Source organism: Guptibacillus hwajinpoensis (assembly GCF_001039475.1).
Lineage (GTDB): Bacteria > Bacillota > Bacilli > Bacillales > Guptibacillaceae > Guptibacillus > Guptibacillus hwajinpoensis.
The window spans coordinates 1899524-1957194 of record NZ_LELK01000001.1 but is presented as its reverse complement, the minus strand read 5'-3'; the positions used below and the strand labels follow the sequence as shown (position 1 = coordinate 1957194).

Genomic DNA, 57671 nt, shown 5'->3' with positions numbered 1-57671 from the left:
AGAAAACTTTGGAGTATTCGTGTTGTTAGTCGGCTTTCTATTTGTAACAGAATACTATCCTATTTCTGTTTGGAAAGGATATACGTCTTTAAGCTTTCCTTTAATTTATACAATTTACGCTGTAGAAGGATTACCACTCGCAATGGTGATCTATGCAATAATTGTACTTCTGGTTAATGTCATCCGAAGAAGGCCGCTTCGGATTGTATTCTTTAATCCTTCTCAACTCGTACTAAGTTTCATAGCTGCTGTATCCATTGCCCGTTTACTTGAACCATTCTATAGTCAATCAGAGAACAGTTCATTGATTTCCGTGATGCTATTAACCGGCGCGTACTATGTGATTAACAATCTACTTGTAGATCTGGTATTAATCATTCGACCACAAACCTATCCAATCCAAATTTGGCGAACAAAGTTTATAACTGAGCTCATCAGTGGTGTCATCTCGATCATTTACATAGGGGTCATGTTCTACGTCTCGAATCAGAATAGAGGCGTAATAGATGTGTTTTCCTACTTTTTCTTTTTCTCACCTCTTGTCGGTTTTGCATTGCTCAGCGCCATTATTGTTAGGCTACATACTGAGCGGAATCGACTGAAAGCTTTGTTTGCGATCTCAACAGAATTAAATAGATGGCTACCAACAAAAAATTGGGTAGACTCGATTGAAACAAGCCTTAACGATTTTGTAGATGTTGATGCAAGTGTGCTGTGGGTTAAGGAAAATGGGCGATGGAGAGTTCGTTTCTCCCATGGTCAGGTTGTGAAAGAAGAATGTATGGCTCCACATGGAATAAAGGATTTTGATGATATTAGCGAGACGGAGGTTTTTCAAGATCGAAAGAAAAACCCAGGGATTGTGCCCTCATGTTTTGATAAAGCACTAAAAGCTTTCGTGTATGCACCCATTATTTTAGAAGGAAAATCTCTTGGTATGTTTGTTGTTGCAAGAAGCAGAACACATAGTTTCAGACAGGAAGATATTCAATCTGTTGCAACGCTCGCGAATCAATTAGCAGTCGTTATTAAAACCCGAATGCTAATTTCTGAGCAGGAAAAAAGGACCGTGTTAGAAGAACGTAATCGTATTGCAAGAGAGATCCATGATGGAGTCGCCCAGTCACTTGCAGGAGCTGTATTGAAGCTTGAAACAGCTAATAGGAAATTCTATCAAAAGCCTGCGGAAGCAAATGATATCCTTGTGGACAGCTTAAGCAAACTTAGACATAGTTTGAAAGAAATAAGAGAGTCAATTTATGCCTTACGCCCGTATGAGACAGAACGTGTTGGATTAAAACAGGCGATCCTTAAAAGAATTGATGTGATCAAGAAAGAATCTCAGCTGAATCTTTCATTCGAGGAGCGCGGAAAGCCCATTGTGTTAAGTCCGATGGTGGAAAAAGTAATGTTTGATATCTTTCAGGAAAGTGTTCAAAATACAATTAAGCATGCGAAAGCTACTAGCGTTACCGTATTACTGAGCTACCAGAAAGAGCATGTTTTATTAAAAATGACAGATGATGGCGTTGGTTTCTCATTGTTAGGAGCGATGGTGAAAGCCAAGAAAGATCCTCATTTTGGTATTTTAAGTATGAATGAACAAGCAGAGAAAATAGAAGCTACTCTACAAATTGATAGTAGAGAAGGCGAAGGGACAGAAATTAGTTTAGCGATACCAAAGCTTGGTCTTGAGGGGGGAATGGAACATGATCAACGTCATGCTAGTGGATGATCATGCTGTTTTGCGTGATGGTCTAAAAAACATTCTAGAAATGGAAGAGGACATTAAGGTAGTAGGTGAAGCGGTTAATGGAAATGAGGTTGTTCGTGTCGTCACATCGTGTCAACCTGATGTTGTGCTAATGGATATTAACATTCCCGATAAAAACGGGATTGAGTTAACAGGAATGTTGAAACGGGATTATCCTTCTGTGAAGGTACTAGTCTTGACGATGCATAGTCACGATGAATATTTCATGGCTGCAATTAGAGAAGGGGCTGACGGCTACTTGCTCAAGGATCTCCCAACAGATCAAGTTGTGGAAGCGATTCGAACTGTTGCAAAAGGAGAGTCTATCATTGATCCCACGCTTACGAAAAGGCTGCTAGGATTCTATAATCAAAAGCAGGAGGCGTCGAGCACTTCTGAGCTTACGGATCGTGAAAAGGAAGTCCTTATCTGTCTAGTTAGTGGGAAGAGTAACAAAGAGATTGGTGAAGAACTTTATATTAGCGATAAAACGGTTAAGATTCATGTAAGCAAAATATACAAAAAGCTGAATGTGAAAAGCAGATCTCAAGCCATTATCTATGCCGTGCAACACCAGTTGGTACCATTGCCTTAACTTTCTACCGTATTCGAGTCAGATTCCTTTATGTAAAGGAATCTGACTTTTTATATGTACCCCATTGGTACTAGTTGTCCTATAGTTCTTATGGTTAGCAATTTATAACTTAAGTGGAATAGCTAAGCGGGGCTACTTTCGAGATAATAAGTGTAATAGTTAAAACATTCTGAACAGGGGGAGTAAGGATGAAATTAAAATCGATTATACTAGCACTACTGTTAGTAGGTGCAACCGTTTTGAGTTCGATACCACTACATAGTGCATCAGCTCAAAGTGGGGAAACAACGATTGGAACAAAGCTACAGCAAATAATGAAATCACAAACGACTAATCTAGAGGTAATTGTTACGTTCTATGGTGATGGGGCACCAAAGGCATCTCAACTAACGTTACTTGACGACATAGGGATTACAAAAGGTCTATCACTACAGAACCTTCCAATAACAGGCGTAATTGCTACTGCAAATCAAATTGAGGAACTCGCTAAGCGCTCTGAAGTTCGCTCAATCTACTATAACGATCAACTAGAATATGAAAATGCTGAAGCAACTGCTCTAACAGGTGTAGATGCGGTTCGCGCGGACGTTGAGATGAGAAAAGCGAATGGTGGAATGCCTTTTTCTGGAAAGGGAATTGGAGTGGTTGTGAACGATAGCGGAGTAGACGGCACACATAGTGATATCAAATATGGCGACCATCTAGTTCAAAATGTTCTTGGCTCGACCAATCTGAATGCTCAAAATGGTTTATTGCCAATTACGTACGTAGAAGATGTACCTAATACAGACAACAACTCAGGTCACGGTACTCACGTTGCTGGAATTGTCGGTGCCACCGGTTCTAAATCTGCTGGAGAATATGAAGGCGTAGCTCCTGGAGCAAACTTAATTGGTTATGGCTCTGGTGCAGGACTTGCTATTCTAGATACGTTAGGCGGCTTTGATTATGCTCTAACGCATCAGAATGATTACAATATCCGTGTGATCACAAATTCTTGGGGCGCAACAAGTGATGCGGGAACAGACTTTGATCCGGAAGATCCAATCAATATTGCTACGAAAAAGCTGTATGATCGCGGAATTGTAACAGTTTTCTCAGCGGGTAACTCAGGACCTGCAGAATCTACAATCACTGGGAATTATAAGAAGGCACCTTGGGTTATCACTGTTGCAGCAGGAGACAAACAGGGGAACCTCGCTGACTTTTCATCAAGAGGTGTAAGCCAGAAGGGCGGCCAAGTAACTGTGGATGGAGAAACATTCGAATGGATTGACCAGCCGACAATTACGACCCCAGGAAAAGATATTGTTTCAACACGCGTTATATCACCAACAACAGGTCTATCAGCAGATAAAGACGTTGAATTAATTGAACCAGCTTATCTTCCTTACTACACGACGATGAGTGGAACATCCATGGCAGCCCCACACATGGCAGGTATTGTTGCATTAATACTAGATGCTAATCCTGAATTATCTCCATTAGAGGTGAAACAAATTGTTCAGGATACGGCAACAAACATGCCAGGGTATGAAGCGTGGGAAGTTGGTGCAGGATATGCTAATGCTTATGCTGCAGTTGATGAAGCACTAAATATGGGTAAAAGTTATGGTAGTACAGTGAACATGACAAATACGTTCAATTCGAATGTGGATATGCAAGTGAACCGCGAACCTTTTACAATCGATTACGGTGCGGCAAATGAGAATAAGAAGGAATTTCAAGTTGAAGAAGGCGTCACTGAGGTTGTTGCTAGAGTTAACGCAAAAGGATTATTAGGTGAAACAGGCAATACGATTAATCTTGTTCTAACAGCACCAGATGGAACGGAATACTCTTCAGGAATTTCTGTCCTATTCAGTTTATACACAAATCGCACTGTTCAAGTGTCTGCACCAATACCAGGTAAGTGGACAGTGGAACTTAGAGGACTAAACGGTTTAGCGTTACCAGAAGCGATTAAAGGAGAACTTGCATTTAAGAAAGCGAATGGATTTAGTGGATTAAATGATATCGAAGGACATCCTGCAGAAGCTGCTATTCAAACAGGTGTTTCTGAACGGTTGCTAGATAGTAAAAGTAATGGAGACTTTCGACCGAATGAATCGCTCAAACGAATTGATCTAGCGAAGTTTCTAACGATGGGAGCAGGTGTTGTACAAACGCTTCCGATCAACAAGACGTTCTCTGATGTTAATGCCACTGACCTTCCTTACGCTGAAGCCGTGACAGCTAAAGGTGCTGCTTTAAAAGACATTGAACAAAATGACAATGGTGTTATGAAAGCAGTAAATGGTAAGTTCTCACCAAAAGGATCTGTTTCTAGAGCTGAATTAGCTTACTCTCTTGTACAAAGCCTCGGCTTGCAGGATGAAGCGGAAGCGATGAATGAAGAATTAACAGTACAATACAAAGATGAGCGAATTACACTTTCAGATGGTGCTGAAGTTCCAGCAGTGCTAAAAGGATATGTGCAGCTAGCACTAGATTTAAATATACTAAATGCCTACTTTGATGTTACACAGGGACCATATGATCTTGAGCCGAACGTCACAGCGCAGTTTGAGCCAACTGAAAAAGTAACAAGAGGAGATTTCGCAGTAGCCATTACACGTTACTATGCAACATACCTTATGCCATAATAATAGAAGCACGGTCCCCAATGGGAGCCGTGCTTTTTTGAGTTTAGGGGATTATGAAATGGAACGTTTAAAAGCTTTTACAATAATGCCATCATTCGCTGGTTCAAAGTCGTGTTGAGGCAATCGCTTAAAGCCAGACCGTTCATATAAAGCAATGGCCGTTTTCATAAATTCGCCAGTGTGGAGACCAATCTCATGGAACCCTTGAGCTCCTGCGAGGTGAATGCATTCATTAAGTAGAGCTGTAGCTACTCCTTTTCCACGCGCACTTGGAGCAACGGCAAGAACACGTATTTCAGGATAATTCAATTCGTCAACAAAGCCTTCGTAAGCATCTGTGTTTGCTGGAAACAAAGCGACACTTCCTACAATGTTCTCATCCATCTCGGCTACTAGTAACTCGACGCCAGGTTGTTGATCTGCTTCTGAAGAGATTGCTTGTCGTAAGGCATCCCAGTGTGCTTCAGGAATAGCTTGTTTATGATCAGCGTAAGCATCGACTCTTTGTTTTCGTATCGCATGTAATTCATCTTTCTTTGCATTGCGTATGGTGATGTTCATAGAATGATAATTCTCCTCTGATTAGTAGTTAACTGTATCGTTTATCGCATAGTAGATAGGATATTTCAACAATAATGATCGGAAGGATATGTTGCTAGAGTATAGTGGTTATGGTTAATTTCCGCTCCAGGATCTCGCTTTCCGCGGGGCGGGCGGCGTGCCTGCGGGGTCTCACCTGTCCCGCAGGAGTCGAGCATCCTTCCGCTCCAATTAGCGAAGTGTGGTATTTATACAACAGTTCTAAGGAGCAACAATCTTTAAGAAAAGGTCCATTTGAAAAAGGAAGTTACATTTGTCATTCACAGATCTAGTAACGGGAGAAACATTTTTTCAAACATCAGAAATAAAACGCACAAAAGCGAGCTTGTCATGCAAGCTCGCTTTTGTATTATAATCTACTATAGTTTAATATGGGCTCGTTGCTGTGAAGGTAAACGGTACGTTTGCTCCTGAGTATAGGCCTACGTACACATATTTTGTACCTCCAGGAATGACTCCGGCTTCATTAGCACCAGCCGTTGCTACTCCTCCAATTGGTTCGAAGTTCTTGTTGTAGAAATAAACATCGTAGTCGTATTCAGTATCACTTAAGCCTTCTAATGTGAAGTTATGGATGCCATCACCATACTGAGCGGGTAGTGTAACGACGTAACCGTCAGCACCTTGGGAAGCCGGCTCTGGGTTTTGTGTCGTTACAAACTCATTCTCTGTAACTGCGAGAGTGGCTGGCACGTCGGCAAGGTTACCAATTCCAGTTCCTGCATTGCCTGCTTGTACAGTTCCTTCAGCAATAAAAGGCTCTTCAGGTTCGAGTGTCACTGGCTCAATTTGTGCTTTCTTTGATGTGAAAGCCTGGATGTCAGCAACTTGAACATATCCTTTCGAATTGTCTTGTGAATCGTGTGCAATGAATTTAAGGAATTTCGCTTTCACAGGCTTGTCTAAGTCAAAGCCTTTGTAATGAAGATCAGCTACAGTTGGTCTAGGTTTTTGAGCTGTGAATTTTTCTCTCACGACAGTTGTCCAGTTCTTTCCGTCCATTGATGTTTGTACGCTAAAGTTCTTGAGTGTTGCGAATCTAGCTTTTGAAATATCCTTCATCGCACTTACCTGGATATGAGAGATATCTACTGCCTCGTCCCCTGCTAAATCAACTACAAAGTCTGATCCTTTAAAACCATTTTCTTGTGTATCAGTAGCGTATACACTAGCTTCGGTATCATCAATCGCGAACTTTACTGGGTTGCTGTCCGATTCACCTGAAACATTTGCAATCGAAGCACCGTTAAAGGAAGAAGCGACGTTAGGTGATAGTTTAAATGAAAGGTTATTTTTCTTACCAGGTTTAATCGTAACGTTTTCAATTGTTCTAGAGCCAAATCCTTTTGCTTGTATGGTGATGTTGTAAGTACCTTCCACCATATAAGTTGCAAACTTTCCTTCTTCCGTTGTGACGGAGAGTGGACTTGTTCTAGCTTCAAATTCTCCAATAATAATACGAGCATCTTTAATTGGCTTGTTCGTTGCTGCATTAATAACAGTACCCGAAATCTGTCCGTTGTGCTGTCCATCTGGATGGTTGAATGCCGGGATTGGATCTGTATCATTACCACCGTTAGAATACGCATCAGAACCTAAGCCACGCTGAGCAAATGCTTTCCATAGAGCATCATAGTGCTCACCGCCGTAACGCTCAAAGTCTGAGGCGATGATCGCTGTTCTCATGTCTTCCATTGAAGGCTCAGGAACAGAAATCGGCATAGCATCCATAACAAGGTGCTCAGCAATGGATTCACCTTCTGTTTTACCGTAGGTTTCGATTAATTCTTCTCTTACTTGCCATAGAATGGCTGCCCAGATATCACCATCAGAGTGAACTTCAGGACCGCCTACATCATAGCCAATATCTCCGTAGTTATATGGAGAATCATCCAACGCGTAGCTTCGAATTCCACTCTCCATATTTCCAGTTACATAGCCGCCAACGACTGGTTTATCCTGTAGGCCATTTTTCAGCAGGTAGTGCATACCGTACCAGTCACCCCAGCCTTCACCCATCGAACCAGATTGGTGACTTCCAAGAGCTTCACCACCAGCTACAAGTCGAGTGGACAAGGCGTGCGAGTATTCATGATAGATGATTCCTGCGTCGAAGTCTCCATCAGCATATGATCCTTCAAATGCGCCAGCAATAGGTTCCCATAAGAACATGCCGCTCCAGGCAGGAATGCCGTCTGGTAATGTGAGCATGTAGGCATTGTCACGTCCTGTGTAAGTTGGTGCGCCGCCTGATGCTGCGCCTGCCTGTACAAGCCCAAGGATCGCATCTCCACCCAAACCACCTTTACCGAAGTTAGACAGCTGTAGGTTACCGGCACCTTCTACCCATCCAAGATTATAGAAATAATCGTGGAAAAGGTTATGGTGATAGAAAAGGTTCGTTGATGCACTGTTTACATCATCTGCATAAGAAGGAGGAACCGTTTGTCCTTTGGTCTTATTCCAAGAATCTTTAAATGTAAAGCTGAATTCGCCAAGTGGTGCAACTGGTCTTACTGCTTGATCGGCGGGTGCGATGAAGTTGCTCCAGTTCGCATACGTATTCGCATTGTTTCCGAAAGTCGTAATGCCTAGAGGAGTTCCAGGTAGCAACCAGCCGTTAGGTGATGCATTAGGATCACCATTAAATGACTTTACTGTTTGTGTTCCACCCTTAGGTGCACCAGGGAAGTTTTCGAAGATTAGACCTTCTGGATCTGCAAGATAGTCAACAAGGGAGCGTTTGTACAATTGCTCGCCTGTAGCTGCATCTATCACAATCTCGTATCCTTCATTTAGCTTCTCAATGAATAAGACGCGATAAGCAGGACGGACGCCTTTATCCGTTATAAATGTTGCCTTTTTAACTCGTTGTTTCGTAGGAAGAACGTCTGCAGCGAATACGTCCCAGGCCTTTTCAGTATCAATTAAATTAGGTGTGTATGAAATTGAAGGACTTTGAAGCTCAATCGCTTTGCTTAGCGCTTCTTTTGACGTAAGGTCGAAATTGTCTACAAGAGAAGTGGAACGGCTCATATTTCCTGTAACAGATAGTATTTTACCTTCTTTGTTAACAGCTACAATCACGCGGCCTCCATAAACCGACTCAATACCATCAAACGTTTGTTGGAATGTAACAGGTTGAAGACCGGTACCCTTCATTGCATAGTTACGAGTAACTTTCAAATTAGCAATCTCAGAAGCTTTCACTCCGAATAGCGCAGCATTTTCCTCTAACCAATCTCGAGCAACGGTTTCAGCATTTTTATTTGAAGCTTCAGTTAGGTATCCCTGATCTTTCACGATCATGGATGGTGTTCCAAAAAGTGAATTCCATTTGATTTTGACACCAGCGCCTGCCTGGCTAATAAGAGTATCGGCCGCATTTAACTGTGTTCCTGTTGGTAACACCTTATTTAGTACATTCCTCATATCCATCATAGCTGAATCGAGCTCCACGTGATCATGCAGACTCGTTTCAACGATAGGACCTGATACGTTAGCACTAGCTCCACCTGATACAAGTAATGAACCAGCGAGTAAACTTGCTCCTAAAGTCGAAAATAATTTTTTCCCGTTTTTCATTATAGTTGAAGCCCCCTTTGATTTTCATAAGTAGGGATTTCTTCAAGTTAAATTAATCTCCTTCGCAAAACACGTCAAATACTGACAAGTACCTATCGGCTTTGTTTGTTAGAACTAGAGTGGAATAGAACTAAAGATATAGAGATAGTAGGTAATAGGGGGAAGGTGAGTAAATATCAAAAAGTCCGTTAGGAGATAACGGACGAATAGAAGTATGTGGGTTTAAATACAAGTTATGGAAAGTGTACGGTTTTAATGTGGTGATAATTTAGAAATACAGGCTGGTTGCGCGCTCTTGTTAAAGTAATTTGGTTACCGTGCATGCTCGTCAGCTTTCCTGATTTATTCGAATTTTCATTCAGATCAAATATCACAATCTGGTCAAGTAATTTCTTCAATTGCTCTTCTAAGGTGCGAGCTAATGACAAACCGATTGGAACGACAGGGAATTCGCTATCTGTTAGCTCATAAGGTCGTACATTCTGAGGGTATGGTATTAGCCACTTTAGATGCTTAAGTGAAATATACATTGTTTTATAAATTGGGCTTTGAAATACGATGTAGTCATTCATAACACTAGTAATATAACCGTGGATGCTTTTGTGACCAGAAACGAATATTTCCGTGAAAATCCCTCGAGATTCTTGTAGTGTTTTTCGAAATGAGATTGAATCCAACGGTTCCATTCCGGGGAATAAAGAGTCGACTGTGGTCGAAATCTTGTCTTCTACACTATTGCAAACTTCAAAATAATGGACGTGAAATTGTGATACATAGATGAGATTGTTACCATCATAAAGAACGAGAATATCGTTCCCGCTATCAATAAGCACACCTATCAAATCACTATTACCGTTTAGCTTTATTTTAATTGTCTCATTAATTAAGTCGTTTAAATTTCTCACGCTTGACCTCCTTTCTTTTATAGAAACAGGCAGAGATCCCATTGATAGGAACAGAATATTCTCCACTTGTAATGAAAGAGAATAAAGATCGTAGCAACTATTGCGGTCGATTCAATGGGAGTATCAAAATAAATGAAGATAAAGCTTGATGACTACAATTAGATCAGGTAGGTACGAAACGGCCCTCAACTCTTGTCCCTTCTAAAGGAGTGCTCAAGTGAGATGTTAAAATTAATGGTGAGGAGGAAAACGACGATCGTAAAGGTAATTGAAGTAATTGGCATGTCGCTTCCTCTTCACGTGAATAATTGACCTTTGTAGTAGAGAGATGGGTTTAAGGTGGATTGCACTGCTGGTTTAATTGATTGGTGCAGGAAATATCCTGATAGTAAAATGGTTACTGCTGCTATCATTTTTTCCTCCTCTCCCCATTAAAGAGTAATGTATCTAAGGAGATTGGCAAATCATATCAATAGATTAAGATTACGATACCGAATAGTAGGGGGAGGGACTCCAACTACTATAGGAATCGTCAATTTGTGAAGATTCGTTTAAATTCTATCTTTACAAATATTTAAGTTACATTCTTTATTCCCCAACACTTACACTTTTGATATGAAACATGGAAATGTGGATTAGTTCACGTTCTTTAATTAGGAGGATGTGATCATCTTGTAAGCCAACCAATACGCCTTCAGTGTGCTCTGGTCCACCACGATTGATTTTCACCCATTTGTGATGCATAGCTGATAGTACGTCTTCAAAAGAGCCCTTTTTTAAATAGGATTTCTTATGATTTTGTTCTGAATTTGCTGTTGAGTTCTTAGTAATGCTTTTTACATGTGTAAGATTGTAGTAAATAACCCCATTTTCACTTAGAAGAACAAGGTGGTCATCCTTTACACTAAGAAGAGAGCCACTTTTCGATTCAGGTCCTTTTAAATTAATTTGAACTTGTTTCCCTTCTAGAACTTTAAAATTAGTCATGTTTGATCATCCTTTTCTACCTCTAACACAATACTACGGATATGGAAAAGTGGAAGTGTAATGACTTCATCATTTTTAATAAGAGTTACTGAATCGTTTTCAACTTTTTCAATGACGCCCTCAGTTTTAGAAGGGCCACCTCTGTTAATACGTACCCAACGATACTGTGAGTTCTTAAGAACTTCTTCAAAAGTGGAACCTTCAACTAAATCTTCTTTATGGTTGTGAGAGCGTCCTCGAAAACCATCTTGTGAATTCATAGAAATGCTTTTTAAGTGTGTAATCTGGTAGTAGTAAAGTGAATCACCTGTTCCTTTTAGTACGAGAAAGTCTTCTTGAAGGTCTACAAGTGTTCCTTCTTGAGATTCAGGGCCACCTCGATCTATTTTAACTGTACGCCCAATGTGTGCTTTAAGATATCTGAAATTATTCATAGTTAACCAATCCCTTCGTTTTATTTATGATCTTTTTCTAAGTGACGGTGGCGTAGATAGAGTATAAACATTCATAGGCTCACATAGGTCTGAGCTTCCAAGAGCAGAAGCCTTCTGATCGTTTTTGTTACTTACGTCGGGGCTACTAACACTTTTGATATGAAAGAGAGAAATATAGATGAGTTCTTCATTTCTTACTAAAATGAGTTCATCATTTTCTACTCTACTTAGAACCCCCTCCACTTTCTCAGGCCCCCCACGATTAATTTGAATCCAACTATGTTTTAATTTTTCAAGTACATCACGTAGTGTGCTTCCTTCAGATACCCAATTTTCTTCTGCAAGGGAAAGCTCTTCTTTCGAATCTAGCGTAATACTTTTCAAATGTGATGTTTGATAATAAAAAATTACACTATCGTTGTTTTTTAGTACTAGCAGGTCCTCAGTAAGCCCAAGTAGTCTACCCTCCTGTGACTCAGGACCACTTCGGTCTACGCGTACTTTACGACCGATATGCTCCTTTAAATATGAGAAGTTGTTCTTCACTTCTGCAACATCCTTTCTTCTGCTTATTAAACTCTTGTAATGACATCATACGTATCACGGTGTGTTAAAGACACGTGTATTGGTCCAATTAAATGAAAATGGGTGAAAGTGATCGAGATTGTGTTGATAAAAGAATTGCTTGGAGTAAAACTTTCTTCTGTGGAAAGTATGCAATTTCAACTAGTAAAGATAATGCAGAGTGTAGGATTGAGAATGAGGAACGACAGATGCACTAGCTTGGATCAATCAGTACCCAAGTTCAGATAGAAAGAGAAGATAGGAAGCTTTTCTAAGGAGTTCTCTATTAGTTGAAGAAAGCAGGAAAGATATCTACGATGAACCAATGAAGCATTCGGTTAAAGTGTTAGATAAAGAAAAACTAATTTTCAGAAGTACTTTTGAAGTTAGCAATGGGAAGATTTTCGGTGAAGACCAGTATGTGGTGAGGGTAAGTTTAGGTGATTTAAGTGGCAATTTGCCAGTTGAATTAGAGCCTGTGAAAATTGAGTTGAATTAATGATAAACGTAAGGGTTGCTTGAGTTCTCTGGCAGTCCTTACTTTATTGAAATATTTGAGGGTTTATCAACAAAAGTAAAGGAGATCGAGTAGCACTATCGAATAGTATGCAGAATGCCCAAATAGAGGAGGAAGCTGGATGGAATACAAAGGTTCGTCTGTTTATGACAACAAAGAGTTCTACGATCACTATATGGTTAGACGACATCGGAATGAGAGTCCGAATAAACTAATTGAGAATCCAGCCCTGTTCGATCTACTAGGAGATATCGGTGGCTTAAGCATCTTGGATCTCGGGTGTGGTGATGCCTCGCTTGGAGAAGAGTTACTTATGCGTAACTGTTCATCTTATTTAGGCATTGATGGATCTAAGAACATGTGCGAAAGAGCTGCGGATAAACTAGAAGGATCATTAGGTCGTGTGCAACACTCTTCTTTAGAAGAGTACGAGTATCCACCCAACACGTTTGACCGAGTCATCTCTCAATTAGTTCTACATTACATAGAAGAAGTTGAACAAGTTATGGAAAAGGTTTATCACACACTAAAACCTGGTGGAGAGTTTGTCTTTAGTGTTCAACATCCTGTTTTAACAGCGTCTGTTGAAAGCATGCAGGGAGGAAAGCGTTCGAACTGGATTGTGGATAATTACTTTTCTTCTGGAAAAAGAATTGAGCCCTGGATCGGGGAGGACGTTGTGAAATATCACCGAACCATTGAAGACTATTTCCTCTCTTTGCAGCGCGCTGGTTTTGAGATCCAAACCCTTCGTGAAGGGACGCCTCGAAGAGAAAATTTCGAAACTAAAGAGGAATATGAACGAAGAAAGAGAATCCCATTGTTTTTACTTTTTTCATGTAAAAAGCCATAAATCAAAGGGTTCTTTTAAAAAGGTCTTTTCTTAAGGCTCTTTTCTAAAAGATTGTTGCTTTTGAAAAAATTATTGAAAAAACCAACTTAGGATTGGAGCGGAAGGATGCTCGACTCCTGCGGGACTAGCGGGACAGGTGAGACCCCACAGGAGCGTTAGCGACGAGGAGGCTCACCGCCCGCCCCGCGGAAAGCGAGCATCGTGGAGCGGAAATTCACCAACTCTTATAGCAACAATCTATACTAAAAAAGCCTTTTTTAAAGATTGTAGTTTTTAAAAGAGATTTATATAAAGAACTAAACATAGCTGATTGGAGCGGAAATGAATCTGCTATAGGAACAAACACCCAATCAAAAGAAAAAAGATCTTGACGAATAGCTAGTCCTTGCATTAGTATAAATTTAACAATCTAATAATCGGACTCCTAAAGGGGAGTAGCTTTTACAACAAAGTCGTCATTCCGGAGTGTTCGCACTCTCGGCTTTGTTGGCAACTTAACAGTTGTTAGCAAGACCTTTACTGCTGGTAAAGGTCTATATTTTTTAACCTTTACCGTATGTGGGTAAAGGTTATTTTTGTGGTTAGTATTCTTATAAAAAGATGAGAACAAGGGGGATGAAAATGGAGTTTGCTATTTTACTTGAGTATGGTTGGGTTTTGCTGCTTCTCATTGGACTTGAAGGGCTACTTGCAGCAGACAATGCACTAGTATTAGCTATTATGGTTAAACATTTACCAGAGGAACAGCGTAAAAAAGCTTTGTTCTACGGATTAGCAGGTGCTTTTGTTTTTCGCTTCGCATCACTATTCGCCATTTCGTTTCTAGTGCATGTGTGGCAGGTGCAAGCAATAGGAGCATTGTATCTATTGTTTATTGCGATCAATCATATTGTTCGAAAAACGATTTTCAAGAAAACCATAAACAAAGAAAAGGAAAACAAAGAAAAGAAACAAGCCAGCTTCTGGGGCACTGTAATTAAAATTGAACTAGCAGATATTGCTTTTGCAGTTGATTCAATTCTTGCAGCAGTTGCATTAGCAGTCACTCTCCCGAATACCCCTTTACCTCAAATTGGTGGACTAGATGGAGGGAAATTTCTAGTAATCTTCGCAGGTGGTCTTATTGGCTTGATTATTATGCGATTTGCAGCTAATTACTTTGTTACATTGTTGAAAGCGAAGCCAGGTTTAGAGATTGCGGCGTTTATGATTGTTGGCTGGGTTGGTGTTAAGCTATCCGTTTACACATTGTCGCATCCTGAATTAGGTGTATTACCAGAGGCTTTTGCGAAATCTGTAGCATGGAAGGCGACGTTCTATAGTGTTTTGATTCTCATTGCTGTTGGCGGCTGGTTCCTTTCAAAGGAAAAAGAAGTAGATGCTTCAGAAGGATAGTCAGAGGAGCTTCAATCGGTTTCAAATAAAAGAATAATACGTATACAAAAGCGGTGGATCATCTCTGATCCTTCGCTTTTTTTGTTACATGCACTAAAATTGAAACGGAATTCGTTCTTCATTTCCTTCTTCTAATAATCTCAGGACGATTTCATTGCGTTCAACTTCCTGTTCTCCTACAAAAATAACTTGCTTAATCCCTCTTTTATTTGCACGGTCGAGTAATTTACCAGTGCGTTTACCACTCATATCGAGTTCAACTCGGTAGCCTTTTTTACGATAAGAAGACGCTACAATAAGAGCTTCAAGCTTGGTTCCAATTGGAATGATAAGATAATCTGGATTCTCCTCTAATGAAAAAGGCTCTTCTTTACTCTTAATTGCTGTTAGAATTACATCAAGCCCAAATGATATGCCAACTGTAGAGACAGGCTCATCCGTTCCAAGTAATCCGCCAATCGCACTATCATAGCGTCCGCCACTCCCGATGCTAGAAGAAATGGATTGATCGGTTATGAAAACTTCGTAGATTGTTCCAGTGTAGATGTCGAGCCCTCTGGCTAGAAATGGGTTGAACTTACATTGTTTTTGTAAACCGAGTCCTTCAATGTAGGAGGTTAGTTCTTCAAGTTCTTGTAAGCCTTGTTTAACCTTTTCATTAGCAGAAGAGTATGACTTAAAATAGCATATCTCTTTGTTCACCCATTGCTGCGTTTCCTTTTCGACAAGTGCGATCGATTGAGACGAAACGCCTTTTTGCTGCAGTTCTTTTTTCACACCGTCCATCCCGATTTTCTCTAGCTTATCCAATGTTAATATAACGTCATTCAAGAGGGATTCTGGAATGGAGATGGATTCAAGCATACCAGCGAGAAGTTTGCGATTGTTATACTGAATCGTTACCTCAAGGTTAAGCTTGGTGAAAATATCGCAAGCCATCTCCATTAACTCAGCTTCTGCTAGTGGTGAGTCAATACCTGTTACATCAACATCACACTGTGTAAACTCTCTGAATCGTCCTGGTTTAACTGGGCCATCTCTGAAAACTTTCCCGATTTCATAGCGCTTAAAAGGCATTTGCAAATCTGGGTTCATGGCAACCACTTTGGCAAATGGTATAGTTAAATCGTACCGAAGAGCAAGCTCACGTTCACCACGATCAGATAAGGTATACATTTCTTCTAAGATTTCAGCACCGCCCGCATATTTAGATGATAGTAGGTCCTGTTTATTTAGAATGGGCGTTTCCAGTGGGAGACAATTGTACTGAATAAATGTATCTTCTAGTGTTCTTCTGATGTTACGGCGTATTGTTTCTTCTTTAGGTAAGTAATCTACTGCTCCCTTAACGTTCTGATCCTTCAGCTTTTTCATTTAAATCATCCTTTCGTTTTTGAATACAAAAAAACCGCATAGAATGAAGAAGCTTGCTCTTCAGATTCATGCGGTTACGAGAAATAGCCTTCCTATACGCGATTTTTAACAAGCGGATAGCAAGGCTAGCTGTGATGATGAAGTTGTACGACAAAAGATAAGTTAACCATATCGTTCACCTCTTATTTCAAAATATAGTAGCATATCGAATAAGTTGTTGCAATATTTCTTTTCTTTAGATAGTTAGTCAGGTAATACTTCTAATGAGCCAAACATCCAGAAATCCACAATATGAGCTAACATAGCCTTTTCTTAATAATTACAAATCAAGGGTGTTAACAATCCAAAAAAAAATCGTCCTCATTATGCGAGGACGATTGATCTTAAGTTACTCTTTCACCTTTGCTACAATCTTACCGGTCACATGTCGTTCGGATAATTCAACAAGTGCTTGTGGAACATCTTCTAGGGAAACGATTTGATGAATCAATGGATCAACATAGCCGCCTAGAAGGAGGTTAATCATTTCGTCTCCCATTGCCGCAAGGTCCGCTTGTTCTGCTGTATTAGAGGATTGGTGAACACCACCGAGTGCGATCTGGTGGAAAGAAAGAGGACGTGCGAAAGAGACACCTTGAGTAAAGTCAGGTGCGCCTGCGATGTAGGCAATTTGGCCATTAAACGTGAGTGTATCAAGTGACTTTGTTGCGTTATCACCACTTACTGCATCAAGAACAGCGTTTACCCCAATCCCATTCGTAATCTCTAGTACTCGTTCAACAAAATCTTCTTCTTTGTAATCGATCGCATAATCAGCACCCAATTGTTTAACAAAGTTGTGATTATGTTTGGATGCAGTTGTGATGACCGTTAATCCCATGTATTTTGCCATCTGGATTGCGAAGCCGCCAACCCCACCTGCTCCAGCGTGGATAAGGATTTTTTGTCCTTTGTGTATATGAAGCTTACGGAAAAGTGCTTGATAAGCTGTATAACCAGCAGTCGGAATCGCAGCCGCATCTTCAAACGGTATCGAATCAGGTAGAGCTGAAATTGTATGAGCAGATGTTATCGCGTACTCTGCAAATGTTCCTTTCTTTGTCAGATCTCCGTGATAGACAACGCGATCACCAGGGTTCCATTCTGTTACATCTTCACCTACTTGCTCAATAATCCCAGCACCATCAAGTCCAAGAACATGTGGATATGTCCAGTTTGGATTACCATTTGTTGCTGTTTTATAGTCAACAGGGTTTAAGCCTGCAGCGTGAATATTAACTAGAACTTCACCTTTACCAGGAGTCGGTGTTTCAATTTCTTCCACTGTCATGGTATCCCATAACCCTTTATCGTTAAGTACTAGAGCTTTCATCGTACTGCCTCCTTAACCTTCTAATAATATGTCACTTGTGAATAATGGTTTATACATACTTGAATATTTTTCTCCAGGCTTTTGGTTTGTAAACCAGAGAAATAGTTTTCTTATAGAAAGAATAAACGAAAAAACTCCTTAGTTCTATTAAGGAGTCTAAGATTTATTCTGTTTATTTTACAATAAGGACAGGAGAGTTGGCTTTTTGGATAACTTGATGACTGACACTGCCAACTACCATTTCTTGTAGAACGTTTAAACCTCTCGTTCCCATTACGATCAGGTCGACTTTTTTCTCAGCCGCATATTCAACAATCGTTGTGGAAGGATTACCGCGCAAAATGGTGACATCATAGGATACATTGGCTTCGACTGCTTTCTCTTCCGCAGCACGAAGTTTGTCTCTTCTTTCTTCATCAATACCAATTGAGTCAACGTTTCGTAACACGTCATGCTTAGACGTTTCACCGTCAACGACATAGACAATGTCTACTTTAGCGTCTGTTAGGTTAGCTAATTGGAATACTTGATCAGCTGCTTTAACTGAATCTGCTGAACCGTCAGATGCAAGCATGATGTTTTCATACATAGGAAAGACCTCCGAACGTGTGCTTAAATTCGCTTTCCTCTAGTTGATACCCCGAAAAAGCGACACTCAATCAAAGCACTTATTTTTAATGAAGTGATATGAGTCGAAAAATAAAAAAAAGCGAGAGTGATTCTCGCTTTTCTAATTTCTATTGTGCTTCCTGAAGAATTTGCTCGAGTTGGAATGCTCTTACTTTTCTTGGGAGAAAGCTTCTAATTTCATCTTCATGGAAACCAACCTGAAGACGTTTTGTATCAAGAAGAATAGGGCGTTTTAGAATACCGGGATTGTCTTTGATTAAACTGTAGAGCTCCTGTAATGTTAATTCATCCAGTTCTTTATCCAGTGCATCAAAAGCTTTTGAACGTGTAGAGATAATTTCCTCTGTTCCTTTTTCTGTCATGCGAATGATTGCTTTGATTTCGTCTTCCGATAAGGGCTTAGCAAACATGTTGCGTTGTTCGTAAGGAAGATTGTGTTCTTCAAGCCAGGCTTTTGCTTTTCTGCAAGATGTGCAGCTAGGTGAAGTATAAAGTGTGATCATGTGTTTGACCTCCAAATGGAATGATACATGGCTCATCTCCATGTAGTATACAGTATGAGTTGACATTGCGACTGTAAGCTATGTTACACATTTATGACGATTATCTATGTTTGGAATTCATTTTATCTTATGGCTTAAAGTGTAATCTAAGTATAGAAATAGCCAGCTACTATGGTATACCCGAGAACAAGAGCAGGCAAACTACTTGAGAAGTTCAGTTTTCACTGGAGGAAGCTTATGGACGATAAAAAGAAGTGGGATCTTATTTCGCTTGCATCCATTCCACTTGTTATGACACTTGGCAATTCAATGCTCATCCCTGTTCTACCGCTCATTGAAAAGAAACTTGGCATCACATCCTTTAAAGTATCAATGATCATTACTGTGTATTCAATTGCAGCAATATTGTTAATTCCAATTGCAGGCTATTTATCCGATCGATTCGGTAGAAAGAAAGTCATTATACCAAGTTTATTTATAGCAGGAGTAGGTGGACTTGTAACAGGTTGGGCATCATGGTCTCTTGATGACCCTTATGTCATGATTCTTGTGGGAAGAGTATTACAAGGAATTGGATCTTCTGGGGCAGCTCCTGTTGTCCTTCCACTTGTTGGTGATCTGTTTAAAAGTGATAAAGATGTAAGTGCAGGTCTTGGGCTGATTGAAACGTCCAACACTGTTGGAAAAGTATTAAGTCCAATACTTGGTGCGCTTCTTGCATCGTTTATTTGGTACTTACCATTTTTATCAATACCTGTTTTCTCACTTATTTCAATATTACTGGTCAGTTTCCTTGTTAAATCCCCAGAAAAAAAAGAGGATCCACAAACTTTTTCTTGTTTTCTAACCTGTTTAAAAGAAATCTTTCATCATGATGGCAAGTGGCTTACGGCTATTTTTGCAATCGGTGGTATTATCATGTTCGTTCTTTTTGGTGTGCTTTTTTATCTTGCAGGGTTTCTTGAAAATGAATTCCAAATTATTGGGGTAAAGAAAGGTGTCATCATTGCTATTCCTCTTGTCGCTTTGTCACTTACATCCTTTATGACTGGTAAGCGAATTGGGGAAGAGAAAACGGTAATGAAATGGTGTATCTTTAGTGGTTTATTCCTCGTCTTTGCATCTACGTTAATGGTTTCATTTACTAACAAGCTATGGCTAATGCTACTCATTCTATTTCTTGCTGGAATTGGAATCGGAGCTTCTCTCCCTTGCCTTGATGCACTCATAACAGAAGGGGTTAAAAAAGAGGAGAGGGGAACCATTACGTCCCTTTATAGTTCAACACGGTTTCTGGGCGTAGCGGCAGGTCCACCAGTCTATGCCATACTAATGAACCAATCACATGAATCCGTATTCTATGTTTCATCAGGAATAAGCGCAGTTGCCTTGCTTCTATGTTTCTTTGCTATTAAACCTGAAGCAAAGGCAGGGGACGTTTAACATTACCTGATAAAGGGTATATTAACATTCCCCCTAAAGAAAAATTAAGGTTAGAAAAGAGGTAATGTAGGATGTCATTTGAATTATTTTTACAATTCCTAATGCTAAGTATAGGATTTGTAGCAGTTGCAGCTTTATTTCTGAATTTCGATAAAAAGCGCACCGAGAAGCGTTTGCAGCTTGAACTTGCCGAATATGAACACGAACTTAAGCAAACTAAACATGATATTGGAAACAAATAAGATGGAGACTCTGGAGTGAGTTTTCATCTTTTTTTGTGCTCAAATTTAAATAAAAAGCTCTTTTCTAAAAGATTGTTGCTTATGAAATAATTATTGAATAAAAAAACACACTTCGCTGAATGGAGCGGAGGAGGCTCACCGCCCGCCCCGCGGAAAGCAAGCATCCTGGAGCGGAAATCAAACGCTATACAGTAAAAGCAACAATGTCTACGAAAAGAGCCAAATAAAAAAAGGAGAATGGTTCTCCATCCTCCAATATCGTCATCCAATTGAACGTTTCACTTCATTCACTTGTCCATCAATTGTTAGTGCATTGTCCTCCCTATCCTCGATCTTAATATTCGTGACAACACGATCTGAACCGTTCTTCAATGCTCCTGTATGAATATCTCTTGCTAGTTCGAATAGTTCATCAACATCACCTTCAAAAACGGTAGAGGTTGGACCAACGTGGTATTTAAAACCTTCTTTCTCTGCCAATCTTATCGCATTCGTTACAAAATGACTCATGCTTGTTTGGGTAGTTCCGATAGGTGCTACGCTAATTTCTAATAAAGCCATCATAATCTCCTCCTGCTTTAAGTGTCTACATGTGTTATTTACCTTTTTGTAGAAATTGAAACATGGGATGACTATTCAGAATATCACTTAGTATTATTAAATAATTGAAACAATTACCAGTTTTTGTTCGTATAACGTAAGAAAGGAGGTACAAAACATGTGGAGTGTTTTTATTGTCATTGGAGGTATCGTTCTTTCCTTAACGGGGTTTAACTGGTTGATGGGTTATCGTAAAGACCATTTGCAAATTGATTTTGATGAGCGATATTTTGATTTTAATGAGTACATCCGTGCCATTAAAGCGGAGCTTGAGTCACAGGGTAAAAAAGTTGAATACATAGGCCATCGTCGTTTTCTAATTGACGACAAACCATATGCTTTTATTGAAAGGAACATATCCATGGGTGGTGTACCTCTTCAACGGACAATCTTAAAACCTATCTCAAAAACAAAGTAGTAACCAGGAAAAGGAATAAGGAATTGCTATTCTCACTCGTTAGAATTAAGCACTACTTTTGCTTTAATAAGTTGAACCTACTATGCTTATCCTAATCGTAAATAACAATTGGAGGTAAGAAGTATGGAACAGCTTACAGTAACAGCTATCCTTAAGCCGAAGGAAGGATGTGAAGGCGACGTTAAACGCGTGCTTCATGAAGTGCTTATTGGCTCACGAGAAGAAGAAGGATGCATTCAATATGATGTTCATCAATCGGTCGAAGATACAACGTTTGTGATCTATGAAGTGTGGGAAAATCAAGATGCTGTAGAGTCGCACATCAACTCAGCGCATTATGAGAAATACAGAAATGAGATTGCAGACCTCATAACTAACAGAGAAGTATATAAAATGAAGAAGCTTGATTAAGCCCTCGTTTTAAGTTTCACATGAAAAATCGCGGATATTTTCTTCATTTCCGCGGAAATATCCGGAATATCGCGGATAAAATTGCTATTTCGCGGATATATCAAAAATATCGCGGATAAATTGAATACTTACATGTGAAAAGGCACTTCAACGGAGGTTGAAGTGCCTTTTTGAGTCTTTTATTTACCTTCTTTGGCAAATCGAGCGATACGTTCTTCAATTTCATCACGAACGCGCTGGAAAAATGCCCATTTTTCTTCTTCTGATCCTTCTGCTTTTGCTGGATCGTCAAAACCCCAGTGCTCGCGCTTAACATGTGGTGGCGTTACTGGGCATTTGTCGTTTGCATCGCCGCATAATGTAACAACAAGATCAGCGTTGTTCAAGATTTCTGTGTCAATCTTATCAGACGTTTGATTTGTAATATCGATTCCGGATTCGTTCATTGCTTTTACTGCATTTGGGTTTAAGCCGTGAGCTTCGATCCCAGCTGAATAAACATTATAGTCATCACTAAGATGCTTCTTTCCAAATCCTTCAGCCATTTGGCTTCTGCAGGAGTTTCCAGTACATAGAAAGTAAATCGTTTTTTTAGACATAATAATCTCCCTTTAGATGTAATTTAGATGATAATCAGCCAGAGGTATAGACCGAGTAATGTAATGAATAGTGTTGGAATAGTTAGCACGATTCCAATTTTAAAGTAGTAGCCCCAAGAGATTTTCACGCCTTTTAGGGATAGTACATGAAGCCATAAGAGTGTTGCAAGTGATCCAATTGGAGTGATTTTAGGTCCAAGATCTGATCCGATAATATTTGCGTAAATCAATGCTTCTCGTAATGTTCCAGAAGTTGAAGTGGCTTGGATGGCAAGTGCATCAATCATAACAGTTGGCATATTATTCATCAGAGATGAAAGAATCGCTGCGATAAAGCCCATTGAAAGTGTTGCAGCAAGTAAGCCTTGATCAGCAGTTGCTTGAATCACACCTGCAAGCACATCTGTTAAACCTTGATTTCGTAAACCATATACAACAACATACATTCCGATCGAGAAGAAGACAATTGCCCATGGAGCACCTTGGATGACCTTATTTGTTTCAACAGCTTTGCTTCGTCTTGCCATTAGAAGGAAGAAGATTGCAACAATACCAGCGATAATTGAAACGGGCACGCCAATGAATTCACTTGAGAAATATCCAACGAGAAGAACGGCGAGAACATACCAAGATAGTTTAAACATCTTGTGATCTTTAATTGCTTCATTCGGCAATCGCAGCTGATTCACATCGTAATTTCCTGGAATATCTTTTCTGAAAAATAGATAGAGAACAAGAATACTTGCACCGAGTGCAAAGAAGTTCGGTACGATCATTCGAGATGCATATTCTACAAATCCAATGTCGAAGAAGTCAGCAGATACAATATTTACAAGGTTACTTACAACAAGCGGTAAAGAAGTTGTATCGGCAATAAATCCACTCGCCATTATGAATGGAAGAATCATTTTTTCTTTGAAGTTCAAGTTTCGGACCATAGCTAGGACGATGGGTGTCAGAATCAGTGCAGCTCCGTCATTAGCAAAAAGCGCTGCTACGATTGCACCAAGCAATATCACATAAATGAACATGCGAAGTCCGTTTCCTTTAGCCGCTCGAGCCATGTGAAGAGCAGCCCATTCGAAGAATCCAATTTCATCTAATATCAGTGAGATTAGGATGATGGCTATGAAAGCGAATGTCGCATTCCATACAATGCCAGTTACGGTTATAACATCTTGAAAATCAACAACGCCAACAAGGAGAGCAAGTATAGCACCTCCACAGGCAGACCAGCCAATACCAAGATTTTTTGGCTGCCAGATCACGAGAACTAGTGTAACCACAAAGATTAGTATAGCTAGTAAGACAGAAGTCAATCCAATACCCCCATTAATCGCAGCAAATGCGTAATCCTTTATTTTCTAATTCTTTTAGCTTGTCCATTTGTTCAGGAATAAGCTCAAGTACGCTTTCTACAATCGAGAAGGTGTCACTTTCTCGATTCAATGAATAGAAAATCCATTGTCCACTTCGACGTTCCTTAACAAGCCCGTTGTCACGTAGTTTTCTAAGGTGCTGGCTAATAGAGGGTTGACTCATTTGAAGAACTTCAACAAACTCACAAACGCAGCATTCGCCATCTTTAAGTAACCCAATCATCGTTAATCGCGTTTTATCACCGAGTAATTTAAGGACCGCTGCAGCTTTATCAATCTCAATTAGTGTTTTCTCCATCCCATCACCTCCGATGATTAGTATATAAGTATATTCTTATATATGCAAGGGAGAATTTAGCAACGAGGAAAGAGAGGATCATCTTGTCTTGTGTAAAGAAGAAATGATCCAATGGTTTCATCAAGAGATCCTAAAGTAATACGAGAAACATAAGCGAACGCCCATCCATTGCTGTGAGTCTTGCATAGTATGTAGTAATCCATGATGGAAAGGAGGTCATACTCCATGGGATACGGTTACGGCAGTGGGTTTGCTCTAATTGTAGTGCTGTTCATTCTTCTTATCATCGTAGGTGCAGCTTTTGTTGGAGGAGGCTACTAATTCTCTGAACATAGGCTGTATTAGGCAGAATATATCTGTCAATAGAGCATGGGTTGAATAACAAACGCGCAAGAAGGCTGATTTCAGTTAATCAGCCTTTTCTTGTGCGTTTATTTGTCTGTTAGCTTTCTAGGAAGGATCGCTTTTGGGTCTAACTTGTTTCCAAGGGAACCATAGGCGTTTTTGTTCATTGGATCGATAAGCTCATTGTGTTCAAAATAAACACGAGGTGTTTGCCATAATGCAATTAATGCTTGTGTCATAGGCATTTCATGATATCGTTCTGGCCACATGGTTTTGATGTGCTGCTTAACAATTGGATAATACTTTGGATTCATTCCAGGAAAAAGATGGTGCTCCGTATGATAGGAGAAATTGAAATGGATCGTATCGACCCACTTTGGAACGGTCACCGTTAAACTGTTGGCAAGTGGATCATTCACAGGTGTTAGTGGATTAAGCCTGTGATTTGTTGATATGTAAGCCATCACAATAAAGTTAGCAATCAGCAAAGGGATAAGAAAGGCAAAAAGCCATTTGGTAAAGCCGATTAAGAAAATCAGACCGATCCATGTCATCCAGGGCAGGATTGTTTGTAACCATACTTCTGGTTGCTTACGTGGTTTAAACTCTTTTACATACACAGTAAACATCTTAAGTGAATGAGCTGTAAATTGAACAGCAAGGGATGCAAATGCGAAGAAAGCACGAATGGATAGCGGGAGATTGTAAATCCACCGAAAAACCTTTAATTTCGAGATTCTTTCAAGGGTCGGCCATGCATCTGGATCATTTTCATCGTGTTGTGTATGAACGTGATGATTCAAGTTATGCCACTTTCTCCATAATTGTGGACCAGTACTTAGCGGCCAGAAGGCAATAGCACCGAGAAGGTCTCTGAGCCAAGATTTCCGTACGACAGTGCCATGCAGAATTTCATGCCCAAGAAATCCAAGACCTGCAAAAGAACAGCCTATTATAATGGAAATTCCTAGATTTATTAGTGGGTGTAATTCAACAAGACCAATCACAAAAAAACAGCTTATTGTTATGACTAAATATGTAAGGCCTCCAAGTAGTCGTCTTGGTACAGGTTTAAAAGCTTCGATAGGCATATGTTTTTTGATACGAGCTGCATACCAGCTAAATGAATGTAGATCGTTCATTTTCGTCTCCTCCCATTTTGATATGCTCGTTTCTTTTGGAAAGTCATATAACTCCATAATGTACGGAGAAGGTTTAAATTATTCAGTTAAAAAGTGGAAAAGTGTTGATCTTTCCAAAGCGTAAAGTTAGAATTATAAAAAAATAGACAGGCAATGAAGAAGAAGAGTACTTTCGAGCAGCACTTCAGAGAGCTGATGGCAGGTGAGAATCAGCGTGCACGAAAAAGGAATGGGCTTCTGAGCTACCGATCTGAAATTAGGATAGTAGGATCTGGCGGAGCGTCTTACCGATACAAAAGACATCTTATTGGAATGTGTCATTTTTCCTGTAAGTGTTAAGTGCGTTTACTCATGTAGACGAATAAAGGTGGCAACACGGGTTTCCCGTCCTTATTGGATGGGGAACCCTTTTTGTGTTGTCTAAAATGGAGGAATCGAGATGAAGACAGTTCTAACTGGAATTAAACCAACAGGGAAAGTTCATCTAGGTAATTATAGCGGTGCGATCAAGCCTGCACTTAATCTTGCTAGGGATAATAAGCTTGAACCAATTTATTTCATTGCCGATTATCATGCACTAACGAGCGTAAGAGATCCTGAAGAGATGAGAGAATTATCATATGGTATTGCTGCAACATGGCTTGCATTAGGTCTTGATCCTTCAAAATCAATATTTTATCGTCAATCTGATGTCCCTGAGATTTTTGAACTCTCCTGGATCCTTTCCTGTTTTAGTTCAAAGGGTTTAATGAATAGAGCTCATGCATATAAAGCGGCTGTTGATCGGAATAATGAGGCGGGGAGAGAACCGGATGAAGGTGTAAATATAGGGTTGTTCACTTATCCGGTTCTAATGGCATCTGATATTCTACTTTTTAAGTCAGATCTTGTTCCAGTAGGGAAAGACCAAATTCAACATGTTGAGATTGCACGTCATCTGGCTGAAGGGTTTAACAAGCAATATGGAGAAACGTTTTCCATACCAGACTATGTTGTGGAAGAAGCAACTGCAATCATCCCTGGTCTTGATGGAAGAAAAATGAGCAAAAGCTATCAAAATACGATACCATTATTTGAAGAATCAACTAAACTTCGCAAATTACTTAATCGAATAAAAACAGACTCTTCTCTTCCAAATGAACCGAAAAATCCTGATGATTCAGTTGTGTTTGCACTTTATCAAGAGTTTGCGAGTGATAAAGATATTGCAAGAATGCGAGAACGATTTGAAAATGGAATTGGATGGGGAGAGGCCAAAAGTGAACTTTATCATGCTATGAATTTATTCCTTGAAGAACCACGCAGAAAGTACAATACTTATATGTCGCATACAGATGAGCTAGAATTGGTTCTTGAAAAAGGAGCAGAAAAGGCAAGGGATAAAGCACGTCCTTTATTAAATGAGGTTAAAAGGAAACTTGGGATCAGGATGTAATCTACGTTTTGTCTTAAGTTTGTTCTAAGATTAACCGATAAAAGAGTAGAAGAAACATCATTAAATACTATCGGAGGAACAACTAAATGATGCAAATGTCCGGACAATATAATTTATGGATCATCATGCTTTCAATTTTCATTGCTATTATTGCATCTTATAGTGCACTGGATCTTGCAGGTAGGGTTTCACATGCGAAAGGGTTACGTAGATGGGTGTGGATCGTTGGTGGAGCTGGTGCTATGGGTATTGGCATTTGGTCGATGCACTTTATTGGCATGCTAGCTTTCTCTATGTCGATCCCGATGACATATGATCTATCACTAGTGTTTCTTTCGATAGGTGCATCGTTTCTAGGAGCACTCATTGCTCTTATTGCAGTGGGGAGCCAAAACCAAACAAATAGTAGGCTTATAATAGGTACGGTTTTTATGGCTTGTGCGATCGTTGCTATGCATTATATTGGGATGGAAGCGATGGAGAAGGTAATTATTACTTACAACCGTTTGCTTCTAGGATTATCAATTCTCATTGCAGTAGTTGCTTCGTTCATTGCACTTAAGCTTTCCTTTGCATTCTCCACAAATAAACCGTTTAGTAATATTATCTTGTTGAAAGTCATAAGCGCTAGCGTTATGGGATTCGCGATTGCAGGTATGCATTACGTAGGAATTGAAGCAGCGACTTTTACTTTATCTTCAGCAGTTAACGATGAGTATGTGGAAGGACTTAATACAAACACGCTCTCAATCGTTATTGCAGTCTGTTCCTTATGTATCCAAACGATCATGATCTTTGGAATTGTGACAGAGCGAAGATTTATCAAGCAGTCGATTGAGTTGAAGGGAAATGATTATCGCCTTCGATCCCTTCTTTCTTATAGTATTGATGCCATTATGACACTATCTGTGGATGGTAGAATTCGCTCGTTAAATCCAGCTGGTGAGAAGTTATTCAATGTAAAGAATGAGCAATTAAGAAGTATAAACCCAATGGATTTCTTTGAAAAAGATGATTATGAACAAATGCGTCAGCATTTCCTAAAAGTCCATGAAACAAAGAGAGCTGTGAGCCTGAATACGAAAGTTTATACAGTTCTAGGTGATGTGAATGAGTTAAATGTGACGTTTGTTCCGATTTATTTAAACGATAAGTTAGATCGCATTTATGCGATTACGAAAGACATCACAAAACAACGAAAAGCTGAGCGAGAAACGCAACAAATGGCCTATTACGATTCACTAACCCTTCTACCTAACCGTCGCTTCTTCGGTGAATTTCTTGAGAAAGTCTTACAAGGAAAAGAAGACCGTTGCGATGTTGCTGTTATGATGCTTGATCTTGATCGGTTTAAAGTAATTAACGACGCCCTCGGACATAATACCGGAGATGAGTTCCTTATCGCTGTTGGGAAGCGCCTTCAATCTTGCGTTGAAGCCTATGGATTTCTCGCGAGGCTTGGAGGGGATGAATTTGTTATTGTGCTAAATGATTTTAGTAAGGTATACCCTGATGAACTAGCTGATGAAATTATCGCATGTTTTAAAGAGTCGTTCATTGTTGGTTCACATGAACTTTCAACGTCTGTCAGCATAGGCATTGCTCTCACACCTGATGACGGAGAAAATGTAGAATCTTTAATGAAGCATGCTGATATCGCTATGTATTCAGCCAAAGGACGAAACCGTCAGAAGTACCAATTCTACTCTACTTCAATGGGCAAAAAAAGTGAATTGAGATTAATTCAGGAAAGTTCGCTTAGAACCGCTCTTCAGAAAAAAGAGTTCGTTCTCCATTATCAACCACAAGTTAAGTGTGAGGATGGTTCACTGTCTGGGGTAGAAGCGCTCGTTCGATGGCAGCCTGAGGGAGGCAAACTGAGGTATCCGAATGATTTTATTACACTTGCAGAAGAAACTGGGTTAATCATAGAACTCGGGAGTCAGGTTCTTGATATGGCATGTGCACAAGCAAAGAAGTGGAGCGACTTGGGAAATCCGATTCGGGTTTCAGTTAATCTATCGGCGAAGCAGTTCCAGACGGAAGAGTTAATCACAACTGTGAAAAAAACGATTGAACGCTATCACCTCGATCCTTCTCTAATCGAACTTGAAGTCACAGAAAGCATGACGATGGAGAACTCATCCCGTTCGTCATGGATGATTACTTCATTAAGAGAGTTGGGGGTTAGCATTTCAATCGATGATTTTGGTACCGGTTATAGCTCACTCAGCTATCTAAAAGACTTTTCCATTAATCAGATTAAGATTGATAAGTCCTTTATCGATGAACTAACCCACAATGTAAAGTCAGATCAAATTACGAGTGCGATCATTGCGATGAGTAAGCAGTTAAAGCTTCACGTGATAGCGGAGGGTGTAGAGACGATTGAGCAGGCGCAATTTTTAAGTGATAAGGGTTGTGATAGTATTCAGGGTTATTTCTTTAGTAAGCCTGTCACGTCTGAACAAATTGAATCAACATACTTAGCAGTGGGACAATCACTAGCGTAGTGATGCTAAAAAACTCTTTTCTATAAGAGTGGTTAATTTCCGCTCCAGGATGCTCGCTTTCCGTGGGGCGGGCGATGAGCCTCCTCGGCGCACAAAANGTCTTTTAGAAAGACTCTCATCGTAGACATTATGCTATAAGAGTGGTTAATTTCCGCTCCAGGATGCTCGCTTTCCGCGGGGCGGGCGATGAGCCTCCTCGGCGCACAAAATCATTGCGCGTGCGGGATCTCATCTGTCCCGCTAGTCCCACAGGAGTCGAGCATCCTTCCGCTTCAATTAGCCAAATGTGGTTCTTTATACAAAACCAACAGTCTTTTAGAAAGACTATCTTCGTAGACATTATGCTATAAGAGTGGTTAATTCTCGCTCCAGGATGCTCGCTTTCCGTGGGGCGGGCGATGAGCCTCCTCGTCGCACAAAATCATTGCGCCTGGGGTCTCACCTGTCCCGCTAGTCCCGCAGGAGTCGAGCATCCTTCCGCTTCAATTAGCTATGTGTAGTGTTTTATATAGAAGAGACGTTTGTAAAGGTGTGAATGAACAATAAAAGGACTGCCCTCAGGGGCAGTCCTTTATTCTTTCACTAATTTGTATCCGATCCAATTTAATGCTTGTTTAAGGTTAGATTGTACGACAATTTCATCAAAATCAGTATGCGATTGAACAGCTTTTAGAGCAAGGTCCGGACGTATACCAGTTACAATCATTTGCACTCCGATTAACTTTAAAGATTGACCAATTTTCAAGAGATTCATGGCACTGTTCGCATGAATGTTAATAAGGCCTGATAAATCAAATATAAGGTAGTCCAGGCTTTTATTCGCACTTTCAGATAATGCGATTTCCATTATACGTTCTGTACGCACTTCATTTACATCTCCGACAATTGGAAGTATAGCTACCTCATCCGAAATGGGTACGATCGGAACTGATAACGTTTCGATCTCTCTGTTGGCTCTTTCTAATTCAAGGACATTTCCAAGTAAATTTGCCATTGCTTTGAAAAGATCAATGTGATCTTCAGTATAGCGATAAGGATTAAGATCTAGACCACAAAGAGTACCATAATTTTCGCCATTTCGATAAAAGATGGGGACTCCGATTAAAGAACCTCCACCAAGATTCTTAGTAACTTCCATGTCTTTAGTCGCTTCGTGTGAAGCTAGGTTATCTATGATAAGGGGTTCACGACCGCCTTTTACAATAAATTGTCAGTAAGAATCACGATAAAGCGTTTCAAAATCAGTATCTAGAATGACCTCATCTCGGTTATAAGATGAGATGATATCAACGTTGGTTTTATCATTTTTGGCAACGAAAAACGTATTGACGCCAACGAATTTACTGATCACTTCGAGAACATCACTTGAAGCTTCTTCTATTGTTGCATAAGTAGGAAGATTTGAAATATTCATATGGATCACCTCTTTTATACTTTAGTTCGATTTTTTATTCTATTCTCATCGTAACGTATTACAGTCAGAATGAAAATGTATTTAATTTTTAAAACCATTTGTCTACTAGAATTGAAGGAATTCGTTTGCAATTTATGTATATTATTTCCTGCAATCCAAAAATATTTTCATAAATTATGTCATTGATGCATTATTGTATCTGGTTAAGGGTAACAGTAGAAAAGGAAAATGCAGACATGTGATTGTAAATAGCTTAAAAGGGTAAATTAAGCCATTTCATTACTTGGAAAAGCACTTAAGCATTGCAAGTTAATCCTGTCTGTCCTTCAAAGAAATGACAACATAGAGGTGAGTTAATGAGAAATGCAACAGCGGTTTTTTGGTATAGTATCGTTATTTGTGCTCTTATTGTTTCATGTGGAGCAGTAGCACCTGAACACTTGCAGCAAGTAACGGCTAACGTGACTACATTTATATCCAGCCGCTTCGGATGGTATTATTTATTAATTGTCATGATTATTCTAGTTTTCTGTGTATATCTTATTTTTTCTAGATTTAAAGATATTAAGCTTGGCAAGAAGAATGATCAGCCTGAGTTTAATCTTCCCACGTGGTTTGCGATGCTGTTTAGCGCTGGAATGGGCATGGGACTTGTGTTCTGGACAACAGCAGAACCGATCTCACACGCATTCAAAAGTAGTCCTAGTGGAGAGCTAGGAACACCTCGTGCTATAGAAGAGTCTCTTCAATACTCATTTTTCCATTGGGGGGTACATGCGTGGGCTGTTTATGCACTCGTAGGTTTAGTACTTGCGTATTTTAAGTTCCATAAGGGGTATCCTGGATTAATTAGTGCAACACTCATTCCATTATTAGGTGAGAAACGGATGCAGGGTCCCTTAGGGTATTTAATTGATACGCTTGCAGTTGTTGCGACTGTTATCGGAGTAGCGGCAACGCTTGGTTTCGGCTCAGCGCAAATCAATGAAGGCCTATCCTTTTTGTTTAATACGCCAACAAACTTTACTGTTCAACTTATTATTCTTGCAATCTCTACTATATTATTCATTATGTCAGCATGGTCAGGTCTTAATAAAGGTATAAAATATTTAAGCAATAGCAACATGATTCTAGGCTTTGTACTGATGATTATGCTTTTAATCGTAGGCCCAACCTTATATATAATGAACATGTTCACTGGAACACTAGGGGGGTATATTGCGAATTTCTTCGATATGAGTTTTCATATTGAGCCAATGGATGCAGATAGTCGCTCTTGGGTTAATGGATGGACAATCTTCTATTGGGCGTGGTGGATTTCCTGGTCACCATTTGTTGGAATCTTTATTGCGAGAATTTCAAAAGGACGAACAATTAAAGAATTCATGCTGGGTGTTTTGTTTGTGCCAGCAATCGTATGCTTTATTTTCTTTGCAGTCTTCGGGGTTTCTGCACTTGATCTTCAACAGAGTGGAATTGCAGTCATATCTGACTATTCAATAGAGACGGCTACATTTGCGGTTTTACAAGAATATCCTCTCGGAACGCTTATGTCGTTTATCACCATTATTGTTATTGCAATCTTCTTTATCACATCAGCTGATTCAGCGACCTTTGTATTAGGAATGCTTACAACATCAGGGTCTTTAAATCCGTCAGCACCTATTAAAATAGTGTGGGGATTATCGTTGTCTGCAATGGCTGCCATTATCGTTTATTTTGGTGGAACGCAAGGTTTGCAGAACATGCTAATTATCGCAGCATTCCCGTTTTCAATTGTTGTACTGATGATGGGGTATTCTTTCTATCGATCTGCAAGTAAAGAAGTGTTATCAAAAAGAAAAAGAGAAGCTGAACACAAAAAAGCAATGTAGAAAAAGGGGCTATTCCAAATGGAATAGCCCCTTTTTGTCATGAAAGTGTGATTAAGAGTCAATCATCCCGAGTTCTTGAAGAGCATCTGAAAGATTCTGTTTAATGGTTAACGCGTTTAAATCAAGTCCAAGTGAGACGACACCGATCGCTACTTCAGAGCTGACACCAGTTACAATAATCTCAACACCCATCAGTTCAAGTGAATCAACAATCTTGAAAAGATGCTGAGTCATCATTGTGTCGAGTGTTTCAATACCTGATAGATCGAGGATGAGGGTGCGGATTTTCTTTGCTCTAGACTCTGTTAGCGTTCGCTCTAAGATTAAATTGCCGCGTCTCTCATCGATATCTCCAATAATTGGACAAATGGCTACTTGATTAGAAATCTTAATGATTGGCACCGATAGCTCATCAGATTGATAATATTCTGATTGAAGACTTTGGGTGGTTTGCATTAAGTGATTCTCTGTATAGTAATGAAGATAGTCATTAATAAGTGGGTCAATTAATTTAGTAATTGAGATAATTTCAGATACCGATAAATCAGAGTCTTTACTGTAATCATCAATATAATCAAAAAGCGCTTGCTTAATGGAAGATATACTCATTAGAATTGACTCAAGAAGACCAGTCATTCTGTGTGATTCCTTAAAGGAAGGTAAGTCGTCATGTGAATAAGACACTTCACCTGCTTCGATCGTCTCTCCAAGCGAAGAAACAATACGATCATAGAATGTGGTCGGGACGACGTTTGGTAGGTTTTGTTCGTTACTAGCCGTTTCGCTTGAATATCGGGCGTTTACTGTAATTTGGTCCTTATGCGCTAAAATAGACTGCCCGAGTAGATGGACAGGTGTGGAAAAATGGGTGGACATAGAAACTCCCTTCTAACTCAACGATCAACTTATGATAGAATTAACTTATTATAAACATATCTTACTATATCTCACGCGTTTGTGAAGAAGTATATTGTTATATACCTGGAGGTGCAGAGACAATTTGAACAGCTCTGTAGATAATATGAAAACAACTCTCGATATTGTTTGTGGAAAGTGGAAAGCGGCTATATTACTTGAATTAGTAGAACAGCCTCTTCGTTTTAGCGAGATTAAAAGAGTCATTCCACGTATTCCTCACCAGACGTTGATCAAGCATTTGAAAGAGCTTGAGGAAGATGGATTACTAAACAAAGAAGTATCTGATCACATACCACCTAAAGTAAACTATTCATTGACAGAATATGGTATGTCTCTAGAAACTCTCCTTCATGAAATGGAAGAGTGGGGGAGGAATCACGAATTGAGAAGTCAACAGATGCTATCGAAACAAAACGAACGTGTACTCTAGAGTACACGTTCGTTTTGTTATTATTATATTATATTATATTATCTTGATTCTCTTAATGGAATATCAGGGTTCTTATCTTTGAACCATCTCAGCGCAAAGTCGTTTTGGAATAGAAGAACAGGTCGCTTAAGCTGATCATAAACGAGCATGTTTCGGATGCTGTCGACCTTATCTTCAGGATTATCTGTTTCAATCCATCGCGCATGCTGGTGAGGCATTGTGTCAAATTGAATATCGACATTGTACTCGCCTTTCATGCGGTATTCAAAGATCTCAAATTGAAGGCGTCCTACAACACCGATGACAATTTCATCCCAGTGAGCAGTACGATAAACTTGAATTGCACCTTCTTCTGAAAGCTGCTGCACACCTTTGTAGAAATGCTTCTGCTTCATTGCTTTTTGAGCACGAACCTTCGCGAAATGCTCAGGTGGGAACGTAGGTAAGGCGCCGAATGAATAAACATTCTTTGAACCAACGAGTGTGTCTCCTATTTGATACGTTCCTGAATCATAAAGGCCTACGATATCACCAGGATATGCTTTTTCCACATTACCTCGAGAGGAAGCGAAGAAAAGTTGACCTTGAGAAAGTTTCAAGCTTTTACCCGTACGTTCAAGCCATGCCTCCATTCCTTTTTCGAATGTACCTGACACAATACGTAGAAACGCAACGCGGTCACGGTGAGCCGGGTTCATGTTTGCTTGTATCTTAAAGATAAAACCTGAGAACGTTTCTTCATCTGGTTTAACTTCACCTTCAGAGCTTTCGCGAGGTGCTGGGGAAGGAGCTAGATCAAGAAAATGGTTTAAGAATGTAGGTACACCAAAGCTTGAAATCGCACTTCCAAAGAAGACAGGGGTTTGCTTACCGGATTGTAGATCTTCTTCACTATAAGTTGCGCCAGCTTCATCAAGTAGCAGTACATCTTCTTGTAGCTGATTTACAAGATCTTCCCCAGCTTTTTCTTTTAGCACAGGGTCTTCAAGGTCTGAAATCTGCATCGCTTGCTTGTTGTCGCCTTCTGTATCATAGAATTCAACTGCTTTCTGATGGCGATCATAAACACCCTGGAACGATTGCCCGATACCGATAGGCCAGTTCATTGGGTATGATTCAATACCTAGTACATCTTCAATTTCTTCAAGAAGCTCGAGTGGCTCGCGGCCCTGGCGATCCATTTTATTAATGAAAGTGAAAATGGGAATGCCGTGCTCACTAACAACTTTAAATAGTTTCTTGGTTTGTGACTCGACACCTTTAGCTGCGTCAATAATCATTACAACACTGTCGACAGCAAGAAGTGTACGGTACGTATCTTCACTGAAATCTTCGTGTCCTGGCGTATCAAGAATATTAATCGTATGTCCTTTGTAATTAAAGTTCATAACACTGGACGTAACGGAAATTCCACGCTGTTTCTCGATCTCCATCCAGTCAGATGTTGCATACTTGGCTGACTTTCTTGATTTAACGGTTCCTGTTGAACGAATCTGTCCACCTAGGAACAAAAGCTTTTCAGTCAAAGTCGTTTTACCAGCATCGGGGTGAGAGATAATCGCAAATGTCCGTCTCTTCTTTATTTCTTCTTGTAATTCTTTATGGTTAGTCATTATGTCATTTAGTCCTTTCAATATCACTTCCTATGTAATATAACATATTCTAACGGTTGTTCCTATTGCATGTAGGGAAGGGGAAAAGTGAAAGGATTGCGAGAAATCTTATAGAAAATAGTAAGGGAAAGGAGATCGATTAAAATGAGTGGATTTCAAGAATTTTTAGATGGTTTTCTAACGAGCTGGAGAAAATCATCCATTGATGAACTGAAGGGTTACATAAGTGAGAGTTATCAGGCTAGAGAAGTGACAAGTCAATCAGAAATTTATGATTTTGGTTATGAAGAATCAATTCAAGGTTGGGAACGGGCATTCAATGCCTTTTAAAAAGATGGCACAGTCTGGGTTCTTGAACAGGTTGCCGTTACGCCAATTCGTCGAAATGAAATGCTTGCGATCATTTATGCTTCAATTAAAGAGGACGGAGAACAAAGTGAGACTGGGAATGTGTTTTTTGATACATTTCGAAAAGGTGTACAAGGAAATTGGAAGCTTGTAAGAAGCTATATAGAAGCTGGTGTCCCTATTAAAAATATGTCTTCGCTTCATTCGAAAGAAGGAAATAACTAGTGTAAAAGCTGCAATCAATAAATAGTTATAGGAGCGTTGACACTTAGCTATATATGGAGTCAGATTTTAAGTATGAATGAGTTTTAGATATCTATGTAAGATGAAATTGAAGTTAGAGTAAATTCTAATTAGAACAAATTGAAATGGCACCGTAATTATCCGGTGCCATTTCAATTTGTTCATTATTCTTTATCTTTTTTCTTTCCAAACACCTTCTTAGAAGCTCCTTTGATTACGTTTGATGCGGTATCAACTGATTTGCCTACCACTTTATTTCCTGTTTTACTTACATTTTTTATGAAGTCAGTCGAAGCATCAGCTGCTTTGCCAACAAGACCTCCTTCTCCACTAACAGATTTTACAATATCATTCGCTGTGTCAGCGGATTTATTCACAAGATCACTTGCCTGCTTCGATGTCTTCTTGACAATGTTATCTTCTTTCGTTGAATTTTTTTCAGACATCAAAATCCCCTCCTGTGCGAATTAGATACATCACTATGCTTATGAGCTTATTGCTCGATATATGAATTTAGCATGTACTAATAAATGGTAGGGGAGTTGAGTATTGTGTGTTAGATCGAAATAAATGATAAAAGGATGTGCAGAGTGCACATCCTTAATTAATAGTCGATTCTTTCTAATTGTTGTTTCCATTTCTCGAATGGTTCGAATTTGCTTTTCAGTTCGAGGTGGTGAAAAGGGATCCTTCTTTGTTCAGGTTCTTTCTCGATTTCTTGATAGATCACGGCATCATCAAAACCAGCGGCAGCAGCTTCGTGTCGGGTAGCAGCAAAATAGACCTTTTCAAGTCGTGACCAGTATATTGCTCCAAGGCACATTGGGCAGGGTTCACAGCTTGTATAAATTACACAACCATCAAGTTGGTGCGAGTCAAGTTTTTTACAAGCATTACGAATCGCGACAACTTCAGCGTGAGCAGTAGGATCGTGCTTTGTAGTGACTTGATTCGTTCCTTCACCAATGACTTTGCCATCTTTCATAATAATGGCGCCAAATGGTCCGCCTTTTTTCTTCACGCTTTTTGAAGCCAATTGAATCGCTGCATTAAGCCAATCTTTTTCATTCATCTTCACCACTCTCCAATCTTATAAGTAATTAGACATACCTGTAAGTATTCCCTTTTAGGAGGAACAAGTTTCAAGAATGGTGATGCGAATAAGACTTGAGATAAGCACATGTGCAGTCGTCCTGTTATTGGTATTGGAGAATAAGCTAATTTAGTCTAAATGAGATGAAACTATAGAAGTGATAAACGTATTTTCTAATATAAGCTAAAGCGAAGTGGATCAATGAACATAACAAACAAGTTCAATCCTTTGCGTTATAACGAATAGAGGATTATAATTCAAAACGTAATGTTTACGATTTATGAGAATCAATGTTTAACTTCTGCTGTGGATAAGTACCTAATAGATGTACGAATGTAAGTCTACCGGCATAAAATAGTGATGGATGAAAGGAATGAATTAGTTTGGCTAAGAAATCGAAAGTAGTTAAAGAACAAAAGCGTCAAGAACTAGTAATGAAATATGCTGAGCTTCGAAATGATCTAAAAGCGAAAGGTGATTATGAAGCGCTGCGTAAGCTTCCTCGTGATTCATCTCCAACCCGTTTGAACAACCGTTGTGAAGTGTCAGGCCGACCTAAGGGATACTTAAGGAAATTTAAGATGTCTAGAATTGCGTTTCGGGAATATGCTCATAAGGGGCAAATTCCTGGAGTGAAGAAGTCAAGCTGGTAAAAGGGTAGGGGAAGAAGATGGAGTGCAATGTACATTTATTGAAGATGCTCATTCGTGATATCGTGGCAAAACTTCCAGAAAAGGAGAAGGCTCTTTATCATTTCATAGATGAACTGGAGTTAAGGTTAATTGAATCTGCTGCAACACCAGATCAATACCTTCACCTTCTAAAGAAGTATTCACCTTATCATGAAGCGGCAAATCATTTTGGTATCTCACCTTATAAAGCGAGAACCATGATGCATCGGATTGAATGGAAGGTTGCAGCGAAATTGGAAGAAAAGCTTCAGTGTATGAAGTGGCTGGAGCAGCCTTCGAACAGTAAAAGAGTTAAAAAAGGTTATCTTACTTTCTAAACAAAGAGAGGAGGCTCGTATTGAGCCTCCTCTCTTTTCGTTTAGGTCTTTTCTAAAAGTCCTTTTCTAGAAGATTGTTGCTTTAGAGGATTTTTGTATAGAAAACCAAACTTCGCTAATTGGAGCGGAAGGATGCTCAGCGCCCTCCCCGCGGAAAGCGAGCATCCTGAAGGGGAAATTACCCCACCGTTTAGAAACAATTATTATGACAGTGACTTAAAGTAGGTACAAACTGTTTCAATCCCTTTTGAGAAATTCTCAATGTGAAAATGTTCATTCGGTGCATGTAAATTTTCAGATGGTAAGCCAAAGCCCATGAGAACGACTGGAGCTTGAAGGACGCGGGCGAATACTTCCACAATTGGAATGGAGCCCCCTTCTTTAGGGAAAAGAGCACGCACACCATAAACTTCTTCATATGCGTCAGCTGCCTTTTGAATCATTGGATCGTTTGAATCAAGCGAGACAGGGCGTGCCTGAATAAATTGATTCACTGTCATCGTTGTACCTGCTGGTAGATTTTCGTTAAGATGTTTTTCAATTTGTTCATAAACGCGCTGTGGATCCTGCTCACCTACGAGGCGACAGCTAATTTTGCCAGTTGCTTCTGATGGAACGATCGTCTTAATTCCATCACCCTGGTAACCACCTGAAATGCCGTTCAACTCAAGTGTTGGGCGAATACCCGTTTGTTCTTTAAACGAGAAACCTTCTTCTCCAAATAAAGCTGTTAAACCAAGGTCATTCTTCATTTCTTCCTCATCCGAAGGAATCTGAGCAATTTCTTCTCTTAGCTCATTCGTTACTTCCGGCACACCTTCATAAAAACCCTCAACAGCAATTGTGCCATCTTGATTGTGAAGGCTATCAAGAAGGTAGACTAGAGAGTGAACCGCGTTTGGCACACCTCCACCATAGACGCCTGAATGTAGGTCTGTATTCGCCGTTTTTACGTTAACTTCCATTGCAAGTGCACCTCGAAGAGATGTGCAGATAGCGGGTAGTCCCTCTTTAATAAATGAAGTATCAGAAATCACAACAGCATCAGCAGCAAGCTTTTCTGTATGATCTGTGATAAATGGACCAAGATTAGGGCTGGCAATTTCTTCTTCGCCTTCAATACAGAATTTTACGTTCACGGGTAGTTTACCGTTCTCTTTCATCAGTAATTCCACTGCTTTCATATGGATGAACAACTGCCCTTTGTCATCCGTTGCGCCACGTGCAAATAGTTTGTTGTCACGGATAACGGGATCGAAAGGCGGTGTTTCCCAAAGATCAAGAGGATCAGCAGGTTGCACGTCATAGTGTCCGTAGATGAGAATGGTTGGTTGCCCATCTGCATGAAGCCAGTCAGCATAGACGATCGGATGGCCATCCGTTTCAATTACCTCAATATTCTCCATACCCGTTTTCTCTAAAGCAGTTGCAACCCATTTAGCGCCCTTTTCAACATCAGATTTGTGATCTGATACGGCTGAAATGCTAGGGATTTTCAAGAATTCTTGAAGCTCTTCTAGAAATGTTTCCTTATGTAATTCGATGCTCTTCTTCATTGATTTGGCCCTCCTTGTTTCGTGTTGTCCTTATTATACGGGAGTAAGAGCGCTTTGCCCATTCATGCATGAAATCGAAATGGTTTATGGGTTAATTGAATATCTTCGAATTTCGGGATATATCCGCAAAAATATATTTTTATTTGCAAAAAAGTTGGCATACCTATGTTTATCTCATCTTATCTGCGATTTCCTTCATACTCTATAATAAATAGGTAATTAGAAGCGGTTTCTTTTCCTGGTATTGGGGTACAAATAGCTATCTTGAAAATATTGGGGGATGTATGGAAATGGAAAGATCATTTTCAAATTCAGAACAGCAAAAGTTTGCGAGTACTCTTCAGTCATTTAAGGAAAATCGTCAAAATCCAGTTGTGTTAGAAGAACTTTTATCAGACGCTGCCGTTCTCATAGATCAAAATAAATTAGAAGATCTTTACCAGTTGGCAGCGGAGTATGATCAAGCAGGGATTTTTGAAGGTGGACCTTGGGAGAACCCGCGTAAGTTACAGGGACCGCTTGTTGGTGGTTCGTTCAAAGTTGAAGGCAACTATTCAATATTAGAAGTATTAAGTGAGCTTCGAGTACTTGCGATTGCTAAAGGTGATTACCAACACTCGAATCTAACTGCAGATGAAGCTCGCACCTTTCTAAATAAAATTATGGCGCTTAATCTTGATATGATTTTTCCCCCTGAAACAGAGGAAGCACGAATTAATCAAACTCAAGAGCAAAAGAGGGGGATTTTTCTTTTCCAATACCTAGCGGAGCAATTGTCCCTTGGAGCTTTATCATCAACTTTAGTAAATGAAATTGATCGTTTGACAGCACAGCGTCCTATTATGGTGAAGCGAATTAAAGAAATGATTGGATTTGCTGAAAATCTTCTCACGTCAGATGATCTTGATCCACTGGGGCGAGAAAATATCCAGCTTTACCTTGATAGCGTTAGTGCACCAACGGAATTAAGCAAAGCATACCCGGACTTTGCACAATTTAGAAATGAATTTAATGCCTTGTCAGATATGGAGAGGGAGTTAGAAGCGGAGAAATTTGCTGATGTTATGCGAGACACAGGACTTGTATCGCCAGTACACGCGAACTTAGTCCGTTTCTTAGCGGAAGAAGATGCAAGTCATTTACTTGTCCTTTCACTTGGACTAACTGAGAAGGGTGAAGCGAACTTAAATGAGCATTTTACATTAGTGAAAGAGCTCATATTATTGGCTATTTATCCTGCAACTTCTCAATCACTCTATGGTCTTGCTAGAATGCTTGAGAGAGGTGTACTATCATCACCACCTGTTATTCCAGGACTTGAGAGAATTATCGAAATCGATATGCTTCCTGAAGTAGAGAAAGACTTGATGGATTCTCGTAATAATCCTGATGATTTGACGCCTGTTGGAATCCTGCTTTCAGGCATACTGAGCGTTCTAGGACAGCCGCTCGGAATCGGGCAGGGGATGAATCCGACGTGCCAATCTGCGAGGGGTATTAGCCTGTGGTCTCAGCATGATCCTGGATTCCTTTTAGAATTAGTTGCGAGAGCATGTCGTGATGGTGAAGTGGATATTTCGTTTGAAGGCGCAGAAATTAATTCTTCTCTTATTGCTGGGGGGCTTGCGCCAGATCTGCATAAAGAACTTGATGCGGTATCACTTATTCTCGTACCTCACCTTGATCGCGTATATGATGAAATGATGAAACGAAGTACGTTCCGTGGCGAGGATGGACATAAATTTGTTAATCCTGAATTCTATGGTCAGTGGATTATGAAGGAATTTTCGTCAGTCATTAACCCGGTCACAGGCGGCGTTTCTGATTACGAGAATTTCGCCCGATTGTTTTATGCAACGCATCATCCTGAATTCAATGAAGGTCACCAGCTGATCTATCCGAATCCGGTTGGCATATTTGTTACAACAGCTAACGCTGATCTACTTGGCTTGCATGCGATATCCATTCAGCGAATAGCACAAGATGAGTCAGGAAATGTTAGAGTTTATTTCTATAATCCAAATAATGATAGTGGTCAGGACTGGGGACAGGGCATTAAATCGACCGTTAGAAATAACGGAGAGGAAGAAGGGGAAGCATCCCTTCCATTTGACCAATTCCTATCTCGCGTATATGCGTATCATTACAATCCGAATGAAATGGGAGATTTAGCAGCTGTGCCAGCTGATGTTATTGAACGAGTGACAACACTTTCGAAAGAGAGCTGGGGACAGAAATACCAGTGGACTGATTTGGCTAATCCGTTTCTAATTTAATGTTAGAAAGTACACTTCCTTTGTGAAGTGTACTTTTTTAGGTTGGTAGAGAATATCGGGTACCTGCAGGGGGAACGACTCAGCTTCTCGAATCTAGTTTAAGTGTGATTATGACATAAGAGATTATGAAAGGGGATACATATGATTCTCCGAGATATAATGACTCCAATTTCTGAAACACTCATAACAGGTGATACGTTAGGTAGAGCTGTCATTCTAATGAAGCAGTTCAAAATAAATGTTGTCCCTGTCGTTACAAAACAAGATGAGCTTTATGGTGTTTTTACCAGAACTTCGCTATCAGATATGATTATTTCTGGAGGGCAATCGAATGATTCGATTGATCCGTACGTTGTTAGGGATGTTGTTACACTTAATGATACTACTCCTTACCGTGAAGTAGAAAGCTTGGTGAAACAAAGCCATGTCGGTACAGGGATTGTCATTGATCAACATTTAAAACCGATTGGATTGTTTACAAAAACAGATATGATTAGTGCGCTATTTGAGCAGACGAAATCGTTATCTCACATGCTTGAACAGATTCTAGATTCCTCTCACCTAGGTGCGATCATGACCGATGAACATTCTACGATCATCTATAGTAATGAACAAGCAAAGCAGTTTTTAAATAAAGAAGAGCTTGATGGACTTTGTAGTCTTGAGTTCTTTCCAGAAGTAGAGAATGGAATGGTAAAACAAGTTCAGATGGAAGGCAACCATTTCATTGTTCGTGCATCAAATTTTGATAGAGAATTAAATGAAAAGGGATATATCCTATTCATGCAGGATGTTTCAGAAGTGGAGGAAATGGCTTCTGAATTGAAAACAGTGCAGGGATTAAAAGGTTTATTAGATAAAGCAATGGAGCATGCGTATGACGGTATTGTTATGGTGAACAAAAAGGGGAATATCCAGATGGTGAGTCCGCCTTTGTGTGAGCTTTTTTCAATTGATAGAAACAAGGCAATGAGGAAGCACGTTAATGAGGTATTCCCACAGTTAAATCTTCTATCCGTGTTTCAATCACAACATGCAGAAGTAAGTGATTTCTTAGAAATAAAAGGCATTAAATACATTGTTAATCGTATTCCAATCGTCCAGGATAATGAAGTCATTGGCGCAATAGGAAAGGTTACATACCGACAGATTGATGATGTTAAGAAAGTATTTAAGAAATTAGAGCTGATGGAGAATCAAGTCGACTATTATAAAGAGCAATTAAAGCAGAAGGACTCGAGTCGATTCCGTTGGGAACAGATCATAACTAGAGATGAAAATATGAAGAAGCTCGTTCGTACCGCAACGAAAGCAGCGAAGGGATTATCCACCATCTTAATTCGTGGTGAAAGTGGTACGGGCAAAGAGCTTTTCGCTCATTCGATTCATTCCTCAAGCGGACGGCAACTGAAACCGTTAGTCACTGTAAACTGCGCGGCGATTCCAGAACAACTGCTTGAATCAGAATTCTTTGGTTATGAAGACGGTGCATTTACTGGTGCTGCGCATAAAGGGAAGATTGGTAAGTTTGATTTAGCTAACGGTGGAACTCTTTTTCTAGATGAGATTGGTGATATGTCGCTTTCTCTGCAAGCTAAAATGCTTCGTGTTCTTCAGGAAAAAGAATTCTACCGTGTTGGTGGAACAAGCCGTGTTAACGTTGACGTGCGGATTGTCGCAGCAACTAATCAGCCGCTTGAAGATCTTGTGGCTGAAGGGAAGTTTAGAGAAGATTTGTATTATCGATTAAATGTCATCTCCCTTCAAATTCCGCCTCTTAGGGATAGACCAAATGATATTGAGCGTTTAATCGAGCACTTTATGGAATCTTTTAATTCAATCATAGGAACGAGTGTGACAGCGGTAAAAAATGATGCCTTAACTTATATGAAATCGTACCACTGGCCAGGCAATGTGAGGGAATTAAGTAATGTGATGGAACGAGCGATGACGTTTGCTGAAAGTGGACAAATACAAAAAGAAGATCTACCTGAGTATATGCTTCGGTCGATAGAGGAAAGTCGCTATGCACAGAAAGAAACTCGAATGGATTATGAATGGGAAGCGATTGAAAAGGCGCTAGCGAAAAGCAGCGGAAATAAATCGAAAGCAGCCGAGATTCTCGGAATCAGTCGATCTTCTCTTTATGAAAAACTTAAAAAGTATTCATAGTTGTTTAGGAAAGTGTCCAGAATATGGACACTTTTTTTCTATTTGTCCGGGATGTGTACACTGCTTCTACTAGTAGCTCCTCGAGAATGCTTTTCTGTAGGGGATTCGGTTGAGGAAGGAGATTGGCACAGTTCTTGCATTTAACTGAAGTAAGGCTGAAAGGAGACGTAGATCATGGATTTTTCTACATTTTATGATGGACAGTCTTTCACGACTGAGTCTGTGAGGGTTACAAAAGATGATATTTTCGACTTCGCAACACGTTATGATCCGCAATATTTCCATGTAAATGAAGGGAAAGCGATGAATAGCCCTTATAACGGAATTATTGCGTCAGGATTTCACACAATCTCTGTTGTTTGGACCAAGTTTATCGGTATGGATGTGCTTGGGACGGATTGTTTAGGAGGCGTGGGGGCGGAGAGTATTATCTGGAAAGAACCAGTTCGACCTGAAGATGAATTAACTGGTCACTTTACAGTCAAGGACAAACAGCCGCTTTCAAACAACAGAGGTCTTTTGACGATTATGATCTCGATCCTGAATGGATCTGATCGTGAGGTTTGTCATGCTACAGTCAAAGTTGTATTAAAAAATCAGAAAGAAGAATAGGGGGAGTTAACGCATGAATATCGGAAGCACAATGGCAATGAATGCAAGGAGACATCCAGATAAAGAAGCGATCATCTATGGTGATAAGAGGTATACGTATCAAGAGTTCAACGAAAGAGTAAACCAGCTTGCAAATGGATTACTTTCCCTGAATGTTCAAAAGGGCGACAAAGTGGCCCTGATGATGAAGAACTCCGATCAATATGCCATTTGTTTCTATGCTGCAGCAAAGATCGGTGCTGTGTTGGTCCCGATCAATTTTAGGCTAGTTAGCAGGGAAGTGAGGTACATTCTTGAGCAGTCAGATGCGACGTTTGTATTCTGTGACGATGAATTCGCGGAGAACATTGAGGAAAGTAGAAGCGCTGTTATTCAACACGTGATCTGTACATCAAATTCACCTTTTCCGGATCATTATACTATCAATGAGATTCTCTCTGAAGATAGAGGTGAACCACAGGTGACGGTTGAGGAACACGACGATGTGGAAATTTTGTACACATCAGGTACAACAGGTCGCCCAAAAGGGGTTTTGCTCGATCACAAGCGGGTGATGAATGTTGGAATTATTATGCTAGCGGGGCTTGGATTAAATCCCAAAGATCGTTTTCTACATATCGCGCCGCTCTTCCATTCTGCTCAGCTTAATTTATTTATGGTTACCGGTTTCTTTCTTGGGGCGACACACGTTATTCACCGCGATTTTCATCCTGTTTCTACATTGGAAACGATTGAGAAAGAACAAATTACCTTTTTCTTTGGGGTTCCAGCGATGTACACTCACCTTCTGCAAGTACCAAATAAAGAGAATTATGATCTTTCTTCCATTACGCGATGTGCTTATGGTGCAGCACCTATGGCACCAGAAATCGTCAAGCAAAGCATTGAATTGTTTAAAATGGATCAATTTTATAATTTATGCGGATTAACTGAAGGGGGTCCTGGTGGCATTATTCTAATGCCAGAAGATCATGCAACTAAGCTTGGAAGCGGTGGGAAAGCTTTCTTCTTTACAGAAGCAAGGGTTGTAGATGAAAGTATGCAGGATGTTCAGGTCGGACGAGTAGGTGAACTAGTACTTCGCGGCGAAACCATTATGAAAGAATACTATAAAAAGCCGGAAGAAACAAAGAAAGCATTTGAAGGAGGTTGGCTTCATACCGGTGATTTAGCACAGATCGATGAAGAAGGATTTATTACGATTGTTGACCGAAAGAAAGATATGATGATCTCTGGTGGTGAGAATGTCTATTCGATTGAAGTGGAAGAAGTGATGTATGAGCATCCACAGGTGCTTGAAGCAGCAACAATCGGAATTCCAGATAAAGTTTGGGGAGAAATGGTTGCAGCCGTTATCGTACCAAAGCCTAGTGAGGCCATTGATGAAGATGAATTTCAGAAGTTCTGCCGTCAATCGCTCGCAGGGTATAAAGTTCCGAGAAAGCTATTTATTGTAGAGCAATTGCCGCGAAACGCATCTGGAAAGATCCTTAAGTTCCAACTGCGTGAAACATTCAAAGAGCAAACGCAAAAGTAAAGGAGGATGAAAATGAAAGGAATTCTCGCATATCAGGTGTATCTGCCGCACCATCGTCTCGCTAAAGAGGAAGTTGCTAGCTTCCACGGCAGTTATGGTGGTAAAGGAACAAAAGCCGTCGCACATTATGATGAAGACAGTTTGACGATGGCTGTTAATGCTTCATTACCATTTAGAAAACGAAATCCGAAAGCCATTTATTTTGCATCTACCACATCCCCTTATCAGGAAAAGTTAAGTAGTGTAACGATTTCCAAAGCGCTTCAATTGCCTGCTTCAACAAGAACGATTGACTATGGAAACGGGTTACGAGCAGCAACAAATGCATTCCTTTCAGGGCTTGATGCGGTTGAAGAAGGACCGGTTCTCCTTAGCATGTCAGACCGTCGTTTCACAAAGCCAAAGAGCTCTCTCGAAGATGAAATGGGTGCAGGAGCTGTGTCTTTTATGCTAGGAGAAGGTACTGGGGTAATTGCAGAATTGATAGCAAGTGCTCACATCTCAAGTGACACAGTGAGCCAATGGCGAACGTCTACAGATGTCTTTATACGGCAATGGGAAGATCGTTTTGTCGCTCATGCTGCTGCTGAAGCAGTAATAGCGTGCGCAAACGAAGTACTATCCACAGCGGAAATTGCCCTAGATGAAGTCGATCATGTCGTTATTTCAGGGCCAAGTCAAAAGTTGTCTATTAATCTAACGAAAGCATTACGAGTAGATAGCAAGCAAATTAGTGCTATGAAAGATAATACTATCGGACATCTTGGTACCGCTAACGGTCCTTTAATGGTGTCAAAGGTGCTTTCAGAAAGCAAACCAGATCAAAAGATTCTTTGGCTTCAAGTAGGAGATGGCTGTGATGGTCTAGTCTTAAAAACGACAGAAGAGCTAACATCTTATCAGTCCGATCATCCGCTATCTTATTCTGAAAGCACAGCAAATGAAAGCGTATCGTATAGTGAATATGCTAGATGGTACGAATTGTTCGAGGTAGATGAAGGAAGGCGCCCTGGGGCTCCTACTCCTTCTGCACCTGCACTTAAACGAAATCAAGAACAAAACATAGGCCTCGTTGGATCGAAGTGTGAGAGCTGTGGCCAAAATTATTTTCCGAAGCAACGCGTCTGTGTAAAGTGTCATCAAAGAGACGAAATGACACCGTTCTCATTACAAGGAAAGAAAGCGACTGTTGCTACGTATACAGTTGACTATTTAGCAAGCTGTGTTTCACCTCCGAGCATATTCGCCGTTGTCGATTTTGAAGGTGGAAGTCGTATGCTGGCTCAGGTAACGGACTGCAAGCCTGAAGACATTTCAATCGGTATTGAGGTTGAGTTTAGCTTCCGAAAGCTTTATGAAGCTGGTGGCATTCATAATTATTTCTGGAAGGTGGTTCCAAAGAGAGGAGATCATCATGAGTCGTAAAGGAATACACGATCAGGTCACAGTCGTTGGCATGGGATGTACTAAATTCACTGAACATTGGGACAAAAGTGCGGATGATTTAATGATTGAAGCTGCATATGAAGCGTTGCAAGATGCTGGAATTGAGTTAAAGGATGTAGAAGCAGCGTGGATTGGCACTATGGATTCGGGTTATGCAGGAACAACGCTCTCTAGTGCATTGAAGAGTGATTATATACCGATTACCCGTGTTGAAAATATGTGTGCAACTGGATCCGAAGCATTTCGAAATGCGAGTTATGCTGTTGCATCAGGTGCGTATGATGTAGCACTTGTCGTAGGCGTTGAGAAGTTAAAAGACTCTGGATACAGCGGTCTTGTTATGAATGCTTCTCCGGGAGATGGAACAGCGCCGAATATTACAGCACCTGCTTCTTTTTCCCTTCTAGCACCTGCTTACTTTCATCGCTATGGGTTAGACACAAAACAAGGAAAAGAAGTGCTTTCGAGAATTGCATGGAAAAACCATGCGAATGGTGCGCTTAACCCTAAAGCACAGTATCAGAAGGAAATGTCGATGGAAACTATCATGAATTCACCGCTCATTGCAGCTCCGCTTGGTGTACTAGATTGCTCTGGCGTTGCCGATGGTGCTGCTGCTGCTGTCATTGTTCGAACAGAAGATAGTAAGAAGTATCGTGAGGATCCGATGTATGTGAAAGCGTTAAGTATCGCTGCAGGACCTGGTGAAGGCATGCTCACACAGGAATTTGATTTTACGAGTATACGAGAGAATGTAAAAGCTGCAGAAGAGGCTTATAAACAAGCTGGAATCAAAAATCCAAGAAAAGAAATCGATATGGCTGAGGTGCATGATTGTTTCACACCAACAGAGCTTGTTATTTACGAAGATCTTGGCTTTAGCGAACGAGGAGAAGGATGGAAGGATGTTCAAAATGGTCGCTTTGACTTAACTGGGGACTTACCTGTGAACCCTGACGGCGGATTGAAATCTTTTGGTCATCCGATTGGTGCAAGCGGTCTCCGAATGCTTTATGAGATGTATTTGCAATTCCAGGGGAAAGCGGAGAAGAGGCAGCTTGGTGATCCGAAAATTGGACTAACTCATAATTTGGGCGGATATCCATGGCAGTGCGTATCATTTATTTCGATCGTTGGTAAGGAACTATCTTAACGAAGGAGCTACTAAATTATGAAACATTCGTATTTAACGAAAGATCATGAAGCGTTTCGAAAATCGCTTCGAAAATTCCTAGCTAAAGAAGCTGAGCCATTTTTTGAACAGTGGGAAGAAGATCGTATGATACCAAGGGAATTCTGGGATAAATTAGCTGCACAGGGGTATCTCTGTCCCACACTACCAGAAGCCTATGGTGGCCTTGATGCGGATTGGGGATACGCGGTTATTATAAATGAAGAATTAGAGCGGGTTGGATCAGGCCTAGTCGGTGTTGGGCTGCATAATGATATTGTTGTTCCTTATCTTGAGTCGTTTGGAACTGAAGAGCAAAAGCAGCGTTGGCTTCCTAAATGCGTATCCGGAGAAACGATCACAGCCATTGCGATGACTGAACCAGGAACAGGATCTGATCTCGCTAATATTAAGACAACAGCTATCCTAGAAAGCGACCACTACGTTCTAAATGGTTCGAAAACGTTTATTACGAATGGTATTCACTCAGATCTTGTTCTCGTTGCGTGTAAAACGGATCCGAAAGCGGTTCCTGCACATAAAGGGGTTAGTTTACTTGTAGTTGAACGTGATACACCTGGTTTTTCAAGAGGACGTAAGCTGAACAAAGTGGGACTTCATAGTCAGGATACGGCTGAGTTATTCTTTGAAGATTGTCGTGTACCAAAGGAGAATCTACTTGGAGAAGAAGGCAAAGGGTTTCTTTATTTGATGGATAAGCTTCAACAGGAGCGTCTCCTAGTGGCAATCGCAGCACAGGTAGCAGCTGAAGATATGGTTGAGATGACGATGAAGTATATCCAGGAAAGGAAAGCATTCGGTCAGAGTATCTCGAAATTTCAGCATATCCAGTTCGAGATGGTGGAGATGCAAACGCAGGTTGAAATTGGCCGCACATTCCTTGATTCTCTAGTAGCTGATCATATCGAAGGAGAAGATATTGTAACGAAAGTATCGATGGCAAAATATTGGTTAACGGATATGGCAAAAGATATCTCACAACGCTGCCTTCAGTTACATGGCGGTTATGGCTATATGGAAGAATACAAGATTGCGAGGCGGTTTCGAGATATCCCAGTGTCTGCGATCTATGCAGGTACAAATGAAATTATGAAAACCATTATTGCAAAAAATATGGGGTTATAGAGGGGGGACGAATAATGAGTACTGTACAGAACAAAGTAGGCACGGAAACGAAGCCGTTTACATTCACAGTTGAAAGAGGGAAAATTAGTGAATTTGTGAGTGCGATAGGTGATTCTAATCCTCTTTATACAGATTCAGAGTTTGCGAAAGAGAAGGGGTATCGGGATGTTCCGATCCCGCCCACATTTCCAACTGTGATTGATATGTGGGGAGGAGCAGACTTTGAGACGTTAATCGCATTACTTGAAGTAAATCCGTTAAAAGTCCTTCATGGTGAACAAAGCTATGATTACAAGAAAACAATATGTGCGGGGGATGTTATTTCAGCTGTAATGAAAGTTGTCGATCAGAAAGAAAAAAGGGGAATGAAATTATTTACACTTGAGACGATCTATAAAGATGATGCAAGTGAAACGGTGTTGCTGGCTACGTCAGTTGTCATCGAACGATAGGAGGATACGACTATGGCTCAATTACAACCACTTATAAAAGCGCCAATTACCCACAGTCAAATTGTAAGGTATGCAGGAGCATCAGGTGATTTCAACCCGATTCATACGGTCGTACCTGTTGCGAAAGAAGCAGGCTTACCAGATGTTATTGCGCATGGGATGTTAATTATGGGGATGGCTGGTCAAGCAATAACGACTTGGTTCAATCATGATCAGATTAAGAATTTCAGTGTTCGCTTTCAGAAAATGACTTTCCCAGGTGAAGAACTAACAGTAAAAGGATTCATTAAAGAAGAACGGGATGACCTCCTAATCTGCGAGGTTGAGGTAATGAACGAGAATAAAGAAAGAAAATTAGCTGGTACGTTTCATGTATCTAAGGAGGAAAAGAATGCTTAAAAATAAGGTAGCTATTATAACAGGATCAGGAAGAGGAGTTGGACGAGCGGTCGCCCTGAAATTAGCAGAGTCGGGTGCACGAGTAGTTGTATCGGACAAAGATGAAGAACCTGCTGCAGAAGTTGTAAAAGAGATTCACGAGTTAGGTGGAAACGCGATTGCTTTTCCAGGTGATGTAACAGATGGTGATTTTTCAACTTCTATTATGGAGACAGCTGCAAAAGAATTTGGCAGTGTAGATATTCTCGTAAATAATGCTGGTTACACATGGGATAACTTGATTCATAAAATGACAGACGAGCAATTTCAAGCGATGCTAGACATCCATCTTATTGCTCCATTTAAACTTACTCGTGCCGCAGCACCTTATATGAGAGACGCAGCGAAAAAGGAGATTGCGAACGGAGAAGCTACCTATCGAAAAATTGTTAATGTGTCATCGGTTGCAGGGGTGATGGGAAACGTTGGTCAGGCAAATTATTCATCTGCTAAAGCGGGGATGATTGGCTTAACGAAAACAGTCGCTAAAGAGTGGGGACCGTTTAATATCAATTGTAATGCTGTAGCATTTGGATTAATCGATACGAGACTCACACAATCGAAAGAAAAAGGTGAGACTGTGAATGGTGTAGCCGTTGGCATTCCTGAAAAGGTGAAAAAGATGTTCGAACAGTCGATTCCACAGCAGCGTGCCGGAACGGCAGAAGAAGCAGCTGCAGGGATTTTCTACCTCGCTTCTCCGTTATCCAATTATACGAACGGACAAGTTCTTCACATTAATGGAGGTTGGTATACGTGATGTTAGAAGGGATTCGGGTTCTTGATTTTACGCAAAACCTGCCCGGTCCATACGCTACGCTGAGATTAGCTGATATGGGGGCAGAAGTCATAAAAGTAGAGCCGCCAACCGGAGATCCAGCTCGTCACTTAGCAGGTGGTCTTGTATACGAAACGAATAATCGTAACAAAAAGAGTATCATGGTTGACCTCAAGAAGGATGAGAACGTTCAAGCTCTTTATAAGCTAATCAAATCGATAGACGTAATTATCGAAAGCTTTCGACCAGGTGTAATGAAACGAATTGGTCTTGACTATGAAACCTTGAAAGAAATAAAAGAAGACATGGTGTACTGTTCCTTATCCGGATTTGGCCAAAGCGGAGAGTATGCTCATCTCGGTAGTCATGACTTAAATTACCAGGCGCTATCAGGGCTACTATCTCAATATGTGGATGATCATAATGATCCTGTTCATCCAACCTTTACTACAGCAGATTACACGGGAGGACTCGTTGCTGTAGAACGAATTAGTTCTGCACTATTTCACAGAGAACGAACAGGTAAAGGAAGCTACTTAGACGTGGCTTTAAACGATACATTTCAAGCGATGCTCACGTCACACGCTGGCTATCAAATGGAAAGTAACAAAAAAGATGGCCCACCTTTTCTAGAAGGAAGCGTTGTTTGTTATCATCTGTATCGGACAAAAGATGACCGGTTTATGTCGCTTGCTGCGCTTGAACCGCAGTTCTGGATGAACTTCTGTAAGGGAGTTAATAAAGAAAATTGGGAAGCGCTCGCTTTTGAAACGATCGACAGCACTGTTTACAGAAAGATGAAAGCGCTTTTCCGTGAGGGGACGATGAAAGACTGGGAGGTATTTGGTCAGAAACACGATTGTTGCCTGTTCCCGGTATTGACGATCGAAGAGGTTCTCGGTCATTCATATGGAGAAACTAGAGGTCTTTTTTCGAAAGGTGAAGAGAAGCTAATTGTTTCCACATATCCAAATGCTCCAGCCTACCAAGCAATCGTGCACGAACAGTTTCAACAACTAATAAAGGAGTGTGATAAAACATGATGAATACCCCATTAACATTAACAGGCCTACTAAACAGAGCAGAGCGCTATTTCCCTAAAAAGGAGATCGTATCGAGGACGCTAAGCGGTGTACAGAGATTTACATATGGCGAGTACGGGAAGCGGACGAGACGATTAGCAGATGCCTTGTCCAAGCTATCGATGGGAAAAGGCGATAAGGTAGCAACTTTTGCTTGGAACACTCACCGTCATTTGGAAGCGTATTTCGCTGTACCGTGCACAGGTGCGGTTCTTCATATGGTAAACATCCGTTTATCACCTGAGCATGTAGCCTACGTGATCAACCATGCCGAAGATAAAATCCTTTTAGTAGATGAAGATCTCGTACCGTTGATTGAAAAGGTTCAGTCAGAACTCAAAACTGTTGAGAAATATATTATTATGTCTGATAAAGATACGCTGCCAGAAACGACATTATCACCTATTTACTCATATGAAGAGTTATTAAAAGAGGCGGATGAGGAATTCGTATTTCCAGAAGATCTTGATGAAAACACTCCTGCTGGGATGTGCTATACGTCAGCTACAACAGGGAATCCAAAAGGAGTTGTTTATACCCATAGAGGGATCGTGCTTCATAGTATGGCAACTGGTCTAGCTGATTCACTAGCGCTGTCAGAACGTGATGTGTGCATGCCGATCGTACCGATGTTTCATGCGAATGCTTGGGGCTTACCTTTCGCATCCGTTTGGTTTGGAACAAAGCTAGTACTACCCGGACCGAATATGACGCCTCAGGCGATTGCGTCTCTTATCGAAGAAGAGAAGGTTACTCTAACGGCAGGAGTCCCGACGATCTGGTTAGCATTTATTAATCTCCTTGAAAAAGAGAATTATGATATTAGTAGTTTACGAGCGGTTGTATGTGGTGGTTCAGCTGCACCAAAGAATATTATTCGAGCATTTGAAGAGAAGCATAATGTGCCGTTTATTCAAGGGTATGGCATGACTGAAACAAGTCCGCTCGTATCCCTTTCAACGCTGACGAGTGAGATGGACAACATTTCACTAGAAGATAAAGTGGACACCCGTGCTTCCCAGGGTCTTGTTATTCCCGGGCTAGACGTTCGCGTCATTAATGAAAACGGCGATGTTCCATGGGATGGAAAGACGATGGGCGAATTGATTGTACGTGGACCATGGGTAGCACATGAATATTATAAAGACGAACGCACAAAGGATACGTTTAGAAATGGGTGGCTTTATACAGGAGATATTGCAAAATTGAATGAGAGTGGGTACATCCAAATTACAGACCGCACAAAAGATTTGATTAAAAGCGGTGGCGAGTGGATTTCATCTGTGGACCTTGAGAACGCCCTCATGACACACGATGCCGTATATGAAGCAGCCGTGATTGCAGTTCCACATGAAAAGTGGCAAGAGCGACCGGTTGCTTGTGTGGTCTTACAAGAAGGATACGATGAAAGTATAAAAGATGAATTAGTTAGCGTATCCTCTCAATTCGCAAAATGGTGGATCCCGGACGAGTTGATATTTATGGTCGAAATCCCCAAAACATCTGTAGGGAAATTTCTGAAACGTGCGCTTCGAGAAAAATTAAGTCAAGAAATGACGGTAGAATAAAGACGATAAGTAATGAGTCTAACAGGCTTCTTGTTAAAGCCTGTTTTTCTTATTGGTAAACGTGAAGGTTGTTTATGTGAAATTAAATTACATTGAAAGAAGTATCAATGATAAGGTAATTACAATGAAAGAGGGTATAGAGTATAGAGAAGTATTTACTAGCTAAGGAGGAATTAGATTGGAAGCGACACTAGTGATTGATGCACGCGCAATACTTGGGGAAGGGCCATCATGGGACGATCAGAAGCAGCTACTATATTGGGTTGATATTGAAGGTAAGAAGGTTCATGCCTATAACCCAATGACCGCTGGGAATATCGAGATGAAGCAGGAGCAAATGGTAGGCACGATTGCTCCACGAGAGTCCGGCGGTCTTGTCATGGCGATGGCTGGCGGTTTTTATGCTATGAACCTTTCCACGGAGAATGTAGATGCCATCACTGATCCCGAGAGTCATTTACCTCATAACCGTTTTAATGATGGGAAATGTGATCCTGCTGGCCGATTTTGGGCTGGAACGACGCATCTAGAAGGTTTAAAAGGAGAAGGCGCACTCTATTGCCTTGATGAAAACCTCGAAGTGACGAAAAAAATCGACCATGTGAGTACGTCGAATGGTCTTGCCTGGTCACCGGATACTCGCTACATGTATTTTATAGATACGCCAACGAAAAAGGTCGTTCGCTATGACTATGATCTCACCACTGGGGATATCCGCAATCCTGTTGAAGTGATTACGATTCCTGATGGGGAAGGCATGCCTGATGGAATGACGAGCGATGTAGAGGGAAATCTATGGATTGCTCATTGGGGAGGTTCTAAAGTAACAAGATGGAACCCAGATACAGGTGAAAGACTGCTAGAAGTTAACGTACCGGCGCTCAACGTAACGTCATGCGTATTTGGTGGAAAAGAACGAAACGAACTCTATATTACAACGGCACGAACCAATATGAGTGAAGAAGAACTAAAGCAGTTTCCGTATGCTGGCGGAGTGTTTCGAGTCAAAACAAAAACAAAAGGAAGTCGCACATACGTGTTTAAAGGATAATCCTTTTCCCTTCCTTCCTATCTTAAAGTCTTCTATAATAGTAGGAAAATAATAGAAAATGAGAGGGAGGATGAGTGTGAAACTAAAATCACTTATCGCGATGGGGCTATTTTTGTTGCTTCTAGCAGGATGTTCGGATCAACCATCAGCGGTTGATGCGTTCGATACATACGTGAAGGATTGGAATAAACAAGAGTTTAGTAGCATGTACGACCAATTATCTCCAGCTGCGAAAAAGGAGCTTTCTAAAGAAGATTTTGTTGAACGATATAAGTCTATTTACGGAGATGTGGAAGTTAAAGAGTTGAAAGTAAGCTTTCAAAAACCTGAAGAAGAACCTGAGCCTAATGAAGAGGGTGAAGTGACGTTCCCCTTTTCAGTGTCGATGGAAACACTAGCTGGCGAAGTTGCATTTGATCATGAAGCAACGCTTGTTCTGACAGAAGGAGAAGACAGCGACTCTTTTGGCGTGAACTGGGATCCTTCGTTTATTTTTAAGGAATTAGAAGAAGGCGATGAGGTAGCGATTCGTTCTGCTGTTCCAGTACGCGGTGAAATTACCGATCGAAACGGTGAAGGATTAGCAGTCAACGGTACGGTAAAACAAATTGGTGTTGTACCACAAACGATTGAATCAGAGCAAGATAAGATTGTGAATGAGCTAAGTGAGACTTTGAAGATTAGCGTAGAGGATATTGAGAAAGAGCTTAATCAGGGTTGGGTGCAGTCTGATCCAACACAGTTCGTTCCGTTAAAAAGCGTCATGGAAAATGAGGAAGAGCTTATTACTGATGCTCAAGAAATTACGGGAGTGCAGATTAACGATACGACTGAGAGGATCTATCCTTTTGGTGAAAGTGCTGCTCATTTAACAGGTTATATCCGCCAGATGCAGAAAGAAGATCTTGAGGAGTATGGAGGAAAAGGCTACTCAAGCTATGAGAGCATTGGAAAAGCTGGCCTTGAACAAGTATATGAAGACGAGCTTCATGGTGTAACAGGATGGTCCATTGAAGTGAAGGGAGCAGATCCCAAGAAAGTGATCGCCAGTAAGGAAAGAGTTGATGGCGAGAACGTTCAAGTAACGATTGATGGAACTGTCCAACAGAAGTTATTTGAGGAGATTGGAAAAGATTCTGGAACCGCGGTTGCGCTTCATCCAACAACAGGTGAGACGCTTGCTTTAACAAGCTCACCTTCCTATAACCCAAATGATTTTACACTTGGATTCGATGAAGGCGAGTATGCAAAGTTAGCTGATAATAAAGATCTCCCATTTTCAGCGAAATTTAACAAGACGTATTCACCTGGCTCAACGATCAAGCCGCTGACTGCTTCGATCGCACTTCGCGATGGCGATCTTGATCCGAATGCGGTAGAGGAAATTGATGGTTTGAAGTGGGGAGCTGACTCAAGCTGGGGCGGATATAAAGTGACACGCGTGAAGCCTGCTGATCCAGAAGTAGACCTTGAAGAAGCGCTCATGCATTCAGATAATATCTACTTTGCACGCAAAGCGCTTGATCTTGGAGCTGAGAAATTCCAAAAAGGTCTTGAGTCATTTCTCATCGGTCAAAAAGTAGACTTCCCGTTCCCTACTGAGAACTCTTCTGTTTCAACGAAAGCATTAAGCGAGAGTGATATCTTATTAGCAGACTCCGGCTATGGACAAGGGCAGCTGCAGATCTCGCCATACCACCTGGCAATGACATATACAACGTTTGCGAATGAAGGGCAAATGATTAAGCCTATTCTCAAAAAAGATGAAGATTCTCCCGAGATAGTAGAGGTCGTTTCGCCTGAGGTTGCATCAGTAGTGAATGATGCTCTTTCAAAAGTTGTATCGAGTCCTGAAGGAACGGCTCATGAACCTGTAGTAGAAAGCATCTCGATTGCAGGGAAAACAG

At 40.5% G+C, this 57671-nt stretch carries 53 protein-coding genes, 1 pseudogene and 1 other annotated feature (2 of these 55 running past the window's edge); of the genes and pseudogenes, 32 read left to right on the top strand and 22 right to left on the bottom strand.

Annotation, left to right across the window (positions count from 1 at the left end; genetic code table 11):
• From AB986_RS09760 to AB986_RS09750, 3 genes are all read left to right on the top strand, one after another.
• On the top strand, positions 1 to 1735 hold the 3' portion of the coding sequence (locus tag AB986_RS09760) for a GAF domain-containing sensor histidine kinase (protein WP_048310629.1). 116 nt of this gene lie to the left of the window's left edge; only the last 1735 of its 1851 coding nucleotides appear in the window; its start codon lies off the left edge, out of view; its stop codon occupies positions 1733 to 1735.
• Positions 1710 to 2348 (top strand): response regulator, encoded by a 639-nt coding sequence (locus tag AB986_RS09755; RefSeq protein ID WP_048310628.1) that lies wholly within the window; start codon positions 1710 to 1712, stop codon positions 2346 to 2348. Before AB986_RS09760 ends, AB986_RS09755 begins: the two co-directional genes overlap by 26 nt.
• 188 nt (positions 2349 to 2536) lie before the next feature.
• A complete protein-coding gene (locus AB986_RS09750) occupies positions 2537 to 4993 on the top strand; it encodes a S8 family serine peptidase (protein ID WP_048310627.1) in 2457 nt (818 codons plus the stop codon).
• Positions 4994 to 5044: 51 nt separating this feature from the next.
• On the opposite strand, the gene AB986_RS09745 is transcribed toward AB986_RS09750, so the two are convergent.
• The 6 genes from AB986_RS09745 to AB986_RS09720 all read right to left on the bottom strand — a co-directional run bounded on the left by AB986_RS09745 (position 5045) and on the right by AB986_RS09720 (position 12050).
• The gene (locus AB986_RS09745) at positions 5045 to 5554 is read right to left on the bottom strand and encodes a GNAT family N-acetyltransferase (protein WP_048310626.1); all 510 of its coding nucleotides are present in this window, start codon (positions 5552 to 5554) and stop codon (positions 5045 to 5047) included.
• Positions 5555 to 5959: 405 nt separating this feature from the next.
• Positions 5960 to 9178: a M36 family metallopeptidase gene (locus AB986_RS09740; protein ID WP_048310625.1), complete on the bottom strand. Its 3219-nt coding sequence runs from the start codon at positions 9176 to 9178 to the stop codon at positions 5960 to 5962.
• 233 nt (positions 9179 to 9411) lie between these two features.
• The gene (locus AB986_RS09735) at positions 9412 to 10083 is read right to left on the bottom strand and encodes a DUF2642 domain-containing protein (RefSeq protein WP_152670956.1); all 672 of its coding nucleotides are present in this window, start codon (positions 10081 to 10083) and stop codon (positions 9412 to 9414) included.
• A 588-nt stretch (positions 10084 to 10671) separates the two neighbouring features.
• Positions 10672 to 11070 (bottom strand): hypothetical protein, encoded by a 399-nt coding sequence (locus AB986_RS09730; RefSeq protein ID WP_048310623.1) that lies wholly within the window; start codon positions 11068 to 11070, stop codon positions 10672 to 10674.
• Positions 11067 to 11504, bottom strand: a complete 438-nt coding sequence (locus AB986_RS09725; RefSeq protein ID WP_048310622.1) for a hypothetical protein — start codon at positions 11502 to 11504, stop codon at positions 11067 to 11069. The genes AB986_RS09730 and AB986_RS09725 overlap by 4 nt, the downstream gene beginning before the upstream one ends.
• Positions 11505 to 11528: 24 nt before the next feature.
• Positions 11529 to 12050, bottom strand: a complete 522-nt coding sequence (locus AB986_RS09720) for a hypothetical protein (protein ID WP_053216111.1) — start codon at positions 12048 to 12050, stop codon at positions 11529 to 11531.
• Between the two features lie 343 nt (positions 12051 to 12393).
• Between AB986_RS09720 and AB986_RS22355 the strand changes: the two genes are divergently transcribed.
• The 3 genes from AB986_RS22355 to AB986_RS09710 all read left to right on the top strand — a co-directional run bounded on the left by AB986_RS22355 (position 12394) and on the right by AB986_RS09710 (position 14833).
• Entirely contained in the window at positions 12394 to 12567 is a 174-nt protein-coding gene (locus AB986_RS22355; protein WP_161797360.1) for a hypothetical protein, read from the top strand.
• 139 nt (positions 12568 to 12706) lie between these two features.
• Complete coding sequence (locus tag AB986_RS09715; protein ID WP_048310621.1) at positions 12707 to 13438, top strand: class I SAM-dependent DNA methyltransferase; 732 nt, start codon at positions 12707 to 12709, stop codon at positions 13436 to 13438.
• A 621-nt stretch (positions 13439 to 14059) separates the two neighbouring features.
• Positions 14060 to 14833 (top strand): TerC family protein, encoded by a 774-nt coding sequence (locus tag AB986_RS09710; RefSeq protein ID WP_048310620.1) that lies wholly within the window; start codon positions 14060 to 14062, stop codon positions 14831 to 14833.
• Between the two features lie 93 nt (positions 14834 to 14926).
• Here the strand turns inward: AB986_RS09710 and AB986_RS09705 are convergent, their stop codons facing one another.
• From AB986_RS09705 to spxA, 4 genes are all read right to left on the bottom strand, one after another.
• A complete protein-coding gene (locus tag AB986_RS09705) occupies positions 14927 to 16207 on the bottom strand; it encodes a histidine--tRNA ligase (RefSeq protein ID WP_048310619.1) in 1281 nt (426 codons plus the stop codon).
• Positions 16208 to 16595: 388 nt separating this feature from the next.
• The gene (locus tag AB986_RS09700) at positions 16596 to 17579 is read right to left on the bottom strand and encodes a zinc-binding dehydrogenase (protein ID WP_048310618.1); all 984 of its coding nucleotides are present in this window, start codon (positions 17577 to 17579) and stop codon (positions 16596 to 16598) included.
• Positions 17580 to 17751: 172 nt separating this feature from the next.
• A complete protein-coding gene (locus AB986_RS09695; RefSeq protein ID WP_048310617.1) occupies positions 17752 to 18168 on the bottom strand; it encodes a universal stress protein in 417 nt (138 codons plus the stop codon).
• A 148-nt stretch (positions 18169 to 18316) separates the two neighbouring features.
• Complete coding sequence (gene spxA, locus AB986_RS09690; RefSeq protein WP_048310616.1) at positions 18317 to 18712, bottom strand: transcriptional regulator SpxA; 396 nt, start codon at positions 18710 to 18712, stop codon at positions 18317 to 18319.
• Between the two features lie 237 nt (positions 18713 to 18949).
• Here spxA and bcbE point away from each other — a divergent pair, with 237 nt between their 5' ends.
• Together bcbE and AB986_RS22350 are read left to right on the top strand one after the other, a co-directional pair.
• Positions 18950 to 20155, top strand: a complete 1206-nt coding sequence (gene bcbE, locus AB986_RS09685) for a bacillibactin exporter BcbE (protein WP_048310615.1) — start codon at positions 18950 to 18952, stop codon at positions 20153 to 20155.
• 71 nt (positions 20156 to 20226) lie between these two features.
• Positions 20227 to 20397: a hypothetical protein gene (locus AB986_RS22350; protein ID WP_161797359.1), complete on the top strand. Its 171-nt coding sequence runs from the start codon at positions 20227 to 20229 to the stop codon at positions 20395 to 20397.
• A 261-nt stretch (positions 20398 to 20658) separates the two neighbouring features.
• On the opposite strand, the gene AB986_RS09680 is transcribed toward AB986_RS22350, so the two are convergent.
• The gene (locus AB986_RS09680) at positions 20659 to 20961 is read right to left on the bottom strand and encodes an MTH1187 family thiamine-binding protein (protein WP_201779262.1); all 303 of its coding nucleotides are present in this window, start codon (positions 20959 to 20961) and stop codon (positions 20659 to 20661) included.
• A gap of 154 nt (positions 20962 to 21115) precedes the next feature.
• Here AB986_RS09680 and AB986_RS09675 point away from each other — a divergent pair, with 154 nt between their 5' ends.
• Positions 21116 to 21415: a hypothetical protein gene (locus tag AB986_RS09675; RefSeq protein ID WP_048310613.1), complete on the top strand. Its 300-nt coding sequence runs from the start codon at positions 21116 to 21118 to the stop codon at positions 21413 to 21415.
• A gap of 123 nt (positions 21416 to 21538) precedes the next feature.
• Positions 21539 to 21826, top strand: coding sequence for a putative quinol monooxygenase (locus AB986_RS09670; protein WP_048310612.1), 288 nt, complete (start codon positions 21539 to 21541; stop codon positions 21824 to 21826).
• A gap of 179 nt (positions 21827 to 22005) precedes the next feature.
• Here the strand turns inward: AB986_RS09670 and arsC are convergent, their stop codons facing one another.
• The 3 genes from arsC to AB986_RS09655 are packed head-to-tail and all read right to left on the bottom strand — an operon-like array spanning position 22006 to position 24102.
• The gene (gene arsC / locus AB986_RS09665; RefSeq protein WP_048310611.1) at positions 22006 to 22425 is read right to left on the bottom strand and encodes an arsenate reductase (thioredoxin); all 420 of its coding nucleotides are present in this window, start codon (positions 22423 to 22425) and stop codon (positions 22006 to 22008) included.
• A gap of 23 nt (positions 22426 to 22448) precedes the next feature.
• Positions 22449 to 23744 (bottom strand): arsenic transporter, encoded by a 1296-nt coding sequence (locus AB986_RS09660; protein ID WP_048310610.1) that lies wholly within the window; start codon positions 23742 to 23744, stop codon positions 22449 to 22451.
• A gap of 13 nt (positions 23745 to 23757) precedes the next feature.
• The gene (locus AB986_RS09655) at positions 23758 to 24102 is read right to left on the bottom strand and encodes an ArsR/SmtB family transcription factor (RefSeq protein ID WP_048310609.1); all 345 of its coding nucleotides are present in this window, start codon (positions 24100 to 24102) and stop codon (positions 23758 to 23760) included.
• Between the two features lie 225 nt (positions 24103 to 24327).
• On the opposite strand from AB986_RS09655, the gene AB986_RS21605 reads away from it, so the two are divergent.
• Positions 24328 to 24423: a YjcZ family sporulation protein gene (locus AB986_RS21605; RefSeq protein ID WP_142329528.1), complete on the top strand. Its 96-nt coding sequence runs from the start codon at positions 24328 to 24330 to the stop codon at positions 24421 to 24423.
• Between the two features lie 110 nt (positions 24424 to 24533).
• Here the strand turns inward: AB986_RS21605 and desB are convergent, their stop codons facing one another.
• Positions 24534 to 25589 (bottom strand): Delta(10) desaturase DesB, encoded by a 1056-nt coding sequence (desB, locus tag AB986_RS09650; RefSeq protein ID WP_048310608.1) that lies wholly within the window; start codon positions 25587 to 25589, stop codon positions 24534 to 24536.
• A gap of 144 nt (positions 25590 to 25733) precedes the next feature.
• Positions 25734 to 25984: a binding site (T-box leader), on the top strand.
• A 44-nt stretch (positions 25985 to 26028) separates the two neighbouring features.
• Here desB and AB986_RS09645 point away from each other — a divergent pair.
• Together AB986_RS09645 and AB986_RS09640 are read left to right on the top strand one after the other, a co-directional pair.
• A complete protein-coding gene (locus AB986_RS09645) occupies positions 26029 to 27024 on the top strand; it encodes a tryptophan--tRNA ligase (RefSeq protein WP_048310607.1) in 996 nt (331 codons plus the stop codon).
• Between the two features lie 86 nt (positions 27025 to 27110).
• The gene (locus AB986_RS09640; protein WP_048310606.1) at positions 27111 to 29537 is read left to right on the top strand and encodes a bifunctional diguanylate cyclase/phosphodiesterase; all 2427 of its coding nucleotides are present in this window, start codon (positions 27111 to 27113) and stop codon (positions 29535 to 29537) included.
• 571 nt (positions 29538 to 30108) lie between these two features.
• Here AB986_RS09640 and AB986_RS09635 read toward each other — a convergent pair.
• Together AB986_RS09635 and AB986_RS09630 are read right to left on the bottom strand one after the other, a co-directional pair.
• Positions 30109 to 30714: an STAS domain-containing protein gene (locus AB986_RS09635; RefSeq protein ID WP_269082694.1), complete on the bottom strand. Its 606-nt coding sequence runs from the start codon at positions 30712 to 30714 to the stop codon at positions 30109 to 30111.
• Between the two features lie 33 nt (positions 30715 to 30747).
• Complete coding sequence (locus tag AB986_RS09630; RefSeq protein WP_048310604.1) at positions 30748 to 30951, bottom strand: hypothetical protein; 204 nt, start codon at positions 30949 to 30951, stop codon at positions 30748 to 30750.
• A gap of 356 nt (positions 30952 to 31307) precedes the next feature.
• Here AB986_RS09630 and AB986_RS09625 point away from each other — a divergent pair, with 356 nt between their 5' ends.
• Positions 31308 to 32825, top strand: a complete 1518-nt coding sequence (locus AB986_RS09625; RefSeq protein WP_048310603.1) for a BCCT family transporter — start codon at positions 31308 to 31310, stop codon at positions 32823 to 32825.
• Between the two features lie 51 nt (positions 32826 to 32876).
• Here AB986_RS09625 and AB986_RS09620 read toward each other — a convergent pair whose 3' ends face one another.
• Positions 32877 to 33701, bottom strand: a complete 825-nt coding sequence (locus AB986_RS09620; protein WP_048310602.1) for an STAS domain-containing protein — start codon at positions 33699 to 33701, stop codon at positions 32877 to 32879.
• Positions 33702 to 33825: 124 nt separating this feature from the next.
• Here AB986_RS09620 and AB986_RS09615 point away from each other — a divergent pair, with 124 nt between their 5' ends.
• A complete protein-coding gene (locus tag AB986_RS09615) occupies positions 33826 to 34173 on the top strand; it encodes a winged helix-turn-helix transcriptional regulator (RefSeq protein WP_236690344.1) in 348 nt (115 codons plus the stop codon).
• 38 nt (positions 34174 to 34211) lie between these two features.
• Here AB986_RS09615 and AB986_RS09610 read toward each other — a convergent pair whose 3' ends face one another.
• Complete coding sequence (locus tag AB986_RS09610) at positions 34212 to 35786, bottom strand: peptide chain release factor 3 (RefSeq protein WP_048311049.1); 1575 nt, start codon at positions 35784 to 35786, stop codon at positions 34212 to 34214.
• A 144-nt stretch (positions 35787 to 35930) separates the two neighbouring features.
• Here AB986_RS09610 and AB986_RS21145 point away from each other — a divergent pair, with 144 nt between their 5' ends.
• A complete protein-coding gene (locus AB986_RS21145) occupies positions 35931 to 36116 on the top strand; it encodes a hypothetical protein (protein ID WP_053216110.1) in 186 nt (61 codons plus the stop codon).
• A gap of 425 nt (positions 36117 to 36541) precedes the next feature.
• Here AB986_RS21145 and AB986_RS09600 read toward each other — a convergent pair whose 3' ends face one another.
• The gene (locus AB986_RS09600) at positions 36542 to 36823 is read right to left on the bottom strand and encodes a hypothetical protein (RefSeq protein ID WP_048310601.1); all 282 of its coding nucleotides are present in this window, start codon (positions 36821 to 36823) and stop codon (positions 36542 to 36544) included.
• A 158-nt stretch (positions 36824 to 36981) separates the two neighbouring features.
• Positions 36982 to 37449, bottom strand: coding sequence for a nucleoside deaminase (locus AB986_RS09595; protein ID WP_048310600.1), 468 nt, complete (start codon positions 37447 to 37449; stop codon positions 36982 to 36984).
• Positions 37450 to 37853: 404 nt separating this feature from the next.
• On the opposite strand from AB986_RS09595, the gene rpsN reads away from it, so the two are divergent.
• Together rpsN and AB986_RS09585 are read left to right on the top strand one after the other, a co-directional pair.
• The gene (gene rpsN / locus AB986_RS09590) at positions 37854 to 38123 is read left to right on the top strand and encodes a 30S ribosomal protein S14 (protein ID WP_048310599.1); all 270 of its coding nucleotides are present in this window, start codon (positions 37854 to 37856) and stop codon (positions 38121 to 38123) included.
• A 17-nt stretch (positions 38124 to 38140) separates the two neighbouring features.
• Positions 38141 to 38479: a hypothetical protein gene (locus AB986_RS09585; protein WP_048310598.1), complete on the top strand. Its 339-nt coding sequence runs from the start codon at positions 38141 to 38143 to the stop codon at positions 38477 to 38479.
• Positions 38480 to 38682: 203 nt separating this feature from the next.
• On the opposite strand, the pseudogene AB986_RS09580 reads toward AB986_RS09585, so the two are convergent.
• Positions 38683 to 40038, bottom strand: a pseudogene (locus AB986_RS09580) (dipeptidase); the annotation flags it as partial.
• 287 nt (positions 40039 to 40325) lie between these two features.
• On the opposite strand from AB986_RS09580, the gene AB986_RS09575 reads away from it, so the two are divergent.
• The 14 genes from AB986_RS09575 to AB986_RS09510 form a co-directional block, all read left to right on the top strand.
• Positions 40326 to 42311 carry a hypothetical protein gene (locus AB986_RS09575; RefSeq protein WP_048311048.1) on the top strand — a complete coding sequence of 662 codons (1986 nt, stop codon included), beginning with the start codon at positions 40326 to 40328 and terminating at the stop codon, positions 42309 to 42311.
• 141 nt (positions 42312 to 42452) lie between these two features.
• Positions 42453 to 44483 (top strand): sigma-54-dependent Fis family transcriptional regulator, encoded by a 2031-nt coding sequence (locus AB986_RS09570; RefSeq protein ID WP_048310596.1) that lies wholly within the window; start codon positions 42453 to 42455, stop codon positions 44481 to 44483.
• Positions 44484 to 44657: 174 nt separating this feature from the next.
• Positions 44658 to 45095 carry a MaoC/PaaZ C-terminal domain-containing protein gene (locus tag AB986_RS09565; RefSeq protein WP_048310595.1) on the top strand — a complete coding sequence of 146 codons (438 nt, stop codon included), beginning with the start codon at positions 44658 to 44660 and terminating at the stop codon, positions 45093 to 45095.
• Between the two features lie 13 nt (positions 45096 to 45108).
• Positions 45109 to 46632: a class I adenylate-forming enzyme family protein gene (locus AB986_RS09560; RefSeq protein ID WP_048310594.1), complete on the top strand. Its 1524-nt coding sequence runs from the start codon at positions 45109 to 45111 to the stop codon at positions 46630 to 46632.
• 12 nt (positions 46633 to 46644) lie between these two features.
• The gene (locus tag AB986_RS09555) at positions 46645 to 48057 is read left to right on the top strand and encodes an OB-fold domain-containing protein (protein ID WP_048310593.1); all 1413 of its coding nucleotides are present in this window, start codon (positions 46645 to 46647) and stop codon (positions 48055 to 48057) included.
• A complete protein-coding gene (locus AB986_RS09550; RefSeq protein ID WP_048310592.1) occupies positions 48047 to 49231 on the top strand; it encodes an acetyl-CoA acetyltransferase in 1185 nt (394 codons plus the stop codon). Before AB986_RS09555 ends, AB986_RS09550 begins: the two co-directional genes overlap by 11 nt.
• An 18-nt stretch (positions 49232 to 49249) precedes the next feature.
• The gene (locus tag AB986_RS09545) at positions 49250 to 50395 is read left to right on the top strand and encodes an acyl-CoA dehydrogenase family protein (protein ID WP_048310591.1); all 1146 of its coding nucleotides are present in this window, start codon (positions 49250 to 49252) and stop codon (positions 50393 to 50395) included.
• A gap of 14 nt (positions 50396 to 50409) precedes the next feature.
• Positions 50410 to 50847 (top strand): FAS1-like dehydratase domain-containing protein, encoded by a 438-nt coding sequence (locus tag AB986_RS09540; protein WP_048310590.1) that lies wholly within the window; start codon positions 50410 to 50412, stop codon positions 50845 to 50847.
• A 12-nt stretch (positions 50848 to 50859) separates the two neighbouring features.
• Positions 50860 to 51246, top strand: a complete 387-nt coding sequence (locus AB986_RS09535) for a MaoC/PaaZ C-terminal domain-containing protein (protein WP_048310589.1) — start codon at positions 50860 to 50862, stop codon at positions 51244 to 51246.
• A complete protein-coding gene (locus tag AB986_RS09530; RefSeq protein WP_236690343.1) occupies positions 51239 to 52045 on the top strand; it encodes an SDR family NAD(P)-dependent oxidoreductase in 807 nt (268 codons plus the stop codon). The genes AB986_RS09535 and AB986_RS09530 overlap by 8 nt, the downstream gene beginning before the upstream one ends.
• A complete protein-coding gene (locus tag AB986_RS09525) occupies positions 52045 to 53106 on the top strand; it encodes a CaiB/BaiF CoA transferase family protein (RefSeq protein ID WP_048310587.1) in 1062 nt (353 codons plus the stop codon). The genes AB986_RS09530 and AB986_RS09525 overlap by 1 nt, the downstream gene beginning before the upstream one ends.
• Positions 53103 to 54713 (top strand): long-chain fatty acid--CoA ligase, encoded by a 1611-nt coding sequence (locus AB986_RS09520; protein ID WP_048310586.1) that lies wholly within the window; start codon positions 53103 to 53105, stop codon positions 54711 to 54713. The genes AB986_RS09525 and AB986_RS09520 overlap by 4 nt, the downstream gene beginning before the upstream one ends.
• A 178-nt stretch (positions 54714 to 54891) precedes the next feature.
• Complete coding sequence (locus tag AB986_RS09515) at positions 54892 to 55764, top strand: SMP-30/gluconolactonase/LRE family protein (protein ID WP_152670954.1); 873 nt, start codon at positions 54892 to 54894, stop codon at positions 55762 to 55764.
• Positions 55765 to 55840: 76 nt separating this feature from the next.
• Positions 55841 to 57671, top strand: the 5' portion of a protein-coding gene (locus tag AB986_RS09510; RefSeq protein WP_053216107.1) for a penicillin-binding transpeptidase domain-containing protein. Its footprint extends 170 nt past the window's final position; the window shows 1831 of its 2001 coding nt (coding positions 1-1831); the start codon lies at positions 55841 to 55843; its stop codon lies beyond the right edge, outside the window.

Excerpts from the sequence above, each read along its gene's own strand:
- AB986_RS09755 (WP_048310628.1), top strand. The coding sequence starts at position 1,710 with ATGATCAACGTCATGCTAGTGGATGATCATGCTGTTTTGCGTGATGGT.
- AB986_RS09750 (WP_048310627.1), top strand. The coding sequence starts at position 2,537 with ATGAAATTAAAATCGATTATACTAGCACTACTGTTAGTAGGTGCAACC.
- AB986_RS09745 (WP_048310626.1), bottom strand. The coding sequence starts at position 5,554 with ATGAACATCACCATACGCAATGCAAAGAAAGATGAATTACATGCGATA.
- AB986_RS09740 (WP_048310625.1), bottom strand. The coding sequence starts at position 9,178 with ATGAAAAACGGGAAAAAATTATTTTCGACTTTAGGAGCAAGTTTACTC.
- AB986_RS09730 (WP_048310623.1), bottom strand. The coding sequence starts at position 11,070 with ATGACTAATTTTAAAGTTCTAGAAGGGAAACAAGTTCAAATTAATTTA.
- AB986_RS09725 (WP_048310622.1), bottom strand. The coding sequence starts at position 11,504 with ATGAATAATTTCAGATATCTTAAAGCACACATTGGGCGTACAGTTAAA.
- AB986_RS22355 (WP_161797360.1), top strand. The coding sequence starts at position 12,394 with ATGAAGCATTCGGTTAAAGTGTTAGATAAAGAAAAACTAATTTTCAGA.
- AB986_RS09715 (WP_048310621.1), top strand. The coding sequence starts at position 12,707 with ATGGAATACAAAGGTTCGTCTGTTTATGACAACAAAGAGTTCTACGAT.
- AB986_RS09710 (WP_048310620.1), top strand. The coding sequence starts at position 14,060 with ATGGAGTTTGCTATTTTACTTGAGTATGGTTGGGTTTTGCTGCTTCTC.
- AB986_RS09705 (WP_048310619.1), bottom strand. The coding sequence starts at position 16,207 with ATGAAAAAGCTGAAGGATCAGAACGTTAAGGGAGCAGTAGATTACTTA.
- AB986_RS09700 (WP_048310618.1), bottom strand. The coding sequence starts at position 17,579 with ATGAAAGCTCTAGTACTTAACGATAAAGGGTTATGGGATACCATGACA.
- AB986_RS09695 (WP_048310617.1), bottom strand. The coding sequence starts at position 18,168 with ATGTATGAAAACATCATGCTTGCATCTGACGGTTCAGCAGATTCAGTT.
- spxA (WP_048310616.1), bottom strand. The coding sequence starts at position 18,712 with ATGATCACACTTTATACTTCACCTAGCTGCACATCTTGCAGAAAAGCA.
- bcbE (WP_048310615.1), top strand. The coding sequence starts at position 18,950 with ATGGACGATAAAAAGAAGTGGGATCTTATTTCGCTTGCATCCATTCCA.
- AB986_RS22350 (WP_161797359.1), top strand. The coding sequence starts at position 20,227 with ATGTCATTTGAATTATTTTTACAATTCCTAATGCTAAGTATAGGATTT.
- AB986_RS09680 (WP_201779262.1), bottom strand. The coding sequence starts at position 20,961 with ATGATGGCTTTATTAGAAATTAGCGTAGCACCTATCGGAACTACCCAA.
- AB986_RS09675 (WP_048310613.1), top strand. The coding sequence starts at position 21,116 with ATGTGGAGTGTTTTTATTGTCATTGGAGGTATCGTTCTTTCCTTAACG.
- AB986_RS09670 (WP_048310612.1), top strand. The coding sequence starts at position 21,539 with ATGGAACAGCTTACAGTAACAGCTATCCTTAAGCCGAAGGAAGGATGT.
- arsC (WP_048310611.1), bottom strand. The coding sequence starts at position 22,425 with ATGTCTAAAAAAACGATTTACTTTCTATGTACTGGAAACTCCTGCAGA.
- AB986_RS09655 (WP_048310609.1), bottom strand. The coding sequence starts at position 24,102 with ATGGAGAAAACACTAATTGAGATTGATAAAGCTGCAGCGGTCCTTAAA.
- AB986_RS21605 (WP_142329528.1), top strand. The coding sequence starts at position 24,328 with ATGGGATACGGTTACGGCAGTGGGTTTGCTCTAATTGTAGTGCTGTTC.
- desB (WP_048310608.1), bottom strand. The coding sequence starts at position 25,589 with ATGAACGATCTACATTCATTTAGCTGGTATGCAGCTCGTATCAAAAAA.
- AB986_RS09645 (WP_048310607.1), top strand. The coding sequence starts at position 26,029 with ATGAAGACAGTTCTAACTGGAATTAAACCAACAGGGAAAGTTCATCTA.
- AB986_RS09640 (WP_048310606.1), top strand. The coding sequence starts at position 27,111 with ATGATGCAAATGTCCGGACAATATAATTTATGGATCATCATGCTTTCA.
- AB986_RS09630 (WP_048310604.1), bottom strand. The coding sequence starts at position 30,951 with ATGAATATTTCAAATCTTCCTACTTATGCAACAATAGAAGAAGCTTCA.
- AB986_RS09625 (WP_048310603.1), top strand. The coding sequence starts at position 31,308 with ATGAGAAATGCAACAGCGGTTTTTTGGTATAGTATCGTTATTTGTGCT.
- AB986_RS09620 (WP_048310602.1), bottom strand. The coding sequence starts at position 33,701 with ATGTCCACCCATTTTTCCACACCTGTCCATCTACTCGGGCAGTCTATT.
- AB986_RS09610 (WP_048311049.1), bottom strand. The coding sequence starts at position 35,786 with ATGACTAACCATAAAGAATTACAAGAAGAAATAAAGAAGAGACGGACA.
- AB986_RS21145 (WP_053216110.1), top strand. The coding sequence starts at position 35,931 with ATGAGTGGATTTCAAGAATTTTTAGATGGTTTTCTAACGAGCTGGAGA.
- AB986_RS09600 (WP_048310601.1), bottom strand. The coding sequence starts at position 36,823 with ATGTCTGAAAAAAATTCAACGAAAGAAGATAACATTGTCAAGAAGACA.
- AB986_RS09595 (WP_048310600.1), bottom strand. The coding sequence starts at position 37,449 with ATGAATGAAAAAGATTGGCTTAATGCAGCGATTCAATTGGCTTCAAAA.
- AB986_RS09585 (WP_048310598.1), top strand. The coding sequence starts at position 38,141 with ATGGAGTGCAATGTACATTTATTGAAGATGCTCATTCGTGATATCGTG.
- AB986_RS09575 (WP_048311048.1), top strand. The coding sequence starts at position 40,326 with ATGGAAAGATCATTTTCAAATTCAGAACAGCAAAAGTTTGCGAGTACT.
- AB986_RS09570 (WP_048310596.1), top strand. The coding sequence starts at position 42,453 with ATGATTCTCCGAGATATAATGACTCCAATTTCTGAAACACTCATAACA.
- AB986_RS09565 (WP_048310595.1), top strand. The coding sequence starts at position 44,658 with ATGGATTTTTCTACATTTTATGATGGACAGTCTTTCACGACTGAGTCT.
- AB986_RS09560 (WP_048310594.1), top strand. The coding sequence starts at position 45,109 with ATGAATATCGGAAGCACAATGGCAATGAATGCAAGGAGACATCCAGAT.
- AB986_RS09555 (WP_048310593.1), top strand. The coding sequence starts at position 46,645 with ATGAAAGGAATTCTCGCATATCAGGTGTATCTGCCGCACCATCGTCTC.
- AB986_RS09550 (WP_048310592.1), top strand. The coding sequence starts at position 48,047 with ATGAGTCGTAAAGGAATACACGATCAGGTCACAGTCGTTGGCATGGGA.
- AB986_RS09545 (WP_048310591.1), top strand. The coding sequence starts at position 49,250 with ATGAAACATTCGTATTTAACGAAAGATCATGAAGCGTTTCGAAAATCG.
- AB986_RS09540 (WP_048310590.1), top strand. The coding sequence starts at position 50,410 with ATGAGTACTGTACAGAACAAAGTAGGCACGGAAACGAAGCCGTTTACA.
- AB986_RS09535 (WP_048310589.1), top strand. The coding sequence starts at position 50,860 with ATGGCTCAATTACAACCACTTATAAAAGCGCCAATTACCCACAGTCAA.
- AB986_RS09530 (WP_236690343.1), top strand. The coding sequence starts at position 51,239 with ATGCTTAAAAATAAGGTAGCTATTATAACAGGATCAGGAAGAGGAGTT.
- AB986_RS09525 (WP_048310587.1), top strand. The coding sequence starts at position 52,045 with ATGTTAGAAGGGATTCGGGTTCTTGATTTTACGCAAAACCTGCCCGGT.
- AB986_RS09520 (WP_048310586.1), top strand. The coding sequence starts at position 53,103 with ATGATGAATACCCCATTAACATTAACAGGCCTACTAAACAGAGCAGAG.